Here is a 56,876-nt window from a genome sequence, read left to right on the forward strand (position 1 = left end):
CTCCTCTTCGGGAGCCGCCCAGCCGGTGCCCCGGTGCCATTCCTCGACGAACCAGTCCTCGCGTCGCCAGTCGCCGTCGTGCTCCGCCACGTCGTTACCGCCGGGACGCCCGCCGCGCGGCGAGGCCGGCCAGCCCGGCCGCCAGCAGCACGAGGAGGCCGAGGCCGAGCAGGCCCGGCACGGAGTACCTCGTCTCGACGACCCCGTGCGCCCGCGCGACCGGCTGGTCACCGGCCGGGATGGCCCGCGGGACCTCGTTCGGCTTGTTCGTCACGGTCAGGGCGAGCGTCTCGCCCGGCTTCACCGTGCCGCACGCCGACGGCGGGTTCTTCGGGTCGAAGGCGTTCGTGTAGCCCGGGGGCGGGCTCGCCTCGACGACGCAGATCTCCTGCGGGGCGCGGAGGTTCTCGACCGTCACGCCGCCGTCCTTGCCGTCGGTGGTGACGATCACCGGCTTGCCGTCGGCCCCCAGGAGCGGCTTGCCGTCCTGCCCGAGCGCGGCCGACGTCCGGTCCTTGCCGGTGATGCGCAGGACCGCGCCGCCGACGCCCTTGCCGGTGTTCGCGTCCGTCTTGGTCACCTGGACCTTGCCGGGCTTGGCGACGTTGACGACGCCCTGCGCGGTCAGCTCCTTTTCGCCGCCGGTGGAGACCACGCGCTGCACCTTGGTTTCGACGGGCACGCGCACGTACGGCCGGTCGGCCGGGGCGGACAGCGCCGCCACCAGCTTCGGCTGGTCCCCGGCCGGCGTCAGCTTCACCCGCACGGTGCCGTCGGCACCCGTCTTGAGCGTGACGTCCTTCGCGGCGCCCTGCGGGCTCGAGTTGCCGGCGGCGGCCTTCGCGGCCTCCGCCTTGCCGTCGTCGAGGGTGGCGTCGGTCGCGGTCAGCTTCACCGGGACGTCCGCGACGCCCTTGTCCTTGGCGTTCTTCACGGTGACCGTCCACTCGGCGGCCTCGCCGGGGTGCTGGTCGCCCTTCGGCGTGGTCACCGACGCGGTCCACGGGCCGCGGTCGGTCTCGGCCTCGGTGCGCAGCCGCTCGACGGCCGCCTTGGCGTCCGCGGGCAGCAGGTCGAGGTGGTACTGCGCGTCGTAGCCGATCTCGTCGTAGTGGAGAGCCGGGTCCAGGTCGGCCGGCGTGCGCGGGGCGGCGGTCCACGAGTGCAGCAGGTGGGCGAGCGCCGCGGCTTCGGCCGGCTTCTTCGTGTCGCCGTAGCGCAGCAGCAGGTAGGAGATGTTCGCCGCCTGATCCGCGGGCAGTTTCGTGCCCCACTTCGTGAGCAGCTCGTCGCCCGGCTTGTACGGCTCGTCGGTGTCGGGGGCCTTGAGCTGGAAGCTCACGCAGAAGACCTGCTCGCCGCCGACGACGTACGAACCGAGCCAGTTGCGGCTCGGCCGCGGGGTCATGTCCTGGCCCGGCTTGACCTCGTAGCCGATGCCTTCCTGGCTGGCGGCCGAGGCCGGCGCGGCGCCGACCGTCACCGACAGCGTGCCGAGCAGGGCCGCGGCGACGAGGCCGGTGAGCGCGCGAGCACCCGCGCGCGGGCGTGTTGACCACCCCATGGTGTCAATGCTCCTTCGTTCGACGCGCGGCAGCGCCCGGCGTCTCTGCAGGTCACACGACTGATCAAGTCCCCGACACGCGTTCGGTGAAGAGCCGAGCACGCGAAGTGAGCGTTGCGCCAACGAGTGAAACTGTGTACCGCTCTTCGGGTGGCTGTCGCCGAACGGTCGTGACGTTCGTCGCTTACCGTGTCTTCCGAGGCAGCGGAGCCGCCGTCGAGTAAAGTCGTCTTTACTCGACGGGAACCCCGCGCCCGCGGCGGTCGTTGGACCCGATGCAGCGATGATCCACGAAGCAGCAGATCCAGGAGGATCAGGTGCGTTCCAGTAGCAACCCGGCGTTCCGCAACCTGCCCGGTGGCGGAACCCAGACTTACGGGCAGTACGGGCCCCCGGTGGGCTTCAACCAACCCCAGGGCGGCGTGCCCGGGTACGGCCCCGGCCAGGCCGCCTCCGGTGAGGGCGAGCGGCCGATGACCGTCGACGACGTCGTCGTCAAGACGGGCATGTCCCTCGGCGTCGCGCTGCTCGTCGGGGTGATCACGGCGATCTGGGGGCGGACCCAGATCGACCCGTCCGGCGGGATCTCCGGCGCGCTCCTCGGCGCGATGCTCGGCGGCCTGGTCGTCGGGCTCGTCATCTCGCTGGTGATCATCTTCCGCCAGAAGCCCAGCGGCCCGCTGACGCTGACCTACTCGGCGGCCGAAGGCCTGTTCCTCGGCGCGCTGAGTGCCCTGTTCGAAGCCTTCTTCCCGGGTATCGCGCTGCAGGCGATCATCGGCACCGCGGGTGTGTTCATCGGCATGCTGGTGGTCTACAAGACCGGCGCGGTCAAGGTCACGCCGAAGCTGACCAAGTGGATCGTCGGCGCCACCGTCGGTGTCGCGGTCCTGATGCTGTTCAACCTGATCAGCACGCTCGCCTTCGGCTTCAACCCGCTGCGCGGCGGCGGCACGATCGCTATCATCTTCAGCCTCGTCTGCATCGGCATCGCGGCCTTCAGCTTCCTGCTCGACTTCGACCAGGCGGACCGGATGATCCGCGAGGGCATGCCGTCGAAGTGGGCCTGGTACACCGCGTTCGGCCTGATGACGACGCTGGTCTGGCTGTACCTGGAGATCCTCCGGTTGCTCTCGTACTTCCGCGAGTAACCTGCCCCACAGTTCCGCAGTGAAGGCGCTCCGTAACCATCGGGGCGCCTTTTCTGTGGGTAATTCGTGCATATGAGGACCCCGCTGCGGACGGCGCTCACCCTGCGTGTTTGATGTGCCGGTCGGTTCTCATTTCACATGTGTGAGGTTCACAGTGAGCGTTCCCCCTCCGGCCCCCGGGGGCCAGCAGCCGGTGGGTCAGCCCGATCCCTACGGACCGCCGCCCGGCGGCCAGCCGCAGCAGCCGTACGGCCAGCCCGGCCAGTTCGGCACGCCGCCGCAGGGCCAGCCCGGCCAGTACGGCCCGCCGCCCGGCCAGTTCCCGCCCGGCCAGCAGGGGTTCCCGCCCGCGCCGCCGGCTCCGCCGAAGCGCTCGAAGGCCCGCTTGATCCTGGGTGGCGTCGGCGCGCTCGTGGTGATCGCGATCGTCGTCGTGGGGATCATTTCCTTCATGAAGTCGCCCGCCACCTCGAACGCCGGTGACTGCCTCTCGATCACGGAGTTCACCCAGGGCGGCGACGACCCGGTGAAGGCCGACTGCAACGACCCGAAGGCGAACGTCAAGATCGCCAAGAAGCTGGAGACCGCTTCCGAGGCCTGCCCCGGCGGCTCGGACGCGGGCTACGACACCTACTCGGTCACCGGCCGCAGCTCGTACAAGCTGTGCCTGATGATCAACGCGAAGCAGGGCGACTGCCTGACGAACTTCACGTCCCAGACCAAGGGCTACCTGAAGGTTCCCTGCACCGACCCGAGCAAGGACGGCGAGCTGGTCAAGGTCGTGACCGGCCAGGCCGACAAGAGCGTCTGCGAGGGCACCGACGCCACCCGCGTCGCGGTCTACCCGGAGCCGGCGACGACGATGTGCGTCAAGACGAACGAATAGCTCCCGGCTTGACGAAGGCCCCCTCGCCGCGCCGGCGAGGGGGCCTTTCGCGTACCCAGGGTGCTCCGGTCAGGAAAGGCGTTCGATGATCAGCGCCATGCCCTGGCCACCGCCGACGCACATCGTCTCGAGGCCGAACTGTTTGTCGTGGTGCTGCAGGGAGTTGATCAGCGTCGAGGTGATCCGGGCGCCCGTCATGCCGAACGGGTGGCCGACCGCGATCGCGCCGCCGTTGACGTTCAGACGGTCCAGGTCGATGCCCAGGTCGCGGTACGACGGGATGACCTGCGCCGCGAACGCCTCGTTGATCTCCACCAGGTCGATGTCGCCGATGGACAGCCCCGCGCGCGAGAGCGCCTGCTTGGACGCCTCGACCGGGCCGTAGCCCATGATCTCCGGCGAAAGGCCGGTGACGCCGGTCGACACGATCCGCGCCAGCGGCGTCAGGCCCAGCTCACGCGCCTTCGTGTCGGACATGATCACCAGCGCCGCCGCGCCGTCGTTGAGCGCGCAGCAGTTGCCCGCCGTGACGCGGCCGTCCGGGCGGAACACCGGCTTCAGGCCGGAGACGCCTTCGAGGGTGACGCCGGCGCGCGGGCCGTCGTCCTTCGAGACGACCGTGCCGTCCGGCAGCGTCACCGGGGTGATGTCCTTGGCCCAGAAGCCGTCCGCGATGGCCTTTTCGGCCAGGTTCTGCGAGCGGACGCCGAACTCGTCCATCTCCTCGCGGGTGACGCCCTTGAGCCGGGCCAGGTTCTCCGCGGTCTGGCCCATCGCGATGTAGACGTCCGGGACGTTGCCCTCGGTGCGCGGGTCGGTCCAGGTGTCGGTGCCGGACTCGGCGGTCGCCTGGGTGCGGGCCTCGGCGTCGGCGAACAGCGGGTTGTGCGTGTCGGGCCAGGAGTCGGAGCTGCCCTTCGCGAACCGCGAGACGGTCTCGACGCCGGCCGAGATGAAGACGTCGCCCTCGCCGGCCTTGATCGCGTGGAACGCCATCCGGGTGGTCTGCAGGCTGGACGAGCAGTACCGGGTGATCGTGCAGCCGGGCAGGTGGTCGTAACCCAGTTCGACGGCGACCGCGCGGCCCATGTTGAACCCGGACTCGCCGCCCGGCAGGCCGCAGCCCAGCATCAGGTCGTCGATGTCGGCGGGGTCGAGCTGCGGCACCTTGGCCAGCGCCGCCCGGACCATCTGCACGGTCAGGTCGTCGGGCCGCATGCTGACCAGCGAACCCTTGTTGGCGCGCCCGATCGGGGAGCGCGCGGTGGAGACGATGACGGCTTCAGGCATGACGGGACACATCCTCGTATCGCGAGCTAAGCAGTTGCTCACCATACTGCCGGGCAGGGCGTCCGGGAGAAAGCCGGAGCGGCTGTGAGCTTCTCCGCCGGCGGACCACGACGATCGTGCCCGGGGTGCCGCGTCGCCCCGGCCCGGCCGGCCTCGCGCTCGTCGACGGCACCGACGGCACCCGCTGAGTGGACAGCGCCATGGGGCGGCCGTTTAGGCTGGCGGTCGTGGAGTACGCAGAGCACATCGCAGACCTCGTGGGCAACACCCCGCTGGTCAAGCTGAACTCGTTGACCAAGGGGCTCAAGCCGCTCGTGCTGGCCAAGGTCGAGTACCTGAACCCGGGTGGCTCGGTCAAGGACCGGATCGCGCTGCGCATGATCGAGGCCGCCGAAGCGTCCGGCGAACTGCGCCCGGGCGGCACGATCGTGGAGCCGACGTCCGGCAACACCGGCGTCGGGCTGGCCATGGTCGCCCAGCGCAAGGGCTACCAGTGCGTGTTCGTCTGCCCGGACAAGGTCAGCGAAGACAAGCGCAACGTGCTCAAGGCGTACGGCGCCCGCGTCGTGGTGTGCCCGACGGCGGTGCCGCCCGAGCACCCGGACTCCTACTACAACGTCTCCGACCGCCTGGTCCGCGAGATCGAAGGCGCCTGGAAGCCCAACCAGTACGCCAACCCGCAGAACCCGGAAAGCCACTACCTCTCGACCGGCCCGGAGCTGTGGAAGCAGACCGACGGGAAGATCACGCACTTCGTCGCGGGCGTGGGCACCGGCGGCACCATCTCCGGCACCGGCCGGTACCTCAAGGAGGTCAGCGACGGCGCCGTGCAGGTGATCGGCGCGGACCCGGAGGGCTCGGTCTACTCCGGCGGCAGCGGCCGCCCGTACCTGGTCGAAGGCGTCGGCGAGGACTTCTGGCCGGACACCTACGACCGGAACATCGCCGACGAGATCATCCCGGTCTCCGACGCCGACTCCTTCCAGGTCACCCGGCGCCTGGCGCTGGAGGAGGGCCTGCTGGTCGGCGGCTCCTGCGGGATGGCCGTCGCGGCCGCGCTGAAGCTCGCCGAGCGGCTCACCGAGGACGACGTCGTGGTCGTGCTGCTGCCCGACGGCGGCCGCGGCTACATGACGAAGGTCTTCAACGACACCTGGATGTCGTCCTACGGCTTCCTGCAGCCCGACTCCTCCGGCGCGACGGTCGCCGACGTGCTGACGAAGAAGAGCGGGCACCTGCCGGCCCTGGTGCACTCGCACCCGAAGGAGACCGTCGCCGAGGCCATCGGGATCCTCTCCGAGTTCGGCGTGAGCCAGATGCCCGTGGTCAGCGCGGAGCCGCCGGTGATGGCCGCCGAGGTCGTCGGCGCCGTCAACGAGCGTGACCTGCTCGACGCGCTGTTCACCGGCAAGGCGCAGCTGGCCGACCGGCTCGAGCAGCACATGTCCCCGCCCCTGCCGACGATCGGCGGCAGCGAACAGGTGGGGGCGGCGATGACCGCGCTCGAAGGGGCGGACGGCGCGCTCGTGCTGGTCGACGGCAAGCCGGCCGGCGTCGTCACCCGCCACGACCTCCTGGGCTTCCTCGCCGGTCGGTAAGAGCGTTTCGGGGGGGGTCGAAGCCCCGGATGCCGGAGGCATCTCATCGGCGGACCCGGCAGGGCGTTACGAGCGCCCTGCCGGGCGATCCGATAGCGTGGGCGCGAGTAGAACACTTTCGCGTCCTCGTCAAGGGGGTTCAAGACCCACATGAGTGCACCGCAGCCACCGAACCAGCCGTGGGGTGGCGGCCAGCCACCTCAGGGCCCGCCGAGTGGCCCCCAGCCGCAGCAGGACCCGTTCGGCAGCCCGGAACCGACCCAGGTCGTCCAGCCCGCCCAGCACCAGGGCGGTTCCCCGTTCGGGGAGACGCCGGAGCCGACCCAGGTGGTCCAGCCGGGCCGGCCGGGTGACGGCGGCGCGACCCAGGCGATGCCGCCGGTCGACGCGAACGCGACCCAGATGGTGAACCCGGCCGGTGGCGGCGACGCCCCGGTCGCGGACTCGACGCAGCTGGTGCCCCCGGGCTCCCAGCCGCCGGCCATCCCGTACACCCCGCCGCCGAGCGCGGCCGACAACCCGGCCGCGGCCTTCGGCCAGCAGCCCGGTGGGTACGGCCAGCAGCCGGGCGGGTACGGCCAGCAGCCGGGGGGCTTCGGGCAGCAGCCGGGTGGCTTCGGTCAGCCGGGCCAGCCGCAGGGCTTCGGTGCTCCCGGGTTCGGGCAGCAGCCCGGCTTCGGTGGCCAGCCGCCGCAGCTCGGCGGGCCGTCGGCGGGCGGCAACGGCCTGTTCGGCTACATCGCCGGCGGCCTGGTCGCCCTGTTCGCGCTGATCGCGCTGATCATTTCGTTCAGCTACATGGGCGACGCGAGCGACTATTCGTCGATCTTCGACAGGGCGCCCGACCAGGCGGCCATCGAGCGCGTGCTCGACTCGGCCGGGCTCATCGGCCCGGGCCTGCTCTGGTTCTACGTGATCATGATCCTGCTGGGCTCGCTGATCTCGCTGGCCGGCGGCGTCGGGCTGGCGCTGGTGGGCAAGCTGGGCGGGCTCCGGAAGTTCGTCCCGATCGCCATCGTCGCGGGCGGCGCGATCCTCGCGATCTTCGCTCTGCTGATCAAGATCGGGATGACGCCGAACGCCGAGACCCTCGCGCAGGCGTCCGCGTCCGCGCGGGACACCTTCGGCCTCGGGCTGCCGCCGCTGATCTTCGGCATCCTCATCCTCGTGATCGGCGTGCTCGGCCTCGTCCCGGCGACGCGGCAGTACGTCGGCCTCGGCGACGGCGGTGCCGCGCCGGGCGGGCCGCAGGGCTTCGGCGGGCCGCCGCAGGGCTTCGGCGGCCCGCAGCAGCCGGGCGGGTTCGGCCAGCCGGGTCAGCAGGGCGGGTACGGGCAGCCGGGCCAGCCCGGTGGGTACGGCCAGCCGGGTCAGCCGCCGCAGGGTTACGGCCAGCCGGGCGGCTACGGCCAGCCGGGCGGGCCCAACCCGTCCAGCGGCGGGTTCCCGCAGCCCTCGAGCGGGGGCTTCCCGCAGCCGGGGCAGCCGGGCGGGTACGGCCAGCCGGGTCAGCAGCCCGGGGGGTACGGCCAGCCTGGTCAGCCGGGCCAGCCGGGCCAGCCTGGTCAGCCGCCGCAGGGCTGGGGCCAGCCGCCAGGGCACCAGGGCCCGCCGAGCGGCGGGTTCGGCCAGCCGGGCCAGCCCCCGCAGCAGCAGCAATGGTGAGCTAGCGCACCTCGTCGTGCCCCGGAGCCGAATCGGCTCCGGGGCACGCTGCATTTCACGGCCTGCAATTGTCCGAATAGGACAAGAAACGGTTGGCGCGCTGCCGTCCGTGATCGCGGGACAGCATTTCTGCCACTAGCGCACAAAAATGATCTTGGGTTCCGCCGTCCGGCCGAATTCCGTTGTCATTCCGGACTGATTCCCTCGTTTCCGACTAGGGTGAGCGCCGTTGTCCCGCGTTCGGCTGATGGGGGAGTTGTGACCGGTCCGCACGGATATCCGGCGTCGCATTCGCATTCGTATTCATCGAATAGGCCATCCGGAGCAACGGCGGTCCTCGCCGGTGTGCTCGGCTTTCCGGCCGCCGTGGCCGCGGGATATGTGCCGGTCAAGATCTTCCTCGACATGCCGGCCGAATTCAGCCTGGGAGCGCTGCCGGTCTGGGTGCTGGTGGACCTGGCCGCGTACCTCGTGGCGGGCCTGGTGCTGCTCCTGGGGTCACTGGCCACGTTGTTCCGGGCGACGGCGGGCGCGGTCCTCCTCGGCCTCGGTTCCCTGCTGGCCATCGGTGCCCTGCTCACCGAGCCGATGTCGGTGGAGGTGCCCCTCGCCCGGTTCGCCGACGCGATGTTCACCCACGGCGGGTTCGCCATGGCCGACCGCGTCGGCTTGGCGGCGCTGTCGGTGCTCGTGCTGGTGCTGGCGTTCCTGCCGCCGACGTTCCGCTACCTGCGCTACCGCACGTCCATGGCCCCGGTGCTGTCCGGCCAGGGCGCCTACTCGTCCCGGAGCTGGTGAATGGCCGTCACGGCCCCGCCGAAGCCCCGGGCCGGGACCGCGGTCGCCGCCGGGGTGCTCGCCGTCCTCGGCGGGCTGTGGTTTCTGACGGGCATCTTCTGGTGGACCGTGGTCTTCGGGTTCGGCCCGCTGGACCTGCTGGTCCCCGGCCAGATCGCCGACGCGGTCATCGGCTTGCTGCTGCTGCTCGGCGGGAGCACGCTGCTCGCGCGCGTGGAGGCGGGCCGGGTGCTGTGCCTGGCCGCCGGGGGGCTCGCACTGGTCGCCTTGATCGTCGCCTCGGTGCTCCGCTTCCAGCGCATCCTCTTCGTCGTGGGCGGCCCCACGGGGATCGGTGAGCCCGTGCTGCGCGGGCTCGTCACCGCGGCGCCGTTCGTGGCCCTGCTGGTGCTCGCGGCCCGGCCGGCCACCCGGCGCTGGATGCGACGCTGAGATCTGTCCCACCTGACGGGAATGCCGGCGGCGGCCCGTACGCTGAACCAATGGTGGACGACTACTCCGTACTGGGCTTCGAGACGCGCGCGATCCACGCCGGTCAGCAGCCCGACCCCCGCACCGGCGCGGTGATCGTGCCGATCTACCAGACCTCGACCTACGCGCAGGACGGCGTGGGCGGGACCCGCGAGGGCGACTACGAGTACTCGCGCACCGCGAACCCGACCCGTTCGGCGCTCGAGGAGGCGCTGGCCTCGCTGGAAGGCGGCCGGCACGCGCTGGCCTTCGCGTCCGGCATGGCCGCCTCCGACGTGGTGCTGCGCAGTACCCTCCGCCCCGGTGACCACCTCGTGCTCGGCAACGACGCCTACGGCGGCACGTTCCGGCTGATCGACAAGGTGCTCAGCCTGTGGGGCGTCGAGCACACCGTCGCCGACCTCGCGAACCTCGACGAGGTGCGGGCCGCGATCCGGCCCGAGACCAAGCTCGTCTGGTGCGAGTCGCCGACCAACCCGATGCTCGGCATCGCCGACATCGCCGCGCTGGCCGGGGTCGCGCACGACGCCGGCGCCCGCCTGGTGGTCGACAACACCTTCGCGACGCCGTACCTGCAGAACCCGCTCGCGCTGGGCGCGGACATCGTCCTGCACTCGACGACGAAGTACCTCGGCGGCCACTCCGACGTCGTCGGCGGCGCGATCATCACGAACGAGGACGAGCTGCGCGAGCAGTTCTTCTACCTGCGCAACGCCGCCGGCGCGGTGCCGGGGCCGTTCGACGCCTGGCTGACCCTGCGCGGCATCAAGACCCTCGCCCTGCGCATGGAGCGGCACAGCGACAACGCCGAGAAGATCGTCCAGGCGCTGGTCAAGCACCCGAAGGTGGCGAAGGTCTACTACCCGGGCCTGCCGGAGCACCCGGGCCACGAGACGGCGGCGAAGCAGATGCGCCGCTTCGGCGGCATGGTGTCGTTCAGCCACGTCGACGGCGAGCAGGCCGCGCTGGAGGTGGCTTCGCGCACGAAGCTGTTCATCCTCGCCGAGTCCCTCGGCGGCATCGAGTCACTGATCGAGCACCCGGGCAAGATGACCCACGCGAGCACGGCGGGCTCGACCCTCCAGGTCCCGGCCGACCTGCTCCGCCTCTCGGTCGGCATCGAGGACGGCCGCGACCTGGTCGCGGACCTGCTGACCGCCCTGGGCTGAGTTCAAGCGCCCCAAGGCGGTCTTCGTTGCGTGCCATGCAGCCAAGACCGCCTTGCTGCCGGACTGCCGCGCAGCCGTGATGATGTCCGCGGACTTCTTCGCACCGTCGGCCAGATCAGCACGAAGCCGAGCAGGACTTCGCCCACAGCCGCGATATCCCGCGAGCCTTGGAGGAACGTCTGCACCGCCCGCGGGTGCTCGGTCTCTGAGGTGTTGCCCAGGATCATGCCGACGTCGGAGACCGTGCGGCCCTCCCGGGCGAACGCGGCGAAGCCGAGAGCGGCGGCTCGTTCCCGGGTGGTGACCGACTGTGAATGTTCGCCAACCGGTGACCACACCCTGACGTCCGGACGCGGCTGATTCGGTCGAGCTGCCCGGCTGGAGCCGATCACCCACGGTCCGCCGAAACGCGTCCGGGCCGTCTGTTCTCCGCCTGGCAGGTAGTCTGTGCCCGTACACCGGTTCACGTTCCCCCCAAAGGGGACTCGCCAGATGCACCGAGGCAAAGGTGCAGGTTGCGCACACCAGCCCGCAGCCACCGAGCAGCCCCCGGTTGCCGCTCATCTCTGGCTCGCTTCCCGGCCGTGAACCGTTACAACAGCATGCAACTCGAACCAACGACACCGGCACCGGGGCTGGTGTACGTCGTTGTGGAGTTGACTTGCTATTGCTCGTTGTCCCGGTGTGCTCCCTAGTCGCCTTTGTTGCCGTGCTTGGCCTCGGGGCGTTCATCGTGCACAAGACTGGAGACACGAAGGGGCTTCGCGACCTTGCGGTCCTGATTCGCGCCGTGCGCCCGTCGTGGCCGTTCAGGTGGCCCCGTCGGCACTGACGTCCTTCGCCGGTCGTCCATCGGCCGCCCGCACGCCCAGCTCGACGGCCAGAAATCCCTTGCCCGGCGTCTCGAGGAGCGCCAGCGCGCACTGGTCCAGGGTCATCCCACGTCGAGGCCGCCGCCGTAGAGCCGGTCCACCCGGAGTTGGATGACCACGCGGCGGTCCTCGACCATGTTCCGCAGGAACGCGGCCTCGTCGCCGGGGTCACCGAACGGCGCCTGCATCGCGAGCAGCTCCCGGCCGGTCTCGTCCCCGGGCACCGCGCTGACCGGCGACACCTCGGCCACGCCCTCCGCGACGGCGAAGGCCAGGTGGTCGTCGCTGCTGACGTAGAGCGACGCGTGCGGGTCGCGGGCGAGCTGGCGGACCTTGGCGCGCCCCGCCGTGGAGCCGATCCGCACCACGCGCTGCGCCGGATCCCAGGCGTAGGCGACCGTCGACAGGTGCGGGAAGCCGCCGCGGTTGACCGTGGCCAGCGCGCCCAGGCTGTGGGCGCCCAGCAGCCGGCTCGACGCTTCTTCGGTGGGCTTGGCGGGGCCGGGGCCGCGGCCCGGCTCGTGGACAGTGGTCACCCGGTGATCATCGGAGACGGCCGCGGCGGGCGGAAGAAGGCACTTTTGTGTTCCCCGGGCACATCGGGGTAACCCGCCAGGTCAGGGGTTGTAGTTGCCGTGCACGGCGTCGCCGGTGGAGGGCGTGCCGGTGGCCGGCAGCTTCGCGCCGTCGACGCAGCCGCCGACCAGCTCCACGTGGCTGTCGTGGCGGATGTACTGGGCCGGGGTGCCGCAGGAGGCCTTGTCCACCGTGAGGTACGCGGCGCCGGTGAGCGCGGCGGCCGAGGCCAGCCCGACCACGAGCGGGAGCAGGCCGGCGGAGCGGGTGGCGCGCGCCCGTCGGGCCGTGTTCGCGTCGTTCCCGGGTGCCATGGTCGCTCCTTGTTTACCGCATGTTGACGCGACCCAGGGTACCCGGCTCACGGTCCGGTCAACCTGTGGAGTTCCTGAGTGGCATAGTCCGGCGCATGGAACTCGTCACCCTCGAGCGGATCCAGGCCGCCCGGGAACTCCTCAAAGGAGTGACCCGGGTGACGCCGATGGAGCACGCGCGCGACCTGCGCCGGCTCCACGGCGGTCCGGTGCACCTGAAGTGCGAAAACCTGCAGCGCACCGGGTCGTTCAAGATCCGCGGCGCCTACACCCGCATCCACGGCCTGACCGGGGCCGAGCGCGAGCGGGGCGTCGTCGCGGCCAGTGCCGGCAACCACGCGCAGGGCGTCGCGCTGGCGTCGTCGTTGCTGGGCGCCAAGTCCACCGTCTTCATGCCGCTGCGGGCGCCGCTGCCGAAGCTGGCCGCCACCCGCGGCTACGGCGCCGACGTCCACCTGCACGGCGCTCTCCTCGAGGAGACGCTCAGGGCCGCGATCGAGTTCGGCGAGCGCACCGGGGCGGTGTTCATCCACCCCTTCGACCACCCGGACGTCATCGCCGGCCAGGGCACGGTCGGCCTCGAGATCCTCGAGCAGGTCCCGGGCGTGAAGACGATCCTGGTCGCCACCGGCGGCGGCGGGCTGGTCGGCGGGGTCGCGTCGGCGGTGAAGGCGCTGCGCCCGGACGTCCGCGTCGTCGGCGTCCAGGCCGAGGAAGCCGCGGCCTACCCGCCGTCGCTGGCCGCCGGCGCGCCGGTGCGGCTGAGCACGACCTCGACCATGGCCGACGGGATCGCGGTCGGGGAACCCGGCCTGGTCAGCTTCGCCCACGTCGAATCGCTGGTCGACGACGTCGTGACGGTGTCCGAGCAGTTCCTGTCCCGCGCTGTGCTGCTGTGCCTGGAACGCCGGAAGCTGGTGGTCGAGCCGGCCGGCGCGGCGACGGTCGCGGCGCTCCTGCAGCACCCCGGCGTGTTCGAGCCGCCGGTCGTGGCCATCCTCTCCGGCGGCAACGTCGACCCGGTGCTCCTGCTGCAGATCATCCAGCACGGCATGACGGCGGGCGGCCGCTACCTGCACCTGCGGCTGCGGGTCCCGGACCGCCCCGGCTCGCTCGTCGGCGTGCTGTCGTGCGTCAGCGAACTGGGCGCGAACGTGCTCGACGTCGAGCATTCGCGCATCTCCGGCAGCCTCGACCTCGGCGAGGCCGACGTCGCGCTCTCGCTGGAGACGCGCGGCCCGGAGCACTGCAAGGAAGTCGAGGTCGCGCTGACGAACGCGGGCTACACGGTGGTCTGAAACCCCCTTCTTCCGGGGGTTCGGGTGGCGGAACCCCGATGTCACAGGCTTTAGCCGGTGATGGCCGCCAGGGCCAGGTCCTTGACGGGCTCGGGGACCTCCGACGGCGCGGTGAAGCGGCGGGCCCGGATGTGGGCGACCAGGTCCGGGTCCGGCGGCACCCCGTGCTCCCGCAGGTAGTACGCGACCGCGCCGGGCCAGGCCCAGGCCCCGTCGGTGCGGAAGTTCATCGGCACCGCGTCCTCGCGCTCCGGCGCGAACGCGTCCGGGCCGTTGCTGCGCGAGGCCAGGATGACCGGCGCCGCGTCGAGGTACGCGAGCACCCGCTCGGCTTCCGCGGGGAGGAGCGGTGCGCGCCGGACCAGCGGCTTGCCCGCTGCGTCGACGCCGTCGTAGATCCGCGGGGTGCGCACCTCGCCGCCCGCGGCCGGCGGGGTCAGCCCGGCTCGCTCGCGCAGCCAGGCCGGGATGCGCTCGTCGGCGCGCGGGAAGAACCGCAGCTCGTCCTGGAACCCGATCGGCGGCGGCTGCTGGCGGAACGGCGGTTCGAGGTCGGGCCGCACGAAGTCGGCGTCCGGCGGCAGGCCGGGCTCGAAGACCAGGATCGCGCCCAGCCAGGTGCCGGCGCCGGGCTGGTACATGCCCGACCGCAGCACCCCGAGCAGCCGCACGGCCTCCGGGTGCGGTTGCCCGGGCCGGGGCACGCCGTCCGGACCGGTCACCAGCAGATCGGTTTCGACGTGCCGCCCGGCGGCGCGGTACTCCAGCCGCAGCTGCCGCCACCCCGGCGGCACCTGCGCGGCCAGCACCGCCCCGATCCGGTGGACGACCTCCTGCTGCTGGTCCGGGCGCAGCGGACCCGGTGACTGCGTCATGGTCAGGCCCCTTCGGCGCCCTGGCGCAGCCAGTCGGGCGTGCGCCGCTCGGAGCGCGGGTAGCGGCGCAGCTCTTCGGCGTACGCCCCGGCGGGCGGCTGCTCCTGGAAGCCCGGGTCTTCGGTCGCGTTGAACCGCGCCTTGACCGAGTCGGGGAAGCGCATTTCGTACGTGAGGCTCACCCACGTGCCCCGGCCGTCGGAGAGCGAGGCCGCCCGGTGCCGGCGCAGCAGGTCGAGCACCGGTTCCGGCGGCGTCCACGGGTAGGTCGTCCCGGTGATGGTGTAGACGATCGCGCCGGACTCTTCGTGGCCGCCGACCGCGCGGTACTGCAGCTGGAGGTAGTCCCAGCCCGCGGGGAGGGTGAACTTCAGGTAGTCGGCGACGTTCTTCAGCAGCGCGTTGGGCTCGTCGGGCGGCTGCTCCCCGCCGGTCTCGCCCTTGACGCCTTCCCGGTACCAGGAGGGCGTCCATTCCTCGGTGCGGGGGTAGGCCTCGAAGTCCTGGTGCCAGACGGCGGCCTCGAGCGGCGGGTCCCACAGCGGGTCGAGGTCGAAGTTGTAGGTGACGCGGTACTCGCCGTCCGGCTCGATGACCAGCCGCAGCGACAGCCAGGTGCCGCGGTCGCGCACGTACTTCTTGTTCCGCAGCTCGAACAGCAGGGGGCTGACGTCGGGCGGCGGCTCCATGCGCGCCGCCGCGCCGTCCGGCATCACGACGGCCAGTGCGATCTCCTCGACGGCCGCAGTCAGCCGGACGGTCATGTCGATCCGCCGCCAGCCGCCGGGAGCGGCGTCCATCAGCCAGCCGCCGATCCAGCGGACCACCTGGTCCTCGTCCGCCTCCCGGAGATCAGGTCCGGGTGGGGGGTACCACGGGGGCTGGGTTCGCGACATTCGGGAAGCTCCTGTAGTTGTACGTGCGGGTGCCGTCGGGGTGGATTCTCTCGGACATCACGTGCAGCCGGTCGGGTGTCTCGCCGACGGACGGCGCGTCGGCGTAGACGCGCGTCACGCCGTGGTCGCCGCCGTTCCGTTCGAACGTCTGGCGGTCGATCTCCATCTGCCGCCAGTTGTCCGGGTTGCCGACGCTGTGGTTCTGCTCGTAGAGCTGCGGAACCATGCCCATCCGGCCCTGCAGCCCACCTGAGCGGTGATCGGCGGTGTGCCCGCCCCGGTTGACGGTGCTGCCCGGGTGGTCGGCCTGCCCGATGTGGCCGGTGCGTTCCTGGGGGCCGACGCCGACCCGCTTGGTGGCCGGGCTGGAGTAGTCCGGCTCCCAGGAAACGGCGGCGTTGCCGTGCTCGTCGACGTGGTAGTGCATGTTCTCGGCGCCGATCTCGTACTTGGCGCCGCGCACCGGCATGCCGTCGGGCCGGCCGGCGTGCTGGTCGTGCATCGTGTGCTGATCACCCGTTTCCGGGTTGATCATGCCGCGTTCGTTGTCGTGCCACGTCTTGATGTGCGTGAACTCCGGCGGGTTGTCGCCGCTGGTGTAGAAGGTGCCGTGCCACTGTTCGGTGCCGTCGGGCGCCGTCGAGTAGATCTCGTACCGGCTGTTCGGCTGGAGGTCTTCCGGCGGCGTGGCGCCGAAGGGGCCGTCCCCGGTGTGGCTGGGGTCGTAGCCGGTGATCCGGCGCTCGACGGGCGGCGGGGTCATCGGCGGGTCGAAGTGGTCGATGTCCAGCTCGGGACGGCCGTCCGCGTCGGTGTGGAACTCGAAGTGGCCTTCCCCGGTGTTCACCCGGTAGTCGACGTCGCCGAGCAGGTGGCTCGCATCCGGGTTGCCGGTCTCGGCGCTGCTGTTCCCGACGCGGGTGTTCGGCACGTCGGCGTCGACGTGCGTGATCCGCGGCGGTTCGTCGCCGTTGGTGTAGACCCGCGTGAACCGCCCGTTGGCGTCGGTGACCTCGTAGCGGGTGTTCGGTTCGAGGTGCCGCGGGTTCGCCGGGTCGTAGAACCGCTCGTTCGGCCCGAGCGTGAGATTCTCGTGGCGCCTGAACCCGGGTTCCTGCCAGCCCTCGTCGAGGTCGTGCATGTCCGGGTGGTCCTTGCCCCGGGCGAGCGCGCTGTCGGCGTCGACGTCGTGCGGGTCGGCGTGGTGCGTGTCGGGGGCGAAGCCGTCGTCGCCGGCCCGGTGCACGGAACCGTCCGGGCGGTGGACGTTCCATTCGCCGTCCGGCGGGATCCGCGGCCGCATGCGCCCGTCGGGGCCGATCTCGTAGTCGGAGGAGAAGACGCGGCCGTGGGAGTCGGTCCACGCGGGCCGGGTGGGGGCGAGGACTTCGGTGTCGAGCTCCCGCGAGAGCCGGTGCGCGAAGTCGTTGGAGCTCGCGTCGCACCCGATCAGCCGAACCGGCCGGCCGTCGTAGTCCCCGTTGCGGCGCAGGACGTCCGCGAACTCTTCGGGGGTGTAGAGGCGGTCGCCGATGCGGGCGTGGCCGTCCGGCGTGACGTGCACGTCGACGGTGTAGCGGCCGTCCGGATCGGGGTGCACGCGGTGCGGCAGGTCACCCATGTCCGGATCACCGGCGTGGTACGACGTGCCCGACGGCGTGCTTTCGGAGTGCCGGGCGTTGACCTCGTCCGGAGTGAGCGGTCCGTCGTGGTGCGGGGCACCGCCGTCGGGGTCGTGCGCGCCGGGGCCGTCGTCGTGCGGCGTCGGGCCGTTGTCGTGGGGGCCGTGGCCGGGTCCGCCCTCGTGCGGCCGGGTGCCGGGGGCGTGGGTGCCGGGGCTGCGGGAGTCAGGGGCGTGGGTGCCGGGGGTGTGCGTGCCGGGGGTGTGCGTGCCGGGGCTGCGGGAGCCGGGGGCATGGGGGCCAGGGGTGTGGGGGCCGGCGCCTTGGGTGCCTGGGCCGAAGCCGCGGGCCGCCGGTGCGGGCGCGTCCGGGGTGCGGGGACGGCCGCCGGGCAGGTCGCCGCCGGTGCGGGGCCGTCCGGGGGCGTCGACGTGCGCGCCCGGGCTCCCCGGGGTGCCGGTCCAGCCACCACCACCGCCGGTCCGCGGCGAGCCCCCGCCGAGGCCACCACCACCGCCGCCGGGTGCGCCACCGGGCGGCATCCCGCCCATCATCGGAGCGCCACCCTGAGGCGGCACCCCGGAGGCGGCACCGTCCCCACCCCGCGGCGACGGAACCGTACCGGCCTCACCGGCGCGCGGAGCGGCGGGAGCGGTACCACTGGCGGAGGTACTGCCATCGCCACGCGGCGGCGCGGCGCTGGGGGTATCGGTCCCGGCATGCGGGCCGGGCCCATCGGACCGAGCGGCGGGCGAGGATCCGGAGTGCACGGGAGACGGGCTGCTGTCCCCGGTACGCGAGGGAGCGTTGTCGCCAGTGTGCGACGGGGTGCCGTCGTTACCGCGGGTGGGCGAGGGGCTGCTGTCGCTTGCTCGCGACGGCGTGCTGTCGCTGCCGCGGGTCGGCGAAGGGCTGCTGTCGCCGGTGTGCGACGGCGTGCTGTCACTTCCGCGGGTCGGCGAGGGGCTGGTGTCGCCAGTGTGCGACGGGGTGCCGTCATTACCGCGGGTGGGCGAGGGACTGGTGTCGCTTGCTCGCGACGGAGCGCTGTCCGTGCCCCGCGTCGGCGTGGGAGCGTTGTCGCCGGTGTGCGACGGGGAGCCGTCACTTCCGCGGGTGGGCGAGGGGCTGTTGTCGCCGGTGTGCGAAGGCGTTCGAGTCGGCGAGGAGCCGCCCTCGCCCGCGTGCGACGGAGAACCGTCCCCGGCGTGGGATGGCGCGCTCTCGTCCGACCGCACACCCGACGGAGAACCGTCCCCTGGCTGCGACCCATCCCCGTCCCCGGCGTGCGACGGCGCGCCCTCTTCGCCATCCGCGCGCGAGGGCGAGCTGTCCCGGTCCGAGCTCCGGCGAGAACTGCCGTCGGCCGGGGAATCCGGGTCGGCACTCGGCGAATCCCCGTCCCCGCCGGAATGCCCGCCATCAGGGCCGTCACCGTCGGGACCGTCGCCGTGGGCGCGCGGGTGAACCCCGCCGCCCTCCTTCGGGATCTTCCGGACGAAGCCGCCTTCCTTGACCTTCAGCCCGTCCAGGCCGCTGACCTTGCCCAGCACCTTCCCGAAGACCTTCGCGATCTTCTCGAACAGGTCCACCAGCTTCGACAGCAGCGGCGACACTTTCCGGATCGTGTCCGTCAGCTTCTTGAGCAGCTCACCGATCTTCTTGCCCCACTTGGCGATGGCCGCCGACGCCTGCGCCACCACCACCGGCGTGCCGAAGCCGAGGCTGAAGACCTCCTCCATCACCCACGCGATGAGCTTGCCGACCAGGTCCGCGATCAGCTGCCGCACGGTCTCCCGCACGAACGACACGACCTGGCCCATGATCATCGTGACCGTGCTGATCGCGCCCGCCACCGTCGCCGCGCCCGACAGGGCGTCCGAATGCTCCGCCGCGAACTTGCGGTACGCGTCCGCGCCCGCGCCGGTCCAGCCCGTCGTGCCGTTCTTGACCGCGTTGTCGAAGTCCGTCTTGCGCTCGCCGAGCGCCTTCGCAACGTTGCCCCACGTGTCCGCATAGGACTGGATCACCGGCGGGTTGCCCGCGACCGAGTCCAGCATGTCCTTCAACGGCTGCACGTGTTCCATCAGGAACGACGCCACCGACGACATCAGGTACCCGAACGGGTCGATCGCCGCCCCGGCGATCTCGCCGGCCAGCGACAGCATCCCGAGACCGCCGGAAACCCAGTCGCCGTCCTTGATGCCGTTGAACGCGTCCATCGACGACTCGGCGATGCCGATGCCGCCGGCCCAGCCGTAGTCGCCGTTGCCCGCCGTGAACGCGCCGGGCCCGTCCGGGTCCTTCTTGGCGTCGGCGACGAGCGGGTTGCCCTCCGGCATCACGCACCGCCCGCGGAGGAGTTCAGGTCGTCGGCGACACCGGTTTCGTACCGGCGGTAGGCCGCCGCGGCTTCGCGCACCTTGCCCGACACCGCCGTCATCGCCTGCACGGCGTCCTTGAGCGCGTCGATCCCGTACTGCTCCACCGGGTCGAGCATCATCCGGAACGGCTGGCAGAGGATGCCGTACGCGTCGGTCGGCATGCTCACCTGGTTCGCCGCGTCAACGGCCTGCTGCAGCCCGTCACCGATGGCGTCGAGCTGCCTCGCGTGCGCCGTGAGGTCGGTGCTGAGTTCCACGTCTGCCACGGTTTCCCCCTCAGGACAGGATCGATCCGCCGAAGTCGTCGTCATCGTCGTCGGCCGGGCGGCGTCGACGGGGCTGCTGCGGAGACGGCGACGGCGGGGTGCGCGGCGCCGCGGGCGGCGGCGGTTCCTCGGCGTCCTCCGGCAGGAACCGGCGGACGCGGTCGGGTTCCGGGAACGCCGGGTCGGGCTCGGGCGGCGGCGCCGGGAAGGTGCTCTGCGCCTCGCGGACGATTTCCGCCGCGGCCTGGTCGCCGGTGCCGGTGGTCTCGGTCATGGCCTGCTGCAGCAGCTCCGGGATCCGCGCCTGCGCCCGCTGCACCAGCTGCATCACCTGCGCCGACACCTCGGCCATCCGCTTGCCGGCCGCGGTTTCCGCGATGACCAGGTTCTTCAGCAGTCCGCGCGAGTCGATCGTCACCTGGACCGTGCCGTCCTTCGACCGCTCGGTGACCGTCTGGCCCTGCATGCGATCGGCCAGCGCCTGGTACCGCGCGGCGTTCTCCTCGAGCCGCTTGGTCCAGTTGTCGATCATCGCGTCGCTGGCGTCGATGCTGTCCGGCATCACGGCCCCTTCTCTTCAGCTTCTCCACACTGACGGCTCCCGGGTCCGGCCGGTTCCCGGAACACGCAAAAAGCCACCTTAAGGGACCCGGGAGTCCCCTAAGGTGGCCTTCGCGGTGTTATTTGTCAGAGGTTCCCTCGGCGCTCCTGCTCACGCTCGATCGCCTCGAACAGGGCCTTGAAGTTGCCCTTGCCGAAGCCCAGCGAGCCGTGCCGCTCGATGAGCTCGTAGAACACGGTCGGCCGGTCGCCGATCGGCTTGGTGAAGATCTGCAGCAGGTAGCCGTCCTCGTCGCGGTCGACCAGGATGCTGTGCTCCTTGAGCACCTCGATCGGCACGCGGACGTTGCCGATCCGGGCGCGCAGCTCCGGGTCGTCGTAGTAGGAGTCCGGCGTGTCGAGGAACTCGACGCCGGCGGCGCGCATTGCCGTCACCGTGGCGATGATGTCGTTGGTGGCGAGCGCGATGTGCTGGCAGCCCGCGCCGTCGTAGAACTCGAGGTACTCGTCGATCTGCGACTTCTTCTTCGCGACCGCGGGCTCGTTCAGCGGGAACTTGACCCGGTGGTTGCCGTTCGAGACGACCTTGCTCATCAGCGCCGAGTACTCGGTCGCGATGTCGTCGCCGACGAACTCCGCCATGTTCACGAAGCCCATGACGCGGTGGTACCAGTCGACCCAGTAGTCCATCTTGCCGAGCTCGACGTTGCCGACGCAGTGGTCGACGGCCTGGAACAGCCGCTTCGGCGCACCTTCGGGCCGCTTGATCGTGCTCTCGCGCGGCTCGTAGCCGGGCAGGTAGACGCCGGTGTAGCGCGACCGGTCGACCAGGGAGTGGCGGGTCTCGCCGTAGGTCGCGATCGCGGCGACGCGGACCGTGCCGTGCTCGTCGGAGACGTCGTGCGGCTCCTCGAGGATGGTCGCGCCCTGCGCGCGGGCGTGCTCGACGCACTTGTCGACGTCGGTGGTCTCCAGCGCCAGGTCGATGACGCCGTCACCGTGCTTGCGGTGGTGGTCCAGCAGCGGCGAGTCCGGCTTCACGCCGCCGGAGATGACGAACCGGGCCGAGCCGGACTTCAGCACGTAGGACTTGCGGTCGTAGACGCCGGTCTCGGGACCGGAGTACGCGACGAGCTGCATCCCGAACGCGATCTGGTAGTACCAGGCGGTCTGGGTGGCGTTGCCGGCGATGAACACCACCGCGTCCATGGCCTTGACCGGGAACGGGTCGGTCGAGGCGTCGTGGTCGACGAGCCCGACCAGCTGACGCAGCTGGTCGTAGCTGACGTCGTCGAGGGCACCCTGGGGTTCGGCAGTCTGGGTCATACCCCGAAGGATCGGCCTTGTGGGGCAAGATGTGCAATGGTCTCAGCTTTTGCTGGACAATCTGCATGGTCATTGCCGGACATCGCCGGTCACGATGGACAACTTGCGCAGGGAAGAGAGCATGTCGGAGAACCTCGACGCACTGGACGCGCGGCTGCTGCTGTTGCTCACGGATTCCCCGCGCCTGGGCGTGCTGGAGTGCGCCCGCCGCCTCGGGGTGGCGCGGGGCACGGTCCAGGCCCGCCTCGACCGCCTGACCGAGCGCGGCATCCTCGGCGGCTTCCCGCCGGAGCTGGACCTGGCGGCGATGGGGTACGGCCTGACGGCGTTCGCGGTGCTCGAGATCGCGCAGGGCCGCCGCGCGGAGGTCGCCGAGGCCCTGGCGGCGATCGACGAGGTCTGCGAGGTCCACGCGACGACCGGCCAGGGCGACCTGTTCGTCCGGATGGTCGCGCGCGGCAACGACGACCTGCAGCGGGTGATCGACAAGGTGGTCGGCGTCCCGGACGTCCTGCGCACGTCGACGTCGATCGCGCTGTCGACGCCGGTGCGGCCGCGGGTCCGCCCCCTGCTGGAACGCACCGCCCGGAACTGATGCCCCAGCGGCACTTTCACGTGAAAGTGACATAGAGGGACTGCCTCCGGATCACTTTCACGTGAAAGCGGCGGCTCAGGCTTCGTCGGTGACGTGGGCCAGGTAGCGCTTGGCCGAACGCTGGACGACCTCGAAGCCGCCGGTGCGCACGATCGCGTCCCACCAGGCCCCGTAGATCGCCTCGAAGCGGTACCCGGCCAGCAGCTCCGCCGCCCGGCGGACGACCTGCGGGCGCTCCGGGATCAGGTTCGGGTAGCTGTACATGAACCCGACGTGGGTGCGGTCCGGGATCACCTGCACGATGTCGCCGGACAGCAGCGCGCCGCGGCCCTCCTCGCCGTCCGGCCAGTGCAGCACCGTGCCGCCGGCGAAGTGCACGCCCAGGTTGATCAGCCGCAGGTCGTCGGCGACGTCGAGGGTCGCGCCGGACCACAGCTTCACCGCCGGGTCGGGCCGGCCGATCCACTGCTGGTCGGCTTCGTGCAGGTAGACCGGCACGTCGAAGGCACGCGCCCACTCGACCATCGTCGTGTAGTAGTGCGGGTGGCTGATCGCGATGCCGGTGATCCCGCCCAGGTCGCACACCCGGCGGACCAGCGCGTCGTCGAGGTAGGCGGCGCAGTCCCAGAGGAAGTTCCCCGAGCGGGCCCGCACCAGCAGCGCGCGCTGGCCGATCGCGAACCCCGGGTTCGAGCCGACGCCGGTGATGCCGGGCCCCTGCTCCTCGATCCGCGGGGTGTACGTGCCGCTCTCGCGGAGCTCCGCCAGGTTCGTCCACTGCTGCCCGGCCTGCGGGACGTACTGGCGTTCGTCCTCGCAGATCGGGCAGTCCTCGCGGGCCGCGGCGTACTGCATGCCGCAGGCCAGGCACATCGGTTCGGTGCTCACGACTCAGTCCTCCCAGAATGTGGATCCTGGGAGGACAACCTAGCCGCGGCTACTTGGCGTCGGTGTAGGGAACCGCCTTCACGAGCGTCACCTTCTGGACCTTGCCGTTGGGCAGCTCGTACTCGCGGGACTCGCCCTCTTTGGCGCCGAGCAGGGCCTTGCCCAGCGGCGACTCCGGGGAGTACACGTCCAGCTCGCCCTCGGCGCCCTCTTCGCGGGTGGCGAGCAGGAACTTCTCGTCCTCGTCGTCCCCCTCGTAGCGGACGGTGAGCACCTTGCCGGGACCGGCGGTGCCGTCGTTCGCGGGCGCCTCGCCGACCTTGGCCGAGCGCAGCAGCTCCTGCAGGTGGCGGATGCGCGCTTCGGCCTGGCCCTGCTCCTCGCGAGCCGCGTGGTAACCCCCGTTTTCCTTGAGGTCACCCTCTTCGCGGCTGTCGTTGATGCGCGCGGCGATGACCGGGCGGTTCTCGATCATTTCGTCGAGCTCCTGCTTGAGCCGGTCGTAGGCATCCTGGGTGAGCCAGGTCACCTTGGTGTCGCTCACGGTCACCATCTCCTCGTCGGGCCTGCCAGGCTTGCGTGTTCAAGCCGGCCCACGCGGGCAAAGTCGCCCGCGTGGCTGAGATAAAGGAAAAACACGGCCCGTCGCGGACCGTGCTGAGGGGTCAGAGTATCACGGCGCAAGAGGTCGACGCCCGTTATTTCCCCGCACCCTGGGCGTTGAGCGCGTGGTTCACCCCGTTGGCCGCTATGGGGTTGACAGATAGCGTGGTATGTCGTACGAGCAGCCGAAGACGTCTGCAGTAACCGGTTCCCCGATGCTCTTGATCGTCGTGGTCATCCGGCTGTACTTCGCGCCGGCCGGGATCAGGAGCTCTTTGCGGCCGCTCTCGGCGCCGGTCTTGTCGCGGGCGCGGACGACGCACACGCCCGGCCGGTTGTTGTCGTCCCGGGTGACGTTGATGGTGATCTCCATCGCGTTGCCCGGTTTCGCGGCGAACGCGATGCGCTCGGCGTCGATCGGCGCCGAGCCGAGGTTGACGTACGCGACCCAGGCGATCAGGCCGCTGACCAGCAGGGCGATGGCCAGGAAGAGCCAGCGCCGCCAGCGCCGGGACGACTTCGCGCGTCCGGTGCCGTACCGGCCTTCGGGCAGCGCGGGCGCGCTGCCGCCGACGGCCGTTTCCGCCGGTCCGCCTGCCAACCCGGGCCTCCTGCTCGTTCTTGTCGTACCCGTGGGGACAATGGTGACGCGGGTACGTCTCGAGTATCCGCCCGCTGGGTGGGCGGCCCGCAGGTGGGTCGCGGAATAAGGGCAGAAGGGGAGTCGTTCGGAGCATGGTGGACGCCGACGAGCAGAGGAACACCGCCAACCCGCGCCTGCGCCTGATGGCCGTGCACGCGCACCCGGACGACGAGTCGAGCAAAGGTGCGGCCACGATGGCCCGCTACGCCGCCGAAGGTCACGAGGTGCTGGTCGTCACGTGCACCGGGGGCGAAGCCGGCAGCATCCTGAACCCGGCCATGGACCGGCCCGAGGTGCTGGCCAACATGACCGAGATCCGCCGCGAGGAGATGGCCCGCGCGGCCAAGATCCTCGGCGTCAGCCAGCGCTGGCTGGGCTTCGTCGACTCCGGCCTGCCGGAGGGCGACCCGCTGCCGCCGGTGCCCGAGGGCTCGTTCGCCGTCGTGCCGCTGGAGGAGTCCACCGAGGCGCTGGTGCGCGTGATCCGGGAGTTCCGCCCGCACGTCATCACCACCTACGACGAGAACGGCGGCTACCCGCACCCCGACCACATCCGCACCCACGAGGTGACGATGGCGGCGTGGGACGCGGCGCCGGACCCCGAGCGCTTCCCCGACGCCGGCGAGCCGTGGCAGCCGCTGAAGCTGTACTACGTGCACGGCTTCTCGCGCGCCCGGATGCTCCTGTTCGACGAGGCGCTGAAGGCGGCCGGCCTCGAGTCGCCGTACACCGAGTGGCTGGCCAACTGGGATCCCGAGCGGGGCGATGTGATGGAGCGGGTGACGACCCGCGTCGAGTGCAGTGAATACTTCGAGGTGCGGGACGAGGCCCTGAAGGCGCACGCCACGCAGATCGACCCGACCAGCCGCTGGTTCGCCGTGCCGCGGGAGATGCAGCGGGAGGTCTGGCCGACCGAGGAGTACGAGCTGGTGAAGTCGCTGGTCGACAGCACGTTGCCGGAGGACGACCTGTTCGCCGGCATCACCGGCGCCGAGGAGAAGGTGGACACATGAGTCTGACGCTGCCGGCCGGCGTGGCCCTTCCGGTGACCGCGTCGGCCCTGGTGCTGGCGCAGCAGCCGGGCAACGGCGACAACGGCGGGCAGGGGGAGGACTTCGGCAAGTCCTCCCCGGTCGGCTTCCTGGTGCTGATCCTGTTCCTCATCGCGGTGGCCTTCCTGGTGCGCTCGATGACCAAGCACCTCAAGCGCGTCCCGGCCAGCTTCGACGACCCGCCCGCGGAGGAGCAGCCCGAGGCGAAGCAGCCTGAGGCCACCGCGGAGCCGGAGAAGCCGGAGGTGGCCGAGAAGCCGACAAAGGGTCCCTCGGCCACCAAGGCCAACTAGGGCGTGCCTGTAAGCGGTTGAGCTGCTCCTCTGGTAGTTGTGCGCGGTGGTTGGTCGCGGTGAGTGGCCGCGGGTCAGAACGTCGAGGACAGTGCCCCCTGGTTCTCCGCGGCCCACTCGGCGAGGTGAGCCAGGGGGCCACCGGACGGGCTCACAGCCGCGGGTCCACCGGATCCGACTCCAGCGCGAGCACGGCGAACACGCACTCGTGCACGCGCCACAGCGGCTCGCCCCGCGCGACGCGCTCCAGGGCCTCCAGGCCGAGCGCGTACTCGCGCAGCGCGAGCATCCGCTTGCGGTTGAGCCCGCGCTTGCGCAGCCGCTCCAGGTTCTCCGGCAGCGTGTAGTCCGGCCCGTAGATGATCCGCAGGTACTCGCGCCCGCGCACCTTCACCCCCGGCTGGACCAGGCCGCGCGGCCCCCGGGTGAGGTTCGCCGCCGGCTTGACGACCATGCCCTCGCCGCCGGCCCCCGTCAGCTCTTCCCACCACGCGACGCCGCCGGTGACCGAGGCCTCGTCCAGCAGGTTCACCTCCAGCGTCCGGGTCCGCTGGAAGCGCGGCCCCGCGAGGCCATCCAACAGCGACAGGTGCCACGCGTGCGGCCGGTCGTGGTAGGCCTTCCCCTCGGACGCCAGCAGCTGGAACGGCGCGAGCCGCACCCCGTCCAGGCCCGACGTCGGCCAGCAGTAACGCCGGTACGCCGTCCGGTAGGAGTCCACTGTGGAGGAGCGGGAAGCCGTTCGCGCCAATAGGTCCGAGACGTCGATGCCCCGGGCGGCCGTCGTCGCCAAGGCCGAGACCGCCGCCGGCAGCACCGCCTGGGCGGCCGCGCCCACCGACGCGTACTGGTCCGCGATGAGCGAGCCGGCCTTCGCGCTCCACGGCAGCAGCTCGGCGTCGAGCAGCAGCCAGCCCGAGTCCAGCTCCTCGAACAGCCCGGCCGCCGCCGCACGCACGTCCGCCAAAAGCGCATCGTTCTGCGGAGCCGAGAAGAACGGGCGCCCGGTCCGCGTGTACACGGCGCCACCGCCGCGGATCCCGAAGCGGCGGTACGCCACCTCGTCGTCCCGGCAGACCAGCACGACGGCCCGCGAGCCCATGTGCTTCTCTTCGCACAGCACGGTTTCGACCCCGGCCGCCCGGTACTCGGCGAACGCCTCCTCCGGGTGCTCCAGGTGGTCCGGGCGCGACGACGTCGAACACGGCGCCATCGTCGGCGGCAGGTACGCCAGCCACCGCGGGTCGACCGCGAACCGGCTCATCACCTCCAGCGCCGCCGCCGACTGCTCCGCGGAGACGCCGACGCGGCCGTGGTGCGCGGTCTGCACGATCCGCTTCCCGGTGACGTCGGCCAGCTCCAGCACCGCCGGCTCACGCCCGCCCAACGGCCGCGAAGCGTCGAGCGGCCGCGAAGGCTCGTACCAGACCCGGTGTGCCTTCACGGAGACGACTTCGCGCTCCGGGTAGCGCAGCGCGGTCAGCTTCCCGCCGAAGACGGCGCCGGTGTCGAGGCACATCGTGTTGTTGACCCATTCCGGCTCCAGCGTCGGCGTGTGCCCGTAGAGCACCATCGCCGACCCGCGATAGTCACGCGCCCACGGCAGCCGCACCGGCAAGCCGTACTCGTCGGTCTCGCCGGTCGTGTCGCCGTAGAGGGCCATGCTGCGCACCCGCCCGGACGCGCGCCCGTGGTACCGCTCCGGCAGCCCGGCGTGCGCGACGACGAGCTTCCCGCCGTCGAGGACGTAGTGCGCGATGAGCCCGTCGCAGAACTCGTGCACCTGACGGCGGAACTCCTCGCTCTCCGCACCGAGCTGCTCCAGCGACTCGGCGAGCCCGTGGGCGACGTTGACCTTGCGCCCGTGCAGCGCGCGCACCAGCTTCTGCTCGTGGTTCCCGCACACGACGAGCGCGTTGCCGGCGGCCGCCATCCCCATCACCCGCCGCAGCACGCCCGGGGTGTCCGGGCCGCGGTCGACGAGGTCGCCGACGAACACCGCGGTCCGCCCGTCCGGGTGCACGCCGTCGGCGTACCCCAGTGCGGCCAGCAGTTCCTCCAGCTCGGCCACGCAGCCGTGGACGTCGCCGATCACGTCGAACGGCCCGGTCAGCGCGCGCTTGTCGTTGCGCAGCGGCTCGACGACGATCTCCGCCGCGGCCACCTCGGCTTCGGACCGCAGCACGTGCACGCGCCGGAAACCCTCGCGCTCCAGCGACTTCAGCGACCGCTGCAGCTCACCGCGCTGCCGCCGGACCACGTGGTCGCCGAAGTCGCGGTCGGGCCGTCCGGCGTTGCGCGCGACGCAGACACCGAGCGGCAGGTCGAGCACGATCGCCGTCGGCAGCACGTCGTGCTCCTTCGCGAGCTTCACCAGGCTCGCCCGCGAAGCACGCTGGACGTTCGTCGCGTCGATGACGGTCGTCCGCCCGGCCGCGAGCCGCTTCGCCGCGACGTAGTGCAGCGCGTCGAAGGCGTCGGCGGAGGCCGACTGGTCGTTCTCGTCGTCGGCGACGAGCCCGCGGAAGAAGTCGCTGGAAAGCACCTGCGTCGGCGCGAAGTGCATGCGCGCGAACGTCGACTTGCCGGAGCCGGAAGCGCCGACGAGCACGACGAGCGCCATGTCGGGGACGGTCAGCTTCACGCGGCCACCTCCTTTTGGGTGGTGAAGACCGCCATCTGGGTCGGCGGTCCCGATTCCTGGTCCTCCGGTCCGATCGGCAGGTACCGGACGTCGTAGCCGCGCCGGGTCGCGACGCCGTCCGCCCAGGCGCGGAACTCGGCTCGGGTCCATTCGAACCGGTGGTCGGCGTGCCGGAAATGCCCCATCGGCAGGAACTCGAACAGCCGGTTGTACTCCGCGTTGGGCGTGGTGACGAGCACCGTGCGCGGCGCCGCGACGCCGAACACGGCGTGTTCGAGGGCGGGCAGCCGGTCGGCGTCGACGTGCTCGACGACCTCCATGAGCACGGCGGCGTCGAACCCGGCCAGTGCCGGGTCGGCGTAGGTCAGCGCGGACTGCCGCAGCGTGACGCGGGAATGTTCCTTCAGCCGCTTCTCCGCGATGGCCAACGCACTGCTCGAGACGTCCACGCCGACGATCTCGGTGAACGACCGCTCCTTTTCGAGCACGCGCAGCAGCGCGCCGGAGCCGCACCCGAGGTCCAGCACGCGCCGGGCGCCCGCGGCCCGCAGCGCGGCGAGCACGCTGCCGTGCCGCTGCGACGCGAGGCTCTCGGGCTTGTCCGGCACCTCCGTGACCAGTGCTTCGGCCTCCGCCGGGACGTCGTCCGCCTCGGCCAGCCGCGAAAGCGCGTACGCGACGACCGGGCGGCGCCGCTCCAGGTAGCGGTGGGTGATGAGCGTCCGCTCGGGGTGCGCGGCGAGCCAGCCGTCGCCCGCGCGCAGCAGCTTGTCGGCCTCGTCCTGGCCGACCCAGTAGTGCTTGTCGCCGTCGAGCGCCGGCAGCAGGACGTACAGGTGGCGCAGGGCGTCGGCGACCCGCTGGGTGCCGGTGAGCCGCAAGTCGACATAACGACTGTCGCCCCACTGCGGGAACTCCGGGTCGAGCGGGATCGGCGTCGCCGAAACGCGCCAGCCGAGCGGCTCGAACAGCTTGTGCACCACCTCGGCCCCACCCCGGGCCGACAGCGACGGCACGTGGATCTCCAGGTCGAAGGGCTCGTCGACGAGTTCGGGCCGCGCGGCGCACCGGCCCGCGAGCGCCGTCGTGAACGCGGCCCGCAGCGCGACCGCGAGGTACGAGCCCCCGGCGTACGGCCGGTCGTTGACGTACTGCGTCAGTGACGTCCCACCGCCGCGGACGAGCTCGACCGGATCGATCTCGACGAACAGCGCGGCGGTGCAGCGTCCGGGCGACGCCTCCGGGTAGAAGACGTGCGCGGTGCCGGCGGACAGCGCGACCGACTGCACCTTCTCCGGGTGCTTGTGCAGCAGAAAGCCCAGGTCGGTCGCGGGGTCGCGGGTCGTGGTGATCGTCAGCAACACCGCGTCAGTGTGGCCGACGGGCGGGTGACCGCGCGCCCGGTTTTCCCGGGTGCGCGGTCGGTGGTTTTGGAGAACTTCAGTGCGGCCGCGGCCTGCTGGCCGGTCCAGAACGTGTTGCGGCCGCCGTTCGCCGGATTCGCGTACCAGCCGGCGTCGCGGTCCGACACGTCGCTGACCAGGAAGTCGGCGTTCTACGCGCCGAGTTCCGCGTAGTCCTTCACACACCGTTGGAGGTTGGTCTCCCAGTCCCAGCAGGTGAGGTGGAGCCCCGCGCCCGCGTTCGGCGCGTACTTGTGCGTCATCGCCACCAGGCACCGGGCCAGGCCGGCGGCGCTGTTCTCCTGCGCGCCGCAGTCCGCCGGATTCGCGGCCTTGACCTGCGCGCGACCTGCTGCGGGCGGCCGAGTGAGCGGACGTAGCCCCAGAAGTCGGGCTCGATGTCGATCAGGTCGTGCGAGGTGCCGATCTTCTGGAGGAAGAAGCGGTAGTCGTTCAGGTAGCGGGTGAGCAGGTCGGCCCGGTTGATGGCGACGACCTCGCCGGGACCGTCGCCTGGCCCGCCGCATCACCGAGGTCGCGCAGCGAATACCAGGTCCAGAGGTACTTCTGCGGGCGCGCCTTGCCCTGGTAGGTGGCCTGGGCCGCGTGCTGGTCGCCCCAAGTCACGGAGAAGCCGGGCGCCGTGGTTTCGCCGGTCCGGCAGCCCCACCAGCTCGACCACTCGGGCTTGCAGCGCGCCGCCGTGTAGTAGTCCGACGAAGCCGCCGGCCGGCTGTGCACGTAGTTGTACCGGACCTCGAACGGCGCGGCCGTCGCCGAGGCGTCGTTCATCGAGCCCCCGATGAGCACCGTGCTGCTGCCCGGGGCCCGGCCCGTCGCCACGCCGATGCGCGGTGTGGTGGACGTCGTGGGCGTGGCGGTGCCGCCGACGGTCCCGGCCGGGACGAGCCGCCACTGCTGGTTGGCGCCGCCCCGGTCGTGGTGCTGGGCGACGCGGGCGCCGCCGGTCTCGGAGCCGCCCGGGACCTCGGCGGCCATGCCGCTGAAGCGGTTGATCAGGCGCACGTGGCCGTCCGGCGAGTTCTCCAGGCGGAACTGCCGGTTGGCGCGGTTCAGGTCGTGCCACTCCGACCAAGGCGGTGCCGGGGCTCTTCGACCAGCGGTAGTCGTCCAGCACGTTGCCGGAGTTGCGGTTCTGCAGCCGGTAGTAGCCGTCACCCGCGTCGATGAACCGCCGCTGCTGGTTGGTCCCGTCGTGCCGGCCCCACTGGACCACCGCCGCACCGTCGTTCCTGACGTAGCCGAGGCCGTCCAGCGCCGCCCCGCTGGTGCGGTTGACCAGGACGTACCAGGACTTCGGGTCCACGGTTCCCGCCGAGGCCGTGCTGACCACGACCACGGAACCGGTTACGACGGACAGGACGACGGCCGCCCAGAAGGCCCGGCGCCGGAAGAACCGGCGGCTGCGACGCCGTCCCCGAAGGGCCGCCGGGCGGTCACGGCCGCCGTCGGGGGACGCCGGCGAGGGCGTGGGTGGGCGAGGGGACATGTCGGTGCTCTCTTTCGGTCGCTGCGGCTGACCGGACCGCGTGGCCGGACGACACCGGGTTGCCGCCGGCCCGGGAAGGTTGCCGCGGCCCGCGAGATTTTCCGCGGCTGCCGCGCGCCCGCTTTTCCCGGGTGCCACCCTGGACACATGAACCGCCTCGCGCACGCGACCAGCCCGTACCTGCTCCAGCACGCGGACAACCCCGTCGACTGGTGGCCGTGGGGGCCCGAAGCGCTCGCCGAGGCGAAGCGGCGGAACGTGCCGATCCTGCTTTCCGTCGGGTACGCCGCCTGCCACTGGTGCCACGTCATGGCGCACGAGTCGTTCGAGGACGCCGGCACCGCGGCGCTGATGAACGGGAACTTCGTCAACATCAAGGTCGACCGCGAGGAGCGGCCCGACATCGACGCCGTCTACATGGCCGCCACCCAGGCGATGACCGGCCAGGGCGGCTGGCCGATGACCTGCTTCCTCACCCCGGACGGCGAGCCGTTCCACTGCGGCACCTACTACCCGCCGTCCCCGCGGCCGGGCATGCCGTCGTTCCGGCAGCTCCTGGCCGCCGTCACCGAGGCGTGGCAGGAGCGGCCGGACGAGCTGCTGGACGGCGCCAAGCAGATCGTCGCGCACCTCGCCGAGCAGACCGGGCCGCTCCAGGAGTCCGTTGTGGACGAAGCCGTGCTCGCCGGCGCGGTCGGGAAGCTGGAGCAGGAGGCGGACCGGGTCAACGGCGGGTTCGGCCGCGCGCCCAAGTTCCCGCCGTCGATGGTCCTGGAGTTCCTGCTGCGCCACCACGAGCGCACCGGATCGGCGGTCGCGCTGTCCCTGGTGGAGTCCACGGCCGAGGCGATGGCCCGCGGCGGCCTGTACGACCAGCTGGCCGGCGGCTTCGCGCGCTACTCCGTCGACGCCGAGTGGATCGTGCCGCACTTCGAGAAGATGTTGTACGACAACGCGTTGCTCCTGCGCTTCTACGCGCACCTCTGGCGGCGCACCGGCTCGGCCACGGCGTTGCGGGTCGCCACCGGGACGGCGGCGTTCCTCTTCGAAGGCCTGCGAACGCCCGAAGGCGGCTTCGCGTCTTCGCTGGACGCGGACACCGAAGGCGTCGAAGGCCTGACGTACGTCTGGACGCCGTCGCAGCTGCGCGAAGTCCTCGGCGACGACGCTCCGGCCGCGGCCGAGCTGTTCGGCGTCACCGAGGAGGGCACCTTCGAGGACGGCGCGTCGACGTTGCGCCTCTTCGGCGACCTGCCGGAGCCGATGCGCGTCAAGCTCCTGGACGCGCGGGCGAAACGGCCGCAGCCGGGCCGGGACGACAAGGTGATCGCGTCCTGGAACGGCCTGGCGATCACGGCGCTGGCCGAGGCGGGTGCCGCGCTGGATCGTCCACAGTGGATCGAGTGGGCGACTTCCGCGGCCGAGCTGCTGCTCCGGGTGCACGTGGTCGACGGACGGCTGCGGCGCAGTTCGCGCGACGGCGTCGTCGGCGCATCCGACGGCGTGCTGGAGGACTACGCCTGCGTCGCCGACGGATTCCTCGCGCTGCACCAGGCGACCGGCGACGCGAAGTGGCTCACCGAAGCGACCCGGCTGCTCGACCTGGCACTGGCGCACTTCGCGTCCCCGGACGTCCCGGGCGCGTACTTCGACACGGCCGACGACGCCGAGACGCTGGTCCAGCGCCCGGCCGACCCGGGCGACAACGCGAGCCCGTCGGGGGCGTCCGCGCTGGCCGGGGCGCTGCTGACGGCGTCCGCGCTCGCCGGGCACGCCGATTCGGCCCGCTACCGGGACGCGGCCGAGCAGGCGCTGCGCCGCGCCGGGGTGCTGGCCGGGCGGGTGCCGCGGTTCGCCGGGCACTGGCTGTCGGTGGCCGAAGCGATGCAGGCCGGTCCGGTGCAGGTCGCGGTGGTCGGCGCGGACACGGCGTTGCGGCTGGCGGCCGCCCGGGGGGTGCACGGCGGCGGCATCGTGCTGGCGGGCGAGCCGGACGCGCCGGGCGTCCCGCTGCTGGCCGACCGTCCCCTGGTCGCCGGCGCCCCGGCGGCCTACGTGTGCCGGGGTTACGTCTGCGACCGCCCGGTGACCTCGGTCGAGGAGCTGACCGGGCTGCTCTGATCGCCCTGGGTGAACGCCGTATCGATGGCCGACGGTTCGGCGTAACTTCGGTAGCGATGTAATCATGTAATCCGGAGGTACGACATGGGACGCGGATGGCGTGGAGGCCGAGGCTGGCAGCAGGCCGAGGTACCGCCGGCGGACGACGCGGCGGCCTGGTTCGGCGGCCGCCTGCCCGACGGCTGGTTCACGGGCGCACCAAAGGTCACGGTCGACCGCGAAGAGATCATCGTGGTCGGCGAGCTCCCGGCCCTGACGGAGGAGTACGCAGACGACGCGGCCCGCGCGGCGGCCGAAGAGGGCCGGATCAGCCGGTACCGCGAGGAGACGCGCGACGAGCGGATCGAAATCGCCCGCCAGGCCGAGCACCGCTACCAGCGCAAGGTGTCGTGGGGCGCCCGCCTGGGCGGCACGACGGCGCTGTTCACGACGCATTCGGCCCCGGTGATGACGCGCCTGCGCCAGCCGGAGCGCCTGGTGCTGGACACGCTGGTGGACGCGGGCGTGGCCCGGTCGCGTTCGGACGCCCTCGCGTGGGCGGTGCGCCTGGTTGGCCAGCACGCGGACAGCTGGCTGGGCGAGCTGCGGGAGGCGATGACCAAGGTCGACGACCTGCGTTCCAAGGGCCCCGATCTGGGCTGAGGGGTCGTGGACAACGTCCGGTTCCCAGGTGTGACGATCGTCGGCGAGCCGATCTGAACCTGCGGGATCGCCGGCGCTGCGGCAGGCTTACTACCAACGAGTAGGAAGCCTGCCGTTCGTCCTTTCCGGAGGTAGCCGTGGACGTTCCCGAAGTGCCCGCGAAGGTGGATCCGGACGCACTGACCGCCGTCCTCGACGGTCGCTGGGCCGAGCTGCGCCGCGGGGTGCGGGCGCAGATGGCCGAAGCGGAGTTCCGGGACCCGGTGGACCTCGGCATCGAGGCGCACCGGGCCCAGGTGCTCGACCAGCTGCGTGCGCTCGCCGCCACGGACCGGCCCGGCCTGGGCTTCGACCCGGCGTACGGCGGCGGTGGCGACGTCGGCGGCTCGGTGACGTCGTTCGAGATGCTCGGCTACGGCGACCTGTCGCTGATGGTGAAGGCCGGCGTGCAGTGGGGCCTGTTCGGCGGCGCCGTCCAGTTGCTCGGCACCGAGCGCCACCACGAGCGGTACCTGCGCGCGATCATCGATCTCGACGTCCTGGGCTGCTTCGCGATGACCGAGCACGGCCACGGCTCCGACGTCCAGCACCTGCGCACCACGGCGACCTTCGCCGACGGCGGCTTCGTCATCCACACGCCGGACGCCATGGCCCGCAAGGAATACATCGGCAACGCGGCCCGCGACGGCCGGCTGGCGGTGGTCTTCGCGCAGCTGATCACCGGCGGCGAATCGCGGGGCGTGCACGCGTTCCTGGTGCCGATCCGCGACGACGACGGCAACCCGGTGCCTGGTGTGTCCATTGAGGACTGCGGACCGAAGGCGGGCCTCAACGGTGTCGACAACGGACGGCTGGCTTTCGACAACGTCCGCGTTCCGCGCGAAGCCCTGCTGAACCGCTTCGGCGACGTCGCCGAAGACGGGACGTACTCGAGCCCGATCGAGAGCGACAGCCGCCGCTTCTTCACGATGCTGGGCACGCTGATCCGCGGCCGGGTGAGCGTCGGCGGCAGCGCGGGGAGCGCGACCAAGCGCGCGCTGGCCCTGGCCATCCGCTACGGCGAGCACCGGCACCAGTTCATGAAGCCGGACGGCGACGAGGTCGTCATCCTCGACTACCTCGGGCACCAGCGGAAGCTGCTGCCGGCGCTGGCGAAGACGTACGCGCTGCACTTCGCCCAGGAAGAGCTGGTTTCGAAGCTGCACGACATCGACTCGTCGGCGCCGGAGGAGGAGCAGCGCGAGCTGGAGTCGCGCGCCGCCGGGCTGAAGGCACTCAACACGTGGCACGCGACGGCGACGATCCAGGCCGCGCGCGAGGCGTGCGGCGGGGCGGGCTACCTTGCGGAGAACGTGCTGCCCGGGCTGAAGGCCGACACCGACGTCTTCACGACGTTCGAAGGCGACAACACGGTGCTGCTGCAGCTGGTCGCGAAGGGCCTGCTGACCAGCTACAAACAGGATTTCGAGGACCTTTCGCCGTTGGCGACGGCCCGGTTCTTCACCGACCAGGTGGTCAGCACGATCCTGGAGCGGACCTCGGTGCGCAAGGCGCTCGAGTCGCTCACCGTGGGCTCCGACGCCGAAGTCTTCTTCCGCCGCGAGTGGCAGCTGCGGCTGTTCGAGGACCGCGAGGACCACGTCGTCGAAGGCGTGGCGAAGCGCCTGCGCAAGGCGGCGTCCGACCCGTTCGGCGTGTTCAACGCGGCGCAGGACCACGTGCTGCGCGCGGGTCGCGTCCACGTCGAGCGCCTGGTGCTGGAGGCCTTCGCGGCGGCCGTGGAGCGCTGCTCGGATCCCGAGGCGCGAGCGCTGCTGGAGCGGGTCTGCGATCTGTACGCGTTGTCGGCGATCGAAGAGGACCTGGCGTGGTTCCTGGGCCACGGCCGCCTGAGCGCGTCGCGCGCGAAGGCCGTCACGTCGGCGGTGAACCGGCTGTGCGCGGAGCTGCGTCCGCACGCCCGCACGCTGGTGGACGCGTTCGCGATCCCGGAGCAGTTCCTCGCCGCGCCGATGCTCACGTCCTGATCGGCCGTTTTGCGGGGTTTTTCCTGGTGGGGCGGGGGAAAGCGGCGCGCGCACGTCGTTTAGCGTTGCGCTTCTTCTTCCCGCTCTCCCCGAAGGAACCCCCATGGGCGCACGCCGCGAAAGACGCTTGCTCGAAACCGCCGCACCGATGATGCAACCGGGCGAAACGCCCGAAGTGATCGCCATGGCCAAGGTCGGCTCACTGCGGAAGGTGCTGGGCCGGCACGTCGCGCTCGCCGCCGCGACCGCGGTGCTGAGCGGTGGCACGATGTTCTCGATCACCACCCAGCGCGAGCTCTACCTGCTGCTCACCGATCGGCAACTGCTGTTCTTCGAGGCCGACGCGTACACCGGCGGCCCGGGCAAGGCGCTGTTCGGCGTGCCGCGGACGCACGTCGCGATCACCGAGCCCAAGCGGGGCATTCTGGTGAAGTTCGAGCTGTACATCCACGGCTCGGACCAGGCGATGACGTTGTCGATGCCCCCGTTCCCGCCGTCGTTGCGGAAGAAAGGGCTGGAGCTGACCGGGCGGCTGGCGCGCGTCCAACCTGCGGTGTCGTGACCCAGACGGGTGGCCGGTATCGGGGACCGGCCACCCGTCCGGGAGCCTGTGGGGCGATCAGGACCGGCGGTGCTTCCGGTCCTCGTCGGTGACCTCGAACTGCTCCTTGCGGACCTTGCCGGAGACGGTCTGCTCGTCGCTGACCGTCTCCTTCCGCAGCCGCGCCCGCTCGACCGGCACGGTCTCCTTGCGCACCACGGGTTTCTCGGCGTGCAGCACCATCTCCTGCTCGGCCTCGCCGATCTCCGCCGGCCCGCGGCCGCCGGTGATCGGCTCCCGCTCGACGCGCACCTCTTCGTGCCGCACCGGCACGGTGACCTGCTGCTCTTCGGTGACGACGTACTTGCGCAGCCGCACGTGCCCGGTTTCGACCTGCTCGGTCCCGACGTTCAGCCGTTCCTCGGCGCGCGTCATGGCGCGGTCGTCGCTCTTCCCGCGCCCGCCCATGGCGGCCTGACCGCGGTCCTTGCCCCGGTCCATCCGCCCGTCCGGTGACATGCGCGGCACCGGCAGGCCGTAGTGCTGGTAGAGCTGCGTGCTTTCCTCGGGTGAAAGGTGCCCGTCGGCGTCGATGCGGGGCGCGTCGGAGACGCTGTCCTTGTCCACCTGGACGTGGACGCCGTCCCTGTCCGTGTGCGCGCCCGAGAGCGGGACGAAGCTTTCCTTGGTGCCGAACAGGCCGGTCTTGACGGTGATCCACTCGGGCTGGTGCGTCGCGTCGGCGAGGTAGACGTTGCCGACCTTCCCGAGCTTGTTGCCGGCCGGGTCGACCACGGCGCTGTCGATGAGTTCCTCGGGCTGCAGGGTCCTGGCCATCGCGTCCTGCTCCTTCCTCGCGTCGATTCGTTGCCGAGGCCCACCGTCGGCCGCGCCGGCGAGCACGGCAACCGTCGTGGTGTTCCCGTGGGTGACCCCTGAACGTGATCGTTTGAAGCACCACCAGCGGGCCACGCGGGGTCTCGGTCGCAGGTGGAGCGCGGTGTCGCCGGCGTGACCGGCCACCGCGGCGGGGCGCGAAGGTGTGGACCCGGATTCATCGTGACGGGCGTCACCGGCGGGGTTGTCACAACGCTGCCGCCCGGGTCGTCAAGGGGGTGAAGCAGACGATGGAAGGGAACGGCCATGGAAGCCCGGATCAACATGTTCGAGAACGAGATCACCGGCAAGTTCGTCAAGCGCCTGATCGCGGCGTCCCACCCGGTCGAGGAGTCGTCGCTGCCGAAGGCGACCCAGGAGCTGGTGAAGATCCGCGCGAGCCAGATCAACGGCTGCGGCATGTGCCTCGACATGCACACGAAGGACGCGGCGGCGGCCGGCGAGACGGCGGTCCGCCTGGCGCTGGTGGCGGCGTGGCGCGAAGCGGTGGTGTTCACCGAGGCGGAGCGCGCGGCCTTGGCGCTGACGGAGGAGGGCACCCGCCTCGCGGACTCGCACACCGGCGTCAGCGACGAGACGTGGGCCGCGGTCCGCAAGCACTACGACGACGAGCAGATCGGCGCCCTGATCGCGCTGGTGGCGACGATCAACGCGTGGAACCGGCTGAACGTGATCGCCCGCAACCCGGCGGGCGAGTACCAGCCGGGGATGTTCGGCTGACCGGACGGTCCACCTGCCGTGCGGCGTCGGTCCACCTTGGATGGTGACGACCGCACGACAGGTGGAACCCGTCGCCGGCCGGCCGGACGAGCGAGCACCGCTCAGGCGTACATGGCCAGCCAGATCGCGATGTAGTGGGACACGGCCGCCAGCACCGTGCACGCGTGGAAGAACTCGTGGTACCCGAAGGTCTCAGGCCAGTGATTCGGCCACTTCACGGCGTAGAACACCGCACCCAGCGTGTAGAACAGCCCGCCCACGCACAGCAGCACCAGCGCTCCGGCGCCGGCGTGCGTCGCCAGCTCCGGGAACACGAACACCGCGACCCAGCCCAGCGCGATGTAGATCGGCACCCCGAGCCACCGCGGTGCGTGCGGCCACAGCATCTTCAGCGCCACGCCCGCGATCGCGCCGCCCCAGACGATCGACAGGATCACGTAGCCCGTCGGCTTCGACATCGCCAGGAGGGTGAACGGGGTGTACGTGCCCGCGATGAACAGGAAGATCATCGAGTGGTCCGCGCGCTTCATCCACTTGTACGCGCGGGGGCTCCAGAACTTGCGGTGGTACAGCGCGCTCACGCCGAACAGGCCGAGCACCGTCAGGCCGTACACCGACGTCGCCAAGGTGGCGATCGGGGACACTGTGGACGCCGCCAGGCTGATCAGCGTGGCCGCTGCCGCCAGGGCGCCGAAGAACGTCCAGAAGTGGATGTGCCCGCGCAGCCGGGGGCGGAGATCCACTACGGGCTCAGGTGGTTCCGTCTTCAGGCTCACACATCCAGGTTACGGCAGCGTAGGTTCTCCGGCAGTGCTCGAGTCACACGCCTCACACCGGGTGCGTAGGCTGACTCGACGTGAGTGTTCGCTCCTTCTTGTCCGACGTCGTGTACAGCGCCTACGGCAGGCGCCTCATCCAGCAGGCCGCCGGCCGGCATCCGCGGCACATCGCCATCATGCTCGACGGGAACCGCCGGTGGGCCCGGGAAGCGGGCTTTACGGACGTTTCGGACGGTCACCGGGCCGGGGCGAAGAAGATCGCGGACTTCCTGAGCTGGTGCCAGGAGGCCGACGTCGAGGTCGTCACCATGTGGCTGCTGTCCACCGACAACCTCAACCGGGACCCGGACGAGCTCACGCCGCTGCTGAAGATCATCACCGACGTCACCGACGAGCTCGCCGCGCCCGGGACGCCGTGGCGGTTGCGGATCGTCGGTGCGCTCGATCTGCTGCCCGCCGACGTCGCGAAGCGGCTCAGTGAAGCCGCCGCCCGGACCGAAGGGCGGACCGGGATGGAGGTCAACGTCGCGGTCGGCTACGGCGGGCGGCAGGAAATCGCCGACGCCGTGCGGAAGCTGCTGCGCCAGCACGCCGACGAGGGAACGTCCATTCACGAGCTGGCGAAGATCCTCGACGTCGACCACATCTCCGAACACCTCTACACGTCGGGCCAGCCCGACCCGGACCTCATCATCCGCACCTCGGGCGAGCAACGGCTTTCCGGCTTCCTGCTGTGGCAGTCCGCGCACTCGGAGTTCTGGTTCACCGAGGCGTACTGGCCCGCCTTCCGTCGTGTCGACTTCCTGCGCGCCATCCGCGACTACGCCTGGCGGCACCGCCGGTTCGGCTCCTGAAGCACCCGGAAAGCCGCTGGTCACGGGCCCTGGAGCGCACCCAGAGTTGATTTCGGACGACCGACGGTGAGATGACGATCTGGCGAATCACCGTGTTGGCTCCCTGCGCGATCCCGCATTCGTGGGTACCTTCCGAGGTGAGGGCGCGCGTTCCGTGCGGGCCCTCGCGGGAGGCCCTGGTCGTGGCGGTGATCGAGGGGGCGGCGCAGCCGCCCACGAGACGCTCGAGGGGGCCGGCACCCGGCCCTCGTGGCCGCGCCACCTGACTCCGGTCAGGAGGAGTGGTCCAGCCAGGGAGGTGCCCGGCCCAGCGAGTGCGGGCGTGCGGTGCACACGCCCTCGAGGGAGATGCCGTCGTGACTGCGCAGCGTTTGCCCCGTAAGGCCTCTGGCCACTCTTCGACCGGTGCCGTTCCTGGCCCGGAGAAAGCGCCCGAATCCCCGCAGCACATGTACGTGCTCGACACGTCGGTCCTCCTTTCGGACCCGTGGGCCGTCACTCGGTTCGCCGAGCACGCCGTCGTGCTTCCGCTGGTTGTCATCAGTGAACTGGAGGCGAAGCGCCACCACCCGGAGCTGGGCTGGTTCGCCCGGGAATCCCTGCGCATGCTCGACGACCTGCGCCGGCAGTACGGCAGGCTTGACGCGCCGCTCCCGATCGGGGACCACGGCGGCACGCTGCAGGTGGAGCTGAACCACTCGGACCCGTCGGTGCTCCCGTCCGGGTTCCGGACCGACTCCAACGACCACCGCATCCTCGCCTGCGCGCTGAACCTGGCGGCGGAGAACGCGGCGGTCACGCTGGTGACGAAGGACATCCCGCTGCGGGTCAAGGCCGGGGCCGTCGGTCTCGAGGCAGACGAGTACCGCGCGCAGGAAGTGACGCCGTCCGGCTGGACGGGCATGGCGGACGTCGACGTCCAGCAGGAAGTCATCGACGCCCTGTTCGGCGGCAGCACCGTCGACCCGGTCGAGTGGGGCATGGACGAGCTCGCCGAGCTGCCCTGCCACACCGGGCTGCGGCTGCTCGCGGGCAGCTCCAGCGCGCTCGGGCGGGTCACGGCGGACAAGCGCATCCGGCTGGTCCGGGGCGACCGCGAGGCGTTTGGCCTGCACGGCCGCAGCGCCGAGCAACGCGTCGCGCTCGACCTGCTGCTCGACTCCGACGTCGGCATCGTGTCGCTGGGTGGCCGGGCCGGCACCGGCAAGTCGGCGCTCGCCCTCTGCGCGGGCCTCGAGGCGGTGATGGAACGCCGTCAGCACCGCAAGGTCGTGGTGTTCCGGCCGGTCTACGCGGTCGGCGGCCAGGACCTCGGCTACCTGCCCGGGTCCGAGAGCGAGAAGATGCAGCCGTGGGCCCAGGCGGTGTTCGACACCCTCGGCGCGCTGGTCAGCCAGGACGTCCTCGACGAGGTCTTCGACCGCGGCATGCTCGAGGTGCTCCCGCTGACCCACATCCGCGGCCGGTCGCTGCACGACACGTTCGTCATCGTCGACGAGGCCCAGTCGCTGGAGCGCAACGTGCTGCTCACGGTGCTTTCGCGGCTCGGCACGGCGTCGCGGGTGGTGCTCACGCACGACGTCGCCCAGCGTGACAACCTGCGCGTCGGACGGCACGACGGCGTCTCGGCGGTGATCGAGAAGCTGAAGGGTCACCCGCTGTTCGCGCACGTCACGCTGACGCGCTCGGAGCGCTCGCCGATCGCCGCCCTGGTCACCGAGATGCTGGAGGACCACGGCTGAGGACACTCCGGGGGCGGCGTCCGCGCCGCCCCCGGCAATCCTTTCCGCCGTTGCCGGACATCCGGTGAAAAACCCGCTCGGCGCTATCCGGCCGATCCAGGGCTGGGCATAGTGGGCCGGATGGGGCCGGAAAATCTCTCTCGTCGTGAGCTTCTCGTCCGAAGTGGCGCAGCCGCCGCCGCACTGACCGTGGCCGGGGCGGGAGCAGCCCAGGCCGAGCCGGACGCCGCGCCGGACACCGGACGCGACGGCGTGGTGCTGCGGCAGGGCACGAACATGTCCGCCGCGCTCTCGCCGGACGGCCGGTGGATCGCGCTCGACCTGGTCACCGGGATCTGGGTGCTGCCCGCCGGCGGTGGCCGCGCCCGGCGGCTCACCGACGACCTGCAGGACGCCACGCTCCCCACCTGGTCGCCGGACGGCCGCCGGATCGCGTTCCAGTCGTACCGCGACGGCAACTTCCACCTGTACGTCATCGATGCCGCCGGTAGTACGCCCCGCAAGCTCACCAGCGGGCGATTCGACCATCGGGAGCCTGTGTTCTCACCGGACGGCACCAAGATCGCCTTCAGCAGCGACCGGGACGGCAGCTACGGCATCCACCTGCTCGACGTCGCCTCCGGAGCGATCAGCACGGTGGTGTCCACCGCGGACGAAGAGGCGTCGCCGCGCTGGTCGGCCGACGGCACGAAGATCGTCTTCACCGTGAACGACACCGCCATCGACGTCGTCACCCTCGCCACCGGCGCCCGCACGCGCCTGATCACCGCGACCGGCACCGACAAGCTCTACGGCCCCGCGTTCGGTCCCGGCGGGCAGCCCAGCTACCTGCGGCTGCGGGGCGCCGAAGCGGACCTCATGCTCGGCGAGGAGCAGCTGACCCGGGGCGAGGACGTCTTCGGCTTCGCCGCGAACTGGTCCGGGTCCGCCGTGCTCTACACCGCCGACGGACGCATCCGGCGGCGCGAGCGGTCCGGCGCCGTCAAGGACATCCCGTTCGAAGCCGGCGTGTCCACGGCGCCGCGCGACTACCGGAGGCGCGTCCGCGACCTGGACTCGCCCGCGCCGCGGCCCGTCCGCGGCATCGCCGGCCCGGTGGTGTCCCGGGACGGCAAGCGAATCGCGTTCCGGGCCCTCAACGCGATCTACGTCGTCGCGGCCGGCGGTGGCCGCCCGCAGCGGCTGATCGGCGACGGCTACTTCGCCTCCGACCCGGACTTCCACCCGGACGGGACGAAGCTGCTCTACACGAGCGACCGGCTCGGCACCGCCGACCTGTGGGTGCGGGACCTCGGCACCGGCCGGGACACCGTCCTGACCCAGCTGGCGGGCGCCCAGGTCGCGCCGCGGTGGTCGCCGGACGGCGGCCGGGTGGCCTACGCCGACCAGGACGGCGCCACGTGGATCCACGACGTCGCGACGGCCCGGGCCCAGCAGGTGACGCCGCCGCTGTTCATGCCGGGCCGGCCCACCTGGTCGCCCGACGGGTCGGTGCTCGCGCTGGCCGCGGTCAAGCCGTACTCGAAGCGCTACCGCGAGGGCACGAGCCAGATCCTCACGGTCGACCTGAAGACCCACGAACTCCGCTACGCCGAGCCGATGCCGTTCCGCTCGCTCGCCACCCGCGGCGACGACGGTCCACTGTGGTCACCCGACGGCCGGTTCCTGGCGTTCACGGTGGAAAGCGTCGCCTGGATCGCCCCGGTCGACGGCGCCGGAAAGCTCGTCGGCGAGCCGCGGCAGGTCACCCACGACGTCACCGATTCCCTGGCCTGGCAGGGGAACGACACGCTCGTGTACCTGTCGAAGGGACAGCTCAAGGCGCAGCGGATCACCGGCGGCGCGCCGCGCACGATCCGGCTCGACTTCACGTGGGCCCGGCCGCGCCCGCCGCGCCCGACCGTCATCCACGTCGGCGCGGCGTGGGACGGCGTCGCCCGCACGCTGCGGCGGGACGTCGACATCGTCGTCGACGGCGGCCGGATCGCCGATGTCCGGCCGCACCGGGACGCGCCGGGGACCGTCGACGCGCACGACCTGACCGCCATGCCCGGGCTCGTCGACATCCACAACCACTGGCACCTGCGCGGCAGGCAGTGGGGTGACCGGCAGGGCAGGCTGTGGCTGTCCTACGGCATCACCACGACCCGCTCGCCCGGCGACCCGGTGTACCAGATGCTGGAGACGCGCGAGGCCCTGGAATCCGGGAACCGCGTCGGGCCGAGGTACTTCGGCACCGGGGAGGCCATCGACGGCTCCCGGATCTACTACAACTTCATGCGGCCGACGCTTTCGCCCGGGCAGCTGGACCTCGAGCTGTCCCGCGCGGTCGAGCTGGAGTACGACATGATCAAGACGTACGTCCGGTTGCCCGTCGCCTACCAGCAGGCCGTGGTCCGGGCCGCGCACCGGGCGGGCATCCCGCTGTCGTCGCACTACCTGTACCCGGCGGCGAACATCGGCATGGACGCGATGGAGCACACCGGCGCCACCAACCGGCTCGGGTACTCGCACACCGTCAGCCGGATCGGCCGGGCGTACCAGGACGCGATCGCCTTGTTCGTCCGCTCGGGGATGTCGATCACGCCGACGTTGTTCACGTCGCGGGCGTTGTACGCCGACGACAAGTCGCTGGTGACCGACGAGCGCACCGAGGTCCTGTTCCCACCGTGGGAGTACCAGCAGCTCAAGGCCACGGCCGACACCGCGGGCAACCCGGAGAACGCCTACCTCCGCCAGGTCCTCGCCGGGAACGTCGACATGGTGCTGCGGATCCACCGGGCGGGCGGGTTCGTGGTCACCGGCACGGACTCCCCGCTGGACAACGTGGCCGTCTCCACCCACCAGAACCTGCGGGCCATGGTCGCGTTCGGGTTCACCCCGTACGAGGCGCTCACCACCGCCACCCGCAACCCGGCGCGGTGGCTGGGCCTGGAGGACCGGATCGGGGTGCTCAAGCGAGGTGCGTACGCCGATCTGTCGCTCGTCAGCGGCAACCCGTTGCAGGACATCAAGGCGGCCGCGAACGTCCGCACCGTCATGGTCGGCGGGGTGCTGCGCACGGTCGGCGAGCTGCTGGCGCCCTTCCGGGACCAGCCGGCGCACCGGGCGGCCACCGAGGTGGCGCCCGCTGCCCGATCGGCGGAGAAGCAGCACTGGTGGCACGTCCCGGAGTGGTCGGAACACGTGTGCTGCGCGGGCTGATTACCAGCCCGCGGGGAGGGGACGGCCTTCGGCGAAGCCGGCCGCCGACTGGACGCCCAGGAGCGCGCGCTCGTGGAACTCCTCGAGGGTCCGCGCGCCCGCGTACGTGCAGGAAGAGCGCACACCGGAGCCGATCGAGTCCAGCAGGTCCTCGACACCGGGCCGCTGCGGGTCGAGGGCCATCCGCGACGACGAGATGCCCTCCTCGAACAGCGCCTTGCGCGCGCGGTCGAACGAGTTGTCCGTGCGCGTCCGCGCGCCGACGGCCCGCTTCGACGCCATGCCGAACGACTCCTTGTAGGGACGGCCCTGCTCGTCGAACCGCAGGTCGCCGGGGGATTCGTAGGTGCCGGCGAACCACGAGCCGACCATCGCCGCGGACGCGCCGGCGGCCAGCGCCAGCGCGACGTCACGCGGGTGGCGGACCCCGCCGTCGGCCCAGACGTGCTTGCCCAGCTCGCGGGCGGCGGCCGCGCACTCGGCCACCGCGGAGAACTGCGGACGGCCCACGCCGGTCATCATCCGGGTGGTGCACATCGCGCCCGGCCCGACGCCGACCTTGACGACGTCCGCGCCGGCCTGGATCAGGTCCCGCGTGCCCTCGGCCGTGACCACGTTGCCGGCGACCACCGGGACCCGCGGCGACACCGACCGGACGGCCTTCAGCGCGGCGATCATCTTCTCCTGGTGCCCGTGCGCGGTGTCGACGACCAGCACGTCGACGCCCGCCTCCAGCACCGCGGCCGCCTTCGCCGCGACATCGCCGTTGACCCCGACCGCCGCGGCGACGCGCAGCCTGCCCGCGTCGTCGACGGCGGGGGTGTAGATCTCCGCGCGCAGCGCGCCGACGGCGGTCAGGACGCCCGCGAGCCGGCCCTCGGCGTCGAGGCCGAGCGCCAGCTGGGCGCCGTGGCTGTTCAGCAGTTCGAACACCTCACGCGCCGGCGTGGCCAGCGGAACCGCGACGACCGGCGGCTGCGCGACGTCGGCGAGACGCGCGAAGCGGTCGACGCCCGCGCAGGCGGCTTCGTCGACGATGCCGACCGGGCGGCCTTCGCCGTCCACGACGACAACGGCGCCGTGCGCGCGCTTGTGGACCAGGTTGAGGGCGTCGGCGACCGCGTCACCGCCGGTCAGCACCAGCGGCGTGTCCCAGACCGGGTGGCGGCTCTTGACCCACCCGACGATCTCGGCGACGGCGGGGCTGTCCACATCTTGGGGCAGGACGACCAGGCCGCCGCGGCGGGCGACGGTCTCGGCCATCCGGCGGCCGGCGACCGCGGTCATGTTCGCGACGACGATCGGGATGGTCGCGCCGGTGCCGTCCGCGGTGGAGAGGTCGACGTCGAAGCGGGACTCCACGTCCGAGCGGTTCGGCAGGAGGAACACGTCGTCGTAGGTCAGGTCGTGGGCGGGCCGGTGGCCGTCGAGGAAACGCACGAGTCACCAGACTACCTGCCGGGCCCGTGGCAGGATCTGAGGGTATGAGCCGCGACCGGGACGCCGAGGGACGGGCACGCAACGCACGGCCGCGCGACGGCCTCGGCCGGCCGCTGCCGTACGGCACGGAAGGGATCGAGCGCCAGCCGGAAGGCGTCGCGCGGACTCCGGCGCAAACGCTTGCGGAGGCCCAGCGGCTGCTCGACGACGGCAAGCCGTTCCACGCGCACGAGGTGTTCGAAGACGCCTGGAAGACGACCGACGGGCCGGACCGCGAGCTCTGGCGCGGTCTCGCGCAGCTCGCCGTCGGCCTGACGCACGCGGCGCGCGGCAACAACGTCGGCGCCGTGTCGCTGCTGGAGCGGGGCGCGGCGAACATCGAGCCGTTCCGGGGTGAGCCGCCGCACGGCGTCGACGTCGCCGGGCTGCAGGAGTGGGCGCGTGGCCTGGCCGAAGAGGCGAAGCAGCGCGTACGAACCGAGCCGGTTCCGCCCCGCTTGACCGGCCTGAGCTGATAGACACTTCCGGGTGCTGACCGTATCTGGTGCCGCGATCATCGCGGCCATCGCTTCGCTGGCCGGGGTCACCCTGGGGGCGCTGCTCGAGCCGCTGAAGCTCAACGCCGCGCGGCGGGCGAAGCTGCGGCAGGACCGGGCCGACCGCTGTGCGGGCCTGATCGAAGCCGCGACACGGGCGCGCAAGCACATCGTCGACACCAATGTGATCCACCGCCGGCGGAAGCTGGCCAAGGCGCTCGAGACCGACCCGCAGCGCGAGATCGAGTTCGAAGACGCGTACTACACGGCTCGCACCGACATGCGCGCGTTCTACGGGCTGCTCGTGATGAGCGGTCCGGACGAACTGGTCGAGCAGGCGAACGTGCTCCGCCGGAAGGAGATGGAACTCCACCACACCCGGTGGGAGCTCGACGACGGGAAGTTCGACCGGCGGTTCCTGCCCACGCCGGTCCGGGAAGCCGGCGCCGCCTTCGACCGGGCGATCGAGGAGTTCGCCCTCGTCGCCCGCAAGCACACCTCCTGAAGGGCACTTTCACGTGAAAGTGCCCTTCTGTCAGGGTTGGTCCCAGCCGTCCGAGGCCGCCTTTTCGGCGCCGATCGTGGTGCCTTCGCCGTGTCCTGTGTGGACTTTCGTCGTGTCCGGGAGCGTGAAGAGCTTCTCGCGGATGGAGCGCACGATCGTCGGGTAGTCCGAATAGGACCGTCCGGTGGCGCCGGGGCCGCCGTGGAAGAGCGTGTCGCCGGTGAAGAGCACGCCCAGTTCGGCCGCGTACAGGCAGACCGCGCCGGGTGCGTGCCCCGGGGTGTGGATGACCTGCAGCGCCGTGCCCGCGATGGTGATCACCTCGCCGTCGGCCAGTTCGCCGTCCGGGGCGCGGTCCGGGTGGGTGAGGTCCCAGACGACCCGGTCGTCCGGGTGCAGCAGGATCGGCGCGCCGGTCGCGGCGGCGAGCTCCGGGGCGGCGTTGACGTGGTCGTTGTGCGCGTGGGTGCAGACGATCGCGGCCAGCTTCCGCTCGCCCACGACGTTTTCGATCGCCTTCGCGTCGTGCGCGGCGTCGATCACGATGACTTCCGCGTCGTCGCCCACGATCCACACGTTGTTGTCGACGTCCCAGCTGCCCCCGTCGAGCCGGAAGACGCCGGAGGTCACCAGGTTCTGCACGATCGCCGTCATGCGCCCGACCCTAGTGGTCATTCGCCGGGTAGATGACATACCGACGGTATGCTACCGTCGAGTCATCTTACTGTGAGTAAGTTCGAGAGGTGGCGCGATGACCCGGGACCTCCTGGCGGAGCCGCTGAAGCTGCGTTGCGGCGCGGAGCTGCCGAACCGCCTGGTGAAATCGGCCCTGAGCGAGCAGCTGGGCGACCGCCGCAACGCGCCCACCCGCGAACTCGCGCAGCTGTACCGGACCTGGGCCCGCGGCGGCGCGGGCACGCTGGTCACCGGGAACGTCATGGTCGACCCCGCCGCGCTCGGCGAGCCGCGCAACGTGGCCGCGACGCCGGATCCGGCCGGCTACCGGCCGTGGGCCGCCGCGGTCGAGGGCACGGACGCGCGGCTGTGGGTGCAGCTCAACCACCCCGGCCGGCAGAGCCCGCGGTACCTGTCCCGTCAGCCGGTGGCCCCGTCCGCGGTGCCCTTCGGCGATCGAGGCGTCCGTACGGCCTTCGCCGCCCCGCGGGCCCTGACCGGCGAAGAGATCGAAGCGATCATCGAGCGCTTCGGCGTCGCGGCGCGCACGTTCGTCGAAGCGGGCTTCGCGGGCGTGCAGATCCACGGCGCCCACGGCTACCTGGTCTCGCAATTCCTTTCCCCGCTGACGAACCTGCGGACCGACGCCTGGGGCGGCGACGCCGTCCGCCGCCGCCGGTTCCTGCTCGAGGTGGTCCGGCGAGTGCGCGAGGCGGTCGGCGACGGCGTGCCGGTGTCGGTCAAGCTCAACAGCGCCGACTTCCAGCGCGGCGGCTTCACCGAGGAGGAGTCCCTGGCGGTCGTGCGCGAACTCGGCGAAGCCGGCGTCGACCTGCTGGAGGTATCGGGCGGCACGTACGAGCAGGCCGTGATGATGGGCGGCGGCCGCGCGAGCACCCAGGCACGTGAGGCCTATTTCCTCGACTACGCGGCGAAGGCCCGCTCGGTGTCCGATGTCGCATTGATGGTCACCGGCGGGTTCGCGACACCGGAGGGCATGACCGAAGCCCTGCGCTCGGGCGAGGTCGACGCGATCGGCCTCGGCCGCCCGCTGATCGTCGACCCGGCCCTGCCGGCCCGGTTGCTCGCCGGCGACGACGTCCGCGCGGAACGGCGGTGCCCCAAGACCGGCATCCGCCTGGCCGACAGCCTCCTCGAGATCCAGTGGCACACCCGGCAGATGCACCGGATCGCCGCGGGCAAACCGGTCGACCGCCGCGGCGCGTTCCCGACGTTCGTGCAGGCCGCGCTGACCGACGGGCTCAACGCCTTCCGCCGCGTCCGCGGCTGACCGAGACCGACCGGACGTCCCTAAGCAGGCTCGAGCGGCGTGAGGCGGCGGTCGTACAGGAGCGCGGCCGCGACCAGTGCGGTGAAGAAGAGCCCGATGAAGACGCAGTTCAGTGCCACCTGGCCGTAGCCGAGGGCGGCCGCGTCGACGAACGGGTACGGGTAGAAGCCGGTCAGTGCGCCGCGGGGGAGCGTGAACGCCAGCCACGCCAGCGGGTAGCTCAGCGACCACCAGACCGTTGGCCACGTGACGGCTCCGCGGGGGCCGACCAGGAGCCAGCCGAGCACGAACAGAAGTGGTGCCACCTTGTGCAGCATCGTGTCGGAAAACAGCGAAAGGCCGTGCAGCTCGTACAAGCCGGCCAAGGCGACCTGGTAGACGATGCCGGTCACGATGATGCCGGCCAGCGCGTCGAGCCAGAGGACGGTGAACAGCCGGCCGCGGGCCCGGCCCAGCGCGACCAGGGCCGAGGTGATCGCCACCAGCAGGTTCGAGTCGATCGTGAAGAAGCAGAGCAGGTTCGCGACCCGCCCGTCCGAGGCGCTCGCGGTGGCGACGACCTGGGTGACGAGCCCGGTCAGGGTGACCAGTGCGGTCACCGCGAACCAGGCGCGGGTGAGCTTCTCGCTGCGCATCGCCGGAGCTTAGCTCCACTGTGGACCGATCGCCGCGAGGTGCGTCCCGGCGCCGTCCGTGCCCGGGTCCGGCCGCTACGCCGCGAGCCGCAGGTTGCGCTTCTTCGTCGAGGCCTTTCGTCAGCTCCCTTCCGTCCGGTCGCCGTGGAGCAGACCGCGGACCGTGTCGATCGTGTCCGCGTCGGCCGGGTCCTTGTCCGGGCGGTAGCGCACCACCCGGGCGAACCGCAGCGCGAGGCCGCCCGGGTAGCGGGTGCTCACCTGCGCGCTGTCCAGCTCGATCTCCACCACGATCTCCGGCCGGACGTACACCGTCCAGTCGTCGCGGTGGGTCTCGATCTCCTGGAACTTCCTCGTCTGCCACGCCAGCAGCTCGTCGGTCATGCCCTTGAAGGTCTTGCCCACCATGATCGGCGGCCCGCCGTCCGGGTCGCGGGCGCCCAGGTGCAGGTTGGACAGCGTGCCGGTGCGCCGGCCGTGGCCCCATTCCGCCGCCAGGACCACCAGGTCGATCGTGTGCACCGGCTTGACCTTCAGCCACGCCCGCCCGCGCCGCCCGGCCGCGTACGGTGACGCCAGGTCCTTGACCATCACCCCTTCGTGCCCCGCCTCCATCGCCGCCTCCAGCACGGCGGCCGCGCCCGCGGTGCCCACCTCGCCGGGGATCACGTGTGCCCCGGCGACCTTGCGCAACGCCGCGTTGCGCTCCGACAGCGGCGCGTCCAGCAGGTCGACGCCGTCGAGGTGCAAGCAGTCGAAGAAGTACGGCCGCAGCAGCAGCGCCTTGACCTGTTCCTCGCGGGTGCTGCCGAACCGGCTCATGGTGTCCTGGAACGGCCGCGGTCGCCCGGCATCGGTCAGGGCCAGCGTCTCGCCGTCGAGCACCACCGACTCGCACGGCAGCGCCCGCACGAGTTCGACCAGTTCCTGCACGCTCCCGGTGATCTCGCGCAGCGTCCGCGTCCAGACGTGCACCTCGTCGCCCTGGCGGTGCACCTGGATCCGCGCACCGTCCATTTTGTACTCGACGATCGCCTCGGCGTGCTCGGCGACGGCTTCGTCCAGCGACTCCGCCGGTGACGCCAGCATCGGCTTGATCGGCGTGCCGAGGGTGAGCCGGAACTCCGCCAGCGCCGCCTGCCCGCCGGTCAGCGCCGCGACCGCGGTGACGCCGAGCTTGCCGGACAGCATGTAGGCCCGCCGCACGTCCTCGGCGGGCACCTCGGCCGCGGCCGCGATGGCGTCGACCATCACGCCCTCCAGCGCGCCCTGCCGCAGCTCGCCGGTGACCAGCCGGAACAGGAACTGCTGCTCGTCCGCCGCCAGCCGGGTGAACAGGGCCCGCAGCACCTCCTGCCGCCGCGTGTTCGACCCCGTGCCCGCCGCCACGCCCGCGGCCGCGGTCAGGGCCGCGTCCACCTCCAGCACCGAGACCACCGGTTCCGGAGCGGGCTCGGCGCCCAGCCCGGCCAGGGTGCGCCAGCCCGCACCCAGCCTGTCCTGCGCCGTCTGCCCCGTCAGGTACGCGACCACGGCGGGCAGCTCGGCGACCTCCGCGGCGCGCAGCACGGCGGCCAGGAGGGCGATCTTCGCCTTCCTGGACCTGGTCGCCGCCAGTTCGGCGGACGTGCGGACCAACTCGCTCAGCAACACCCGGACATCATGACCCGGACCACCGACAATTTCTCGCTGATCAGCTGTCCGGCCTGGTGCAGAGGGGGTCGAGCAGGCCGTCTTTGGCCACGCACGGCGTGTACCCGGCGTCCTGCAGCTCCGCTCGCGCGGCCGGGCTCGCCAGGTAGTCGAGGAACCGCTTCAGCACACTCCCGTTCGACGGCACGCCCTTCGTGTACAGGTACTCGACGGTCCAGAACCGGTACCCGGCGTCGACGGTCGTGACGTCGGGGTAGTGGCCGTCGAGCTGCACGACCGCCACCTGCTGGTCGCGGGCCGCGGCCGCCTTCGCCGCCGGGACGTCGGCGTACCCGATCGCGCCCGGCACCGCCGCAACTTCGGTGAGCACCTCGGCCGTCGTGCCCCGCTCGCAGCGCGTGGTCGCCGCGGCCGGGTCCCGCTCGGGCCTGCGGCACGAATCCGACGTCAGCCGGTCTTCCGCGCCGCCGAGGACCTTCTGCTCGAACGTCTTGCGCGTGCCCGACTCCTGCCCGCGGCCGACGATCCCGATCGGCACCGGCGGTCCCGGCCGCAGCTGGTCCCAGTTCCGCACGCGACCGCTGAAGATGTCCCTGACCTGCTGGGTCGTCAGCCGGTCGACACCGGCGGCGCGGTTGACGACCAGGCTGTACACGACCACCGCGACGGCCTTCGCCGCCAGGTCGGGGCCCGCTTCGCCGGACCGGCCGTCCGAGAGCACCGCCAGCTCGTCCTTGCCGGTCGCGCCCACCGGGGCGAGCGCGCGGACGCCGCTGACGCTGCCGGTCGCGCGGGTCGTGATGGCCGCGCCGTCGCACTGGCCGTGGTACTCGGCGGCGATGCTCGCCATGATCGGGACGAACGCGCTCGACCCTTCGACGGCCAGCTTCCCGGTGGCGCACTGCGCGGTGTCACCCGGCCGCGACCAGGACACGATCAGCGTCGCCAGCAGCGCACCGGTCAGCAGCACGCCGATCGCCGTGGTGATCACCGGCCAGCCGAACCGGCGCTGCTTGCGGTCGTCCTTGATCCGGCCGGCGGCGAGCCGGGCGTGGTGCCCGATTTCTTTGCTGATCTCGCCGTCGTGCCCGTCCGGCTCGCGCAGCACGACGACCAGCTTGAACTTTTCCTTGCGCCGCAGCGAAAGCCGCGCGAAGCGCACGCCGTGCCACTCGGGCGCCTCCGGCGGTGCTTCCGACGCGGCCAGCCCGGCCAGCCGCTTCGGCAGCAGCGCGCGCACGCGGGACAGCTTCACGCCTTCGACCGGCCGTTGCGGCGTCTCGCGGGTGAAGAACTCCAGTCCGTCGCAGACGTGCTGGCGGAGGCCGTCGTCGGTGGCGTCGGACACCCGCGCGTCCCAGACGATCCGGCGGCCGAACGTGAACGACAGCGGGATCTCGAAGTCGTCCGGCGCGATGTCGAACCCGCCGGTGTTGTGGATCCGGATCACGACCACGCTCATCCGGCTCAGCAGCCGCGCGGTCCGTTCCAGCTGCGGATCCGCCTGCGCGGAACCGTTTTCGCCGTCGTGCAGGTCGATCGGGGACAGCCCGATCTTCGAGTTGTAGAGCACGCGGAAGCTCAGCCGCCGCCGCCGGATGAAGTAGCGGTCCACGAACGGCGCGGCCATCGCGACCAGCGCGGCGAGCCCGAGCACGAGGCTGCCCGAGTCCGAGCTGAGGATTTCGGCGAGTGACTGCATCGTCGCGCCGACGCCCACCGTGCCGCTCCTCTGCCCCCGGACTCCCCAGGTGCAGCAGCCTAGGCAGCCGTCATCCGGCGTGGGGTTGCGACGACCGAGTGTGCACCGCCCGTTCATCGGTGGTGATCCAGCTGGCCAGCAGGCCGAGCGCGCGTTCGCTCTCCGACCCCGGTTCGGCGTGGTAGATCACCAGGCCCTGGTCCGGGTCGTCGGGCAGGCGCAGCGTCTCGTACCGCAGCCGCAGCTCGCCGACCACGGGGTTGCGCATCACCTTCCAGCCCTGCGCCTTCTCCCGCACCGTGTGCTCGGCCCACAGCTCGCGGAACTCCGCGCTGGCCCGCGAAAGCTCGCCGATCAGCCGGGCGCCCTCCGGGTCGCCGGGATGCCGTCCGCTCTCCGCGCGCAGGTTCGCGACGACCTCGCGGGCCACCGCGGCCCACTCCGGATGCAGGTCCTTCGCGCGTTCGTCGAGGAAGAACAGCTTCGCGATGTTGCGCTCCTCGATGCGGCCGAAGTCGAACGAGACGGCGCCGCCGAGGGCGTTCCAGGCCAGCACCTCCAGATAGCGGCCGAAGACGAACGCGGGCGCCTGGATGGCGTCCAGCAGCAGCTGCAGCTCGGGGCGGACCCGCTGCCGCTGTTCGCGCGACCGGCGCTTCGGCGCGGCGAGGTTGTGCAGGTAAGCCTCTTCACCGGCGTTCAGGCGCAACGCACGGGCGAGTGCGTCGAGCACCGCGTCCGAGACGTTCTTCGCGCGGCCCTGCTCCAGCCGCGTGTAGTAGTCGACGCTGATGCCGGCCAGCTGCGCCAGTTCCTCGCGGCGCAGGCCCTCGACCCGCCGGTGCGTGACCCCGGGCGGCAGGCCCAGCTCGGCGGGGTCCAGGGCGGCGCGGCGCGCCTTCAGGAAGGCGCCCAGCTCGGCGGCGTCACTCATGCCTCCAGTATCCCCGGGACGCGGGTCAGGGCGAACAGGCGAACCGGGTGTGCAGGCTCGCGCGTTCTTGGTACTGGTGCCTCCGGAACGGCTTGCCGCCGTCGGTGATCGGCAGGACGCCGGTCCGGCCCTGGGCCGACCAGTGGACGTCGGCGACCCAGTCGCAGTCGCAGTCCGGGGTCCGCGCCTCGATCAGGAACGTCTCCGGGTCCGTGATCGAGACGGTGTAGGTGAACTTGATCGGCTTGCGTTCCCCAGGGCGGGAGGTCTCCCGGTTCAGCGCCGTGCCGTGCAGGGGAGCGCGGCGGTCGAGCACGCGGACCCGGATGTCGGTCAGGGTCACCGGGACGTGGTCGCGGCCCTGGATGGTGATCTGGACGTAGCCGGGCGCCGTGGCGGCCCCGCCTGACCACACCAATCCGTCTCGTGACGAACGGGAAGTCGCTGACGGCGTGCGGTTCGTTGCGGTTATCGGGCCACGGAGCCGGTCACTTGCCGCCGCGGGCCATGCGCAGCACGTCGAGCGCCTCGTCGAGCTGTTCTTCGGTCAGCTTCCCCTCGCGCACGTACCCGCGCTCGATGACGACCTCGCGGATCGTCTTCAGCTCCTTCAACGCCTGCTTCGCGACCGCCGCCGCTTCTTCGTAGCCGATGTACTTGTTCAGCGGCGTCACGATCGACGGCGAGCCCTCGGCGTAGGTCCGCGTGCGTTCGGCGTTCACGGTGATGCCCGCGAACACCTTGTCCGCCAGCAGCCGCGAAACGGCCGCGAGCAGCCGCGCCGATTCGAGGACGTTCCGGGCGATCACCGGCAGGTTGACGTTCAGCTGGAAGTTGCCCGCCGCGCCCGCGAAGGCGACGGCCGCGTCGTTGCCGATCACCTGGGCGACCACCTGCAGCGTCGCCTCCGGGATCACCGGGTTCACCTTGCCCGGCATGATCGACGAGCCCGGCTGCAGGTCCGGCAGCGCCAGCTCGGCCAGGCCGGTGCGCGGGCCGGAACCCAGCCAGCGCAGGTCGTTGGCGATCTTGTTGAGGGACACGGCGACCGTGCGCAGGTGCCCGGACGTCTCGACGACGCTGTCCTGCGTCGCCTGGGCTTCGAAGTGGTCGCGGGCCTCGGTCAGCGGCAGCCCGGTCACCGTGGCCAGTTCCGCGGCGACCGACGCGCCGAAGCCCTCCGGCGCGTTCAGGCCCGACCCGACGGCCGTGCCGCCGATCGGCAGCTCGCCCAGCCGCGGCAGGCCCGACTTCAGCCGCTCGACGCCGAAGCGGATCTGCGACGCCCACGCGCCCGCCTCCTGGCCGAGCGTGATCGGCACCGCGTCCATCAGGTGAGTGCGGCCGGACTTCACGACGTCCGCCCACTCCGCGGCCCGGACCTCGATGGCGCCGGCCAGGTACTCCAGCGCCGGGATGACGTCCTTGGTGACGGCTTCGGTCGCGGCGACGTGGATGGTCGTCGGGAACGTGTCGTTCGACGACTGCGACGCGTTGACGTGGTCGTTCGGGTGCACGTCACGGCCGAGCGCACGCGAGGCCAGCGTCGCGATGACCTCGTTGGCGTTCATGTTCGAGGACGTCCCCGACCCGGTCTGGAAGACGTCGATGGGGAAGTGCGCGTCGTGGGCGCCGTCGGCGACCTCGTCGGCGGCGGCCGCGATGGCCTCCGCGACGTCGGCGTCGAGCACGCCCAGCTTGTGGTTGACGCGCGCGGCGGCGGCCTTGAGCAGGCCGAGCGCGCGGATCTGGGCGCGCTCCAGGCCCCGGCCGGAGATGGGGAAGTTCTCCACGGCCCGCTGGGTCTGCGCCCGGTAGAGCGCGTCGGCAGGCACGCGGACCTCGCCCATCGTGTCGTGTTCGATCCGGTATTCCTGATCAGCCATGACCTCGATTCTGGCCCTCTTCGGGCGCGGCCGCGTGGTGGCGTCGCCCACCCTCGGCGCCCCGCGCCGCTAGGATCGGGTGTGTTCTCGATCACCGCCATCCACCACTGGCTGGAGCGAGCATGACTGACGTTGCTGGGGACTCCTACGACCTCGTGATCATCGGGGCGGGCCCGACGGGCCTGTTCGCCGCCTACTACGCCGGGTTCCGCGGCCTCTCGATGGCGGTGGTCGACTCGCTGCCCGAGCCCGGCGGCCAGGTGACCGCGATGTACCCGGAGAAGATGATCTACGACGTCGGCGGGTTCGCCGAGGTCCGCGGCCGCGATCTGGTCGAGGGCCTGGTGAAGCAGGCCGCGCCGTTCAAGCCGAAGTACCTGCTGGGGCGCAAGGCCGAAAAGCTGGAGCCGGCCGGGGACGGCCTCGAGCTGACCCTCGACGGCGGCGAGACCCTGCGGGCCCGTGCCGTGCTGATCACCGCGGGCATCGGCGAGTTCACCCCGAGACCGCTGCCGGCCGGTGACGGCTGGCTCGGCCGCGGCATGGTCCACTTCGTTCCTTCGCTGCAGGCGCACGCGGGACAGCACGTCGTGGTCGTCGGCGGCGGCGACTCGGCGTTCGACTGGATCCTCGCGCTGCACCCGGTGGCGGCGAGCGTGACGCTCGTGCACCGCCGCGCCAAGTTCCGCGCCGCCGAGTCGATCGTCCGGCAGGCGCGCGAGCTGGGCACCCGGATCATCACCGACGCCGAGGTCACGCGGTTCGTCGAGGCGCCGGACGGGACGCTCCAAGCCGTCGACGTCTCGATCAAGGGCGCGGGCGAAGAACGCCTCCCGGCCAACGCCGTCGTCGCGGCGCTCGGGTTCACCGCCGACCTCG

Annotated in this window: 51 protein-coding genes and 1 pseudogene (1 of these 52 running past the window's edge); 23 read left to right on the plus strand and 29 right to left on the minus strand. The window is 71.6% G+C overall.

Translation table 11 applies throughout. The features are described 5' to 3' along the window. Positions 1–94 precede the first annotated feature (94 nt). Positions 95–1,564: an MSCRAMM family protein gene (locus DV20_RS29600; protein WP_043786137.1), complete on the minus strand. Its 1,470-nt coding sequence runs from the start codon at positions 1,562–1,564 to the stop codon at positions 95–97. A 317-nt stretch (positions 1,565–1,881) separates the two neighbouring features. Here DV20_RS29600 and DV20_RS29605 point away from each other — a divergent pair, with 317 nt between their 5' ends. Both DV20_RS29605 and DV20_RS29610 read left to right on the plus strand, forming a co-directional pair. After that, the gene (locus DV20_RS29605) at positions 1,882–2,715 is read left to right on the plus strand and encodes a Bax inhibitor-1/YccA family protein (protein WP_043786138.1); all 834 of its coding nucleotides are present in this window, start codon (positions 1,882–1,884) and stop codon (positions 2,713–2,715) included. 193 nt (positions 2,716–2,908) lie between these two features. Beyond that, positions 2,909–3,601 carry an LppU/SCO3897 family protein gene (locus DV20_RS29610; RefSeq protein ID WP_043786140.1) on the plus strand — a complete coding sequence of 231 codons (693 nt, stop codon included), beginning with the start codon at positions 2,909–2,911 and terminating at the stop codon, positions 3,599–3,601. Positions 3,602–3,670: 69 nt separating this feature from the next. On the opposite strand, the gene DV20_RS29615 is transcribed toward DV20_RS29610, so the two are convergent. Beyond that, positions 3,671–4,891: an acetyl-CoA C-acetyltransferase gene (locus tag DV20_RS29615; RefSeq protein WP_043786142.1), complete on the minus strand. Its 1,221-nt coding sequence runs from the start codon at positions 4,889–4,891 to the stop codon at positions 3,671–3,673. A gap of 227 nt (positions 4,892–5,118) precedes the next feature. On the opposite strand from DV20_RS29615, the gene DV20_RS29620 reads away from it, so the two are divergent. The 5 genes from DV20_RS29620 to DV20_RS29640 all read left to right on the plus strand — a co-directional run bounded on the left by DV20_RS29620 (position 5,119) and on the right by DV20_RS29640 (position 10,592). Continuing rightward, positions 5,119–6,489, plus strand: a complete 1,371-nt coding sequence (locus tag DV20_RS29620) for a cystathionine beta-synthase (protein WP_043786143.1) — start codon at positions 5,119–5,121, stop codon at positions 6,487–6,489. 150 nt (positions 6,490–6,639) lie between these two features. After that, positions 6,640–8,154 carry a hypothetical protein gene (locus DV20_RS29625; RefSeq protein WP_043786144.1) on the plus strand — a complete coding sequence of 505 codons (1,515 nt, stop codon included), beginning with the start codon at positions 6,640–6,642 and terminating at the stop codon, positions 8,152–8,154. 345 nt (positions 8,155–8,499) lie between these two features. After that, on the plus strand, positions 8,500–8,952 hold the full coding sequence (locus tag DV20_RS29630; protein WP_043786145.1) for a hypothetical protein: 453 nt from the start codon (positions 8,500–8,502) through the stop codon (positions 8,950–8,952). Then, entirely contained in the window at positions 8,953–9,384 is a 432-nt protein-coding gene (locus DV20_RS43220) for a hypothetical protein (RefSeq protein ID WP_051736185.1), read from the plus strand. A gap of 50 nt (positions 9,385–9,434) precedes the next feature. Continuing rightward, complete coding sequence (locus DV20_RS29640; RefSeq protein WP_043786147.1) at positions 9,435–10,592, plus strand: cystathionine gamma-synthase; 1,158 nt, start codon at positions 9,435–9,437, stop codon at positions 10,590–10,592. 809 nt (positions 10,593–11,401) lie between these two features. Here the strand turns inward: DV20_RS29640 and DV20_RS47055 are convergent. The 3 genes from DV20_RS47055 to DV20_RS29650 form a co-directional block, all read right to left on the minus strand. Continuing rightward, the gene (locus DV20_RS47055; RefSeq protein WP_268747451.1) at positions 11,402–11,530 is read right to left on the minus strand and encodes a hypothetical protein; all 129 of its coding nucleotides are present in this window, start codon (positions 11,528–11,530) and stop codon (positions 11,402–11,404) included. Then, on the minus strand, positions 11,527–12,000 hold the full coding sequence (locus tag DV20_RS29645) for a TIGR03618 family F420-dependent PPOX class oxidoreductase (protein WP_043786148.1): 474 nt from the start codon (positions 11,998–12,000) through the stop codon (positions 11,527–11,529). Before DV20_RS29645 ends, DV20_RS47055 begins: the two co-directional genes overlap by 4 nt. A gap of 81 nt (positions 12,001–12,081) precedes the next feature. Further along, the gene (locus tag DV20_RS29650; RefSeq protein WP_043786150.1) at positions 12,082–12,354 is read right to left on the minus strand and encodes a hypothetical protein; all 273 of its coding nucleotides are present in this window, start codon (positions 12,352–12,354) and stop codon (positions 12,082–12,084) included. A gap of 95 nt (positions 12,355–12,449) precedes the next feature. On the opposite strand from DV20_RS29650, the gene ilvA reads away from it, so the two are divergent. Continuing rightward, entirely contained in the window at positions 12,450–13,652 is a 1,203-nt protein-coding gene (ilvA, locus tag DV20_RS29655; RefSeq protein ID WP_043786152.1) for a threonine ammonia-lyase, read from the plus strand. A gap of 50 nt (positions 13,653–13,702) precedes the next feature. Here the strand turns inward: ilvA and DV20_RS29660 are convergent, their stop codons facing one another. The 6 genes from DV20_RS29660 to hppD all read right to left on the minus strand — a co-directional run bounded on the left by DV20_RS29660 (position 13,703) and on the right by hppD (position 21,582). Then, positions 13,703–14,527 carry a hypothetical protein gene (locus tag DV20_RS29660; protein ID WP_043786154.1) on the minus strand — a complete coding sequence of 275 codons (825 nt, stop codon included), beginning with the start codon at positions 14,525–14,527 and terminating at the stop codon, positions 13,703–13,705. Positions 14,528–14,529: 2 nt separating this feature from the next. Then, complete coding sequence (locus DV20_RS43225; protein WP_051736186.1) at positions 14,530–15,354, minus strand: hypothetical protein; 825 nt, start codon at positions 15,352–15,354, stop codon at positions 14,530–14,532. A 25-nt stretch (positions 15,355–15,379) separates the two neighbouring features. Beyond that, the gene (locus DV20_RS29670) at positions 15,380–19,387 is read right to left on the minus strand and encodes a hypothetical protein (protein ID WP_167344407.1); all 4,008 of its coding nucleotides are present in this window, start codon (positions 19,385–19,387) and stop codon (positions 15,380–15,382) included. Next, positions 19,387–19,695: a type VII secretion target gene (locus DV20_RS29675; protein ID WP_043786156.1), complete on the minus strand. Its 309-nt coding sequence runs from the start codon at positions 19,693–19,695 to the stop codon at positions 19,387–19,389. Before DV20_RS29675 ends, DV20_RS29670 begins: the two co-directional genes overlap by 1 nt. 10 nt (positions 19,696–19,705) lie before the next feature. Then, the gene (locus DV20_RS29680; RefSeq protein ID WP_200876527.1) at positions 19,706–20,257 is read right to left on the minus strand and encodes a YbaB/EbfC family nucleoid-associated protein; all 552 of its coding nucleotides are present in this window, start codon (positions 20,255–20,257) and stop codon (positions 19,706–19,708) included. A gap of 125 nt (positions 20,258–20,382) precedes the next feature. Then, on the minus strand, positions 20,383–21,582 hold the full coding sequence (hppD, locus tag DV20_RS29685; protein WP_043786160.1) for a 4-hydroxyphenylpyruvate dioxygenase: 1,200 nt from the start codon (positions 21,580–21,582) through the stop codon (positions 20,383–20,385). Positions 21,583–21,703: 121 nt separating this feature from the next. Here hppD and DV20_RS29690 point away from each other — a divergent pair, with 121 nt between their 5' ends. After that, the gene (locus tag DV20_RS29690; RefSeq protein ID WP_043786162.1) at positions 21,704–22,177 is read left to right on the plus strand and encodes an Lrp/AsnC family transcriptional regulator; all 474 of its coding nucleotides are present in this window, start codon (positions 21,704–21,706) and stop codon (positions 22,175–22,177) included. Positions 22,178–22,252: 75 nt separating this feature from the next. Here the strand turns inward: DV20_RS29690 and DV20_RS29695 are convergent, their stop codons facing one another. The 3 genes from DV20_RS29695 to DV20_RS29705 form a co-directional block, all read right to left on the minus strand. Then, the gene (locus DV20_RS29695; RefSeq protein WP_043786164.1) at positions 22,253–23,065 is read right to left on the minus strand and encodes an MBL fold metallo-hydrolase; all 813 of its coding nucleotides are present in this window, start codon (positions 23,063–23,065) and stop codon (positions 22,253–22,255) included. 49 nt (positions 23,066–23,114) lie between these two features. Next, the gene (greA, locus tag DV20_RS29700; RefSeq protein ID WP_043786166.1) at positions 23,115–23,618 is read right to left on the minus strand and encodes a transcription elongation factor GreA; all 504 of its coding nucleotides are present in this window, start codon (positions 23,616–23,618) and stop codon (positions 23,115–23,117) included. Positions 23,619–23,813: 195 nt separating this feature from the next. Next, complete coding sequence (locus DV20_RS29705; RefSeq protein WP_043786168.1) at positions 23,814–24,269, minus strand: DUF4307 domain-containing protein; 456 nt, start codon at positions 24,267–24,269, stop codon at positions 23,814–23,816. Between the two features lie 134 nt (positions 24,270–24,403). Between DV20_RS29705 and mca the strand changes: the two genes are divergently transcribed. Both mca and DV20_RS29715 read left to right on the plus strand, forming a co-directional pair. Then, positions 24,404–25,324, plus strand: a complete 921-nt coding sequence (gene mca, locus DV20_RS29710) for a mycothiol conjugate amidase Mca (protein ID WP_043786170.1) — start codon at positions 24,404–24,406, stop codon at positions 25,322–25,324. Further along, positions 25,321–25,656 carry a preprotein translocase subunit SecG gene (locus tag DV20_RS29715; RefSeq protein ID WP_043786172.1) on the plus strand — a complete coding sequence of 112 codons (336 nt, stop codon included), beginning with the start codon at positions 25,321–25,323 and terminating at the stop codon, positions 25,654–25,656. Before mca ends, DV20_RS29715 begins: the two co-directional genes overlap by 4 nt. Positions 25,657–25,807: 151 nt before the next feature. On the opposite strand, the gene DV20_RS29720 is transcribed toward DV20_RS29715, so the two are convergent. From DV20_RS29720 to DV20_RS46780, 5 genes and pseudogenes are all read right to left on the minus strand, one after another. Then, positions 25,808–28,300, minus strand: a complete 2,493-nt coding sequence (locus tag DV20_RS29720) for a polynucleotide kinase-phosphatase (RefSeq protein ID WP_043786174.1) — start codon at positions 28,298–28,300, stop codon at positions 25,808–25,810. After that, entirely contained in the window at positions 28,297–29,664 is a 1,368-nt protein-coding gene (locus DV20_RS29725; RefSeq protein ID WP_043786175.1) for a 3' terminal RNA ribose 2'-O-methyltransferase Hen1, read from the minus strand. The genes DV20_RS29720 and DV20_RS29725 overlap by 4 nt, the downstream gene beginning before the upstream one ends. Beyond that, positions 29,655–29,831: a hypothetical protein gene (locus DV20_RS46265; protein WP_200876531.1), complete on the minus strand. Its 177-nt coding sequence runs from the start codon at positions 29,829–29,831 to the stop codon at positions 29,655–29,657. The genes DV20_RS29725 and DV20_RS46265 overlap by 10 nt, the downstream gene beginning before the upstream one ends. A 325-nt stretch (positions 29,832–30,156) precedes the next feature. Further along, the gene (locus DV20_RS46270) at positions 30,157–30,729 is read right to left on the minus strand and encodes an RICIN domain-containing protein (protein WP_051736188.1); all 573 of its coding nucleotides are present in this window, start codon (positions 30,727–30,729) and stop codon (positions 30,157–30,159) included. 127 nt (positions 30,730–30,856) lie between these two features. Beyond that, a pseudogene (locus DV20_RS46780) lies at positions 30,857–31,213 on the minus strand (RICIN domain-containing protein); the annotation flags it as partial. 147 nt (positions 31,214–31,360) lie between these two features. Here DV20_RS46780 and DV20_RS29740 point away from each other — a divergent pair. The 4 genes from DV20_RS29740 (at position 31,361) to DV20_RS43230 (ending at position 36,565) form a co-directional block, all read left to right on the plus strand. Then, positions 31,361–33,334 carry a thioredoxin domain-containing protein gene (locus DV20_RS29740; RefSeq protein WP_043786177.1) on the plus strand — a complete coding sequence of 658 codons (1,974 nt, stop codon included), beginning with the start codon at positions 31,361–31,363 and terminating at the stop codon, positions 33,332–33,334. Between the two features lie 84 nt (positions 33,335–33,418). After that, on the plus strand, positions 33,419–33,976 hold the full coding sequence (locus DV20_RS29745) for a hypothetical protein (protein ID WP_043786178.1): 558 nt from the start codon (positions 33,419–33,421) through the stop codon (positions 33,974–33,976). Positions 33,977–34,113: 137 nt separating this feature from the next. Further along, positions 34,114–36,003, plus strand: a complete 1,890-nt coding sequence (locus DV20_RS29750) for an acyl-CoA dehydrogenase family protein (RefSeq protein ID WP_043786179.1) — start codon at positions 34,114–34,116, stop codon at positions 36,001–36,003. Positions 36,004–36,106: 103 nt separating this feature from the next. Then, a complete protein-coding gene (locus DV20_RS43230; RefSeq protein ID WP_152603777.1) occupies positions 36,107–36,565 on the plus strand; it encodes a hypothetical protein in 459 nt (152 codons plus the stop codon). 57 nt (positions 36,566–36,622) lie between these two features. Here the strand turns inward: DV20_RS43230 and DV20_RS29760 are convergent, their stop codons facing one another. Further along, the gene (locus DV20_RS29760; protein WP_043786180.1) at positions 36,623–37,381 is read right to left on the minus strand and encodes a DUF2382 domain-containing protein; all 759 of its coding nucleotides are present in this window, start codon (positions 37,379–37,381) and stop codon (positions 36,623–36,625) included. A gap of 306 nt (positions 37,382–37,687) precedes the next feature. On the opposite strand from DV20_RS29760, the gene DV20_RS29765 reads away from it, so the two are divergent. Further along, on the plus strand, positions 37,688–38,161 hold the full coding sequence (locus DV20_RS29765; RefSeq protein ID WP_043786181.1) for a carboxymuconolactone decarboxylase family protein: 474 nt from the start codon (positions 37,688–37,690) through the stop codon (positions 38,159–38,161). 101 nt (positions 38,162–38,262) lie between these two features. On the opposite strand, the gene trhA is transcribed toward DV20_RS29765, so the two are convergent. Next, positions 38,263–38,904, minus strand: coding sequence for a PAQR family membrane homeostasis protein TrhA (gene trhA, locus DV20_RS29770; RefSeq protein WP_043786182.1), 642 nt, complete (start codon positions 38,902–38,904; stop codon positions 38,263–38,265). Positions 38,905–39,017: 113 nt separating this feature from the next. Here trhA and DV20_RS29775 point away from each other — a divergent pair, with 113 nt between their 5' ends. The 3 genes from DV20_RS29775 to DV20_RS29785 all read left to right on the plus strand — a co-directional run bounded on the left by DV20_RS29775 (position 39,018) and on the right by DV20_RS29785 (position 44,740). Continuing rightward, complete coding sequence (locus DV20_RS29775; protein WP_043786183.1) at positions 39,018–39,794, plus strand: isoprenyl transferase; 777 nt, start codon at positions 39,018–39,020, stop codon at positions 39,792–39,794. 449 nt (positions 39,795–40,243) lie between these two features. Then, a complete protein-coding gene (locus DV20_RS29780) occupies positions 40,244–41,536 on the plus strand; it encodes a PhoH family protein (protein WP_084093737.1) in 1,293 nt (430 codons plus the stop codon). A 120-nt stretch (positions 41,537–41,656) separates the two neighbouring features. Then, entirely contained in the window at positions 41,657–44,740 is a 3,084-nt protein-coding gene (locus DV20_RS29785; RefSeq protein ID WP_051736190.1) for an amidohydrolase family protein, read from the plus strand. Here DV20_RS29785 and guaB1 read toward each other — a convergent pair whose 3' ends face one another. Beyond that, the gene (gene guaB1, locus DV20_RS29790; RefSeq protein ID WP_043786186.1) at positions 44,741–46,180 is read right to left on the minus strand and encodes a GMP reductase; all 1,440 of its coding nucleotides are present in this window, start codon (positions 46,178–46,180) and stop codon (positions 44,741–44,743) included. A 44-nt stretch (positions 46,181–46,224) separates the two neighbouring features. On the opposite strand from guaB1, the gene DV20_RS29795 reads away from it, so the two are divergent. Together DV20_RS29795 and DV20_RS29800 are read left to right on the plus strand one after the other, a co-directional pair. Next, positions 46,225–46,695 carry a DUF309 domain-containing protein gene (locus DV20_RS29795; RefSeq protein WP_043786187.1) on the plus strand — a complete coding sequence of 157 codons (471 nt, stop codon included), beginning with the start codon at positions 46,225–46,227 and terminating at the stop codon, positions 46,693–46,695. Positions 46,696–46,708: 13 nt separating this feature from the next. After that, a complete protein-coding gene (locus DV20_RS29800; protein ID WP_043786188.1) occupies positions 46,709–47,221 on the plus strand; it encodes a hypothetical protein in 513 nt (170 codons plus the stop codon). A gap of 30 nt (positions 47,222–47,251) precedes the next feature. On the opposite strand, the gene DV20_RS29805 is transcribed toward DV20_RS29800, so the two are convergent. Next, entirely contained in the window at positions 47,252–47,875 is a 624-nt protein-coding gene (locus DV20_RS29805) for an MBL fold metallo-hydrolase (protein ID WP_043786189.1), read from the minus strand. Between the two features lie 97 nt (positions 47,876–47,972). Between DV20_RS29805 and DV20_RS29810 the strand changes: the two genes are divergently transcribed. Further along, on the plus strand, positions 47,973–49,187 hold the full coding sequence (locus DV20_RS29810) for an NADH:flavin oxidoreductase/NADH oxidase family protein (protein ID WP_043786190.1): 1,215 nt from the start codon (positions 47,973–47,975) through the stop codon (positions 49,185–49,187). Between the two features lie 20 nt (positions 49,188–49,207). On the opposite strand, the gene DV20_RS29815 is transcribed toward DV20_RS29810, so the two are convergent. The 6 genes from DV20_RS29815 to DV20_RS29840 form a co-directional block, all read right to left on the minus strand. Beyond that, positions 49,208–49,822 (minus strand): Pr6Pr family membrane protein, encoded by a 615-nt coding sequence (locus tag DV20_RS29815; protein WP_043786191.1) that lies wholly within the window; start codon positions 49,820–49,822, stop codon positions 49,208–49,210. Positions 49,823–49,942: 120 nt separating this feature from the next. Then, positions 49,943–51,475 (minus strand): ATP-dependent DNA ligase, encoded by a 1,533-nt coding sequence (locus tag DV20_RS29820; protein ID WP_043786192.1) that lies wholly within the window; start codon positions 51,473–51,475, stop codon positions 49,943–49,945. Positions 51,476–51,515: 40 nt separating this feature from the next. Continuing rightward, positions 51,516–53,195 (minus strand): PstS family phosphate ABC transporter substrate-binding protein, encoded by a 1,680-nt coding sequence (locus DV20_RS29825; protein WP_043786193.1) that lies wholly within the window; start codon positions 53,193–53,195, stop codon positions 51,516–51,518. A gap of 52 nt (positions 53,196–53,247) precedes the next feature. Then, positions 53,248–54,111, minus strand: coding sequence for a helix-turn-helix domain-containing protein (locus DV20_RS29830; protein ID WP_043786194.1), 864 nt, complete (start codon positions 54,109–54,111; stop codon positions 53,248–53,250). Positions 54,112–54,136: 25 nt separating this feature from the next. Then, entirely contained in the window at positions 54,137–54,526 is a 390-nt protein-coding gene (locus DV20_RS29835) for a hypothetical protein (RefSeq protein WP_043786195.1), read from the minus strand. 73 nt (positions 54,527–54,599) lie between these two features. Next, positions 54,600–55,997: a class II fumarate hydratase gene (locus tag DV20_RS29840; protein ID WP_043786279.1), complete on the minus strand. Its 1,398-nt coding sequence runs from the start codon at positions 55,995–55,997 to the stop codon at positions 54,600–54,602. Between the two features lie 122 nt (positions 55,998–56,119). Between DV20_RS29840 and DV20_RS29845 the strand changes: the two genes are divergently transcribed. Next, on the plus strand, positions 56,120–56,876 hold the 5' portion of the coding sequence (locus DV20_RS29845) for an NAD(P)/FAD-dependent oxidoreductase (RefSeq protein ID WP_043786196.1). It continues 233 nt past the right edge of the window; only the first 757 of its 990 coding nucleotides appear in the window; its start codon is at positions 56,120–56,122; the stop codon falls past the right edge of the window.

It is taken from the genome of Amycolatopsis rifamycinica (assembly GCF_000695625.1).
Lineage (GTDB): Bacteria > Actinomycetota > Actinomycetes > Mycobacteriales > Pseudonocardiaceae > Amycolatopsis > Amycolatopsis rifamycinica.

Coding starts and splice junctions, on each gene's coding strand:
- DV20_RS29600 (WP_043786137.1), bottom strand. CDS start 1,564: ATGGGGTGGTCAACACGCCCGCGCGCGGGTGCTCGCGCGCTCACCGGC.
- DV20_RS29615 (WP_043786142.1), bottom strand. CDS start 4,891: ATGCCTGAAGCCGTCATCGTCTCCACCGCGCGCTCCCCGATCGGGCGC.
- DV20_RS29625 (WP_043786144.1), top strand. CDS start 6,640: ATGAGTGCACCGCAGCCACCGAACCAGCCGTGGGGTGGCGGCCAGCCA.
- DV20_RS43220 (WP_051736185.1), top strand. CDS start 8,953: ATGGCCGTCACGGCCCCGCCGAAGCCCCGGGCCGGGACCGCGGTCGCC.
- DV20_RS29640 (WP_043786147.1), top strand. CDS start 9,435: ATGGTGGACGACTACTCCGTACTGGGCTTCGAGACGCGCGCGATCCAC.
- DV20_RS47055 (WP_268747451.1), bottom strand. CDS start 11,530: ATGACCCTGGACCAGTGCGCGCTGGCGCTCCTCGAGACGCCGGGCAAG.
- DV20_RS29650 (WP_043786150.1), bottom strand. CDS start 12,354: ATGGCACCCGGGAACGACGCGAACACGGCCCGACGGGCGCGCGCCACC.
- ilvA (WP_043786152.1), top strand. CDS start 12,450: ATGGAACTCGTCACCCTCGAGCGGATCCAGGCCGCCCGGGAACTCCTC.
- DV20_RS29660 (WP_043786154.1), bottom strand. CDS start 14,527: ATGACGCAGTCACCGGGTCCGCTGCGCCCGGACCAGCAGCAGGAGGTC.
- DV20_RS29670 (WP_167344407.1), bottom strand. CDS start 19,387: ATGCCGGAGGGCAACCCGCTCGTCGCCGACGCCAAGAAGGACCCGGAC.
- DV20_RS29680 (WP_200876527.1), bottom strand. CDS start 20,257: ATGCCGGACAGCATCGACGCCAGCGACGCGATGATCGACAACTGGACC.
- hppD (WP_043786160.1), bottom strand. CDS start 21,582: ATGACCCAGACTGCCGAACCCCAGGGTGCCCTCGACGACGTCAGCTAC.
- DV20_RS29690 (WP_043786162.1), top strand. CDS start 21,704: ATGTCGGAGAACCTCGACGCACTGGACGCGCGGCTGCTGCTGTTGCTC.
- greA (WP_043786166.1), bottom strand. CDS start 23,618: ATGGTGACCGTGAGCGACACCAAGGTGACCTGGCTCACCCAGGATGCC.
- mca (WP_043786170.1), top strand. CDS start 24,404: ATGGTGGACGCCGACGAGCAGAGGAACACCGCCAACCCGCGCCTGCGC.
- DV20_RS29715 (WP_043786172.1), top strand. CDS start 25,321: ATGAGTCTGACGCTGCCGGCCGGCGTGGCCCTTCCGGTGACCGCGTCG.
- DV20_RS29740 (WP_043786177.1), top strand. CDS start 31,361: ATGAACCGCCTCGCGCACGCGACCAGCCCGTACCTGCTCCAGCACGCG.
- DV20_RS29745 (WP_043786178.1), top strand. CDS start 33,419: ATGGGACGCGGATGGCGTGGAGGCCGAGGCTGGCAGCAGGCCGAGGTA.
- DV20_RS43230 (WP_152603777.1), top strand. CDS start 36,107: ATGGGCGCACGCCGCGAAAGACGCTTGCTCGAAACCGCCGCACCGATG.
- DV20_RS29760 (WP_043786180.1), bottom strand. CDS start 37,381: ATGGCCAGGACCCTGCAGCCCGAGGAACTCATCGACAGCGCCGTGGTC.
- DV20_RS29765 (WP_043786181.1), top strand. CDS start 37,688: ATGGAAGCCCGGATCAACATGTTCGAGAACGAGATCACCGGCAAGTTC.
- DV20_RS29780 (WP_084093737.1), top strand. CDS start 40,244: ATGTACGTGCTCGACACGTCGGTCCTCCTTTCGGACCCGTGGGCCGTC.
- DV20_RS29785 (WP_051736190.1), top strand. CDS start 41,657: ATGGGGCCGGAAAATCTCTCTCGTCGTGAGCTTCTCGTCCGAAGTGGC.
- DV20_RS29795 (WP_043786187.1), top strand. CDS start 46,225: ATGAGCCGCGACCGGGACGCCGAGGGACGGGCACGCAACGCACGGCCG.
- DV20_RS29805 (WP_043786189.1), bottom strand. CDS start 47,875: ATGACGGCGATCGTGCAGAACCTGGTGACCTCCGGCGTCTTCCGGCTC.
- DV20_RS29810 (WP_043786190.1), top strand. CDS start 47,973: ATGACCCGGGACCTCCTGGCGGAGCCGCTGAAGCTGCGTTGCGGCGCG.
- DV20_RS29815 (WP_043786191.1), bottom strand. CDS start 49,822: ATGCGCAGCGAGAAGCTCACCCGCGCCTGGTTCGCGGTGACCGCACTG.
- DV20_RS29830 (WP_043786194.1), bottom strand. CDS start 54,111: ATGAGTGACGCCGCCGAGCTGGGCGCCTTCCTGAAGGCGCGCCGCGCC.
- DV20_RS29840 (WP_043786279.1), bottom strand. CDS start 55,997: ATGGCTGATCAGGAATACCGGATCGAACACGACACGATGGGCGAGGTC.